47 protein-coding genes (2 of these 47 only partly in view) are annotated in these 57,671 nt (G+C 32.1%); 23 read left to right on the top strand and 24 right to left on the bottom strand.

All coding sequences use genetic code 11. From position 1 onward, the window contains the following. The 3 genes in view from ABD077_RS10435 to ABD077_RS10425 are tightly spaced (at most 25 nt apart) and all read right to left on the bottom strand, a layout consistent with a single transcriptional unit that may run on beyond the window. Window positions 1-891 carry the 5' portion of a bifunctional UDP-3-O-[3-hydroxymyristoyl] N-acetylglucosamine deacetylase/3-hydroxyacyl-ACP dehydratase gene (locus ABD077_RS10435; RefSeq protein WP_343912254.1) on the bottom strand. The gene continues 513 nt to the left of window position 1, outside the view, so 891 of the gene's 1,404 nt are visible here — the first part of the coding sequence; the start codon lies at window positions 889-891; the stop codon falls past the left edge of the window. Then, entirely contained in the window at window positions 884-1,912 is a 1,029-nt protein-coding gene (lpxD, locus tag ABD077_RS10430) for a UDP-3-O-(3-hydroxymyristoyl)glucosamine N-acyltransferase (RefSeq protein ID WP_343912253.1), read from the bottom strand. The genes ABD077_RS10435 and lpxD overlap by 8 nt, the downstream gene beginning before the upstream one ends. Before the next feature lie 25 nt (window positions 1,913-1,937). Further along, a complete protein-coding gene (locus ABD077_RS10425; RefSeq protein ID WP_343912252.1) occupies window positions 1,938-3,167 on the bottom strand; it encodes an HD domain-containing protein in 1,230 nt (409 codons plus the stop codon). A 195-nt stretch (window positions 3,168-3,362) separates the two neighbouring features. Between ABD077_RS10425 and porX the strand changes: the two genes are divergently transcribed. From porX to ABD077_RS10400, 5 genes are all read left to right on the top strand, one after another. Further along, window positions 3,363-4,913 (top strand): T9SS response regulator signal transducer PorX, encoded by a 1,551-nt coding sequence (porX, locus tag ABD077_RS10420; RefSeq protein WP_299601854.1) that lies wholly within the window; start codon window positions 3,363-3,365, stop codon window positions 4,911-4,913. 104 nt (window positions 4,914-5,017) lie between these two features. Beyond that, entirely contained in the window at window positions 5,018-5,422 is a 405-nt protein-coding gene (gene tsaE / locus ABD077_RS10415) for a tRNA (adenosine(37)-N6)-threonylcarbamoyltransferase complex ATPase subunit type 1 TsaE (protein ID WP_343912251.1), read from the top strand. A gap of 375 nt (window positions 5,423-5,797) precedes the next feature. Beyond that, window positions 5,798-6,322, top strand: coding sequence for a hypothetical protein (locus ABD077_RS10410; protein ID WP_343912250.1), 525 nt, complete (start codon window positions 5,798-5,800; stop codon window positions 6,320-6,322). A 153-nt stretch (window positions 6,323-6,475) separates the two neighbouring features. Next, on the top strand, window positions 6,476-7,675 hold the full coding sequence (locus tag ABD077_RS10405) for an alanine dehydrogenase (protein ID WP_299601862.1): 1,200 nt from the start codon (window positions 6,476-6,478) through the stop codon (window positions 7,673-7,675). Between the two features lie 114 nt (window positions 7,676-7,789). Continuing rightward, window positions 7,790-8,164, top strand: coding sequence for a hypothetical protein (locus ABD077_RS10400; protein ID WP_343912249.1), 375 nt, complete (start codon window positions 7,790-7,792; stop codon window positions 8,162-8,164). Here ABD077_RS10400 and ABD077_RS10395 read toward each other — a convergent pair whose 3' ends face one another. From ABD077_RS10395 to ABD077_RS10385, 3 genes are read right to left on the bottom strand one after another with little or no spacing between them, the layout of a single operon-like run. Beyond that, on the bottom strand, window positions 8,165-8,680 hold the full coding sequence (locus ABD077_RS10395; protein WP_343912248.1) for a GNAT family N-acetyltransferase: 516 nt from the start codon (window positions 8,678-8,680) through the stop codon (window positions 8,165-8,167). A gap of 2 nt (window positions 8,681-8,682) precedes the next feature. After that, window positions 8,683-8,973 (bottom strand): DUF1272 domain-containing protein, encoded by a 291-nt coding sequence (locus tag ABD077_RS10390; RefSeq protein WP_343912247.1) that lies wholly within the window; start codon window positions 8,971-8,973, stop codon window positions 8,683-8,685. A 10-nt stretch (window positions 8,974-8,983) separates the two neighbouring features. Next, window positions 8,984-9,649, bottom strand: a complete 666-nt coding sequence (locus ABD077_RS10385) for a pyridoxamine 5'-phosphate oxidase family protein (RefSeq protein WP_343912246.1) — start codon at window positions 9,647-9,649, stop codon at window positions 8,984-8,986. 73 nt (window positions 9,650-9,722) lie between these two features. Between ABD077_RS10385 and pdxR the strand changes: the two genes are divergently transcribed. Further along, a complete protein-coding gene (pdxR, locus tag ABD077_RS10380) occupies window positions 9,723-11,213 on the top strand; it encodes a MocR-like pyridoxine biosynthesis transcription factor PdxR (RefSeq protein ID WP_343912245.1) in 1,491 nt (496 codons plus the stop codon). 20 nt (window positions 11,214-11,233) lie between these two features. On the opposite strand, the gene ABD077_RS10375 is transcribed toward pdxR, so the two are convergent. After that, a complete protein-coding gene (locus tag ABD077_RS10375) occupies window positions 11,234-12,208 on the bottom strand; it encodes an alpha/beta fold hydrolase (RefSeq protein ID WP_343912244.1) in 975 nt (324 codons plus the stop codon). 19 nt (window positions 12,209-12,227) lie between these two features. Next, on the bottom strand, window positions 12,228-12,803 hold the full coding sequence (locus tag ABD077_RS10370; RefSeq protein ID WP_343912243.1) for a pentapeptide repeat-containing protein: 576 nt from the start codon (window positions 12,801-12,803) through the stop codon (window positions 12,228-12,230). Window positions 12,804-13,024: 221 nt separating this feature from the next. Between ABD077_RS10370 and ABD077_RS10365 the strand changes: the two genes are divergently transcribed. Together ABD077_RS10365 and tamL are read left to right on the top strand one after the other, a co-directional pair. Next, window positions 13,025-18,004, top strand: a complete 4,980-nt coding sequence (locus tag ABD077_RS10365) for a translocation/assembly module TamB domain-containing protein (protein WP_343912242.1) — start codon at window positions 13,025-13,027, stop codon at window positions 18,002-18,004. 2 nt (window positions 18,005-18,006) lie between these two features. After that, window positions 18,007-20,265, top strand: coding sequence for a translocation and assembly module lipoprotein TamL (gene tamL, locus ABD077_RS10360; RefSeq protein ID WP_343912241.1), 2,259 nt, complete (start codon window positions 18,007-18,009; stop codon window positions 20,263-20,265). Window positions 20,266-20,596: 331 nt separating this feature from the next. Here tamL and ABD077_RS10355 read toward each other — a convergent pair whose 3' ends face one another. The 4 genes from ABD077_RS10355 to ABD077_RS10340 all read right to left on the bottom strand — a co-directional run bounded on the left by ABD077_RS10355 (window position 20,597) and on the right by ABD077_RS10340 (window position 26,391). Further along, window positions 20,597-23,977: a zinc-dependent metalloprotease gene (locus ABD077_RS10355; protein ID WP_343912240.1), complete on the bottom strand. Its 3,381-nt coding sequence runs from the start codon at window positions 23,975-23,977 to the stop codon at window positions 20,597-20,599. A gap of 319 nt (window positions 23,978-24,296) precedes the next feature. Beyond that, window positions 24,297-24,500, bottom strand: a complete 204-nt coding sequence (locus ABD077_RS10350) for a hypothetical protein (protein WP_343912239.1) — start codon at window positions 24,498-24,500, stop codon at window positions 24,297-24,299. A 318-nt stretch (window positions 24,501-24,818) separates the two neighbouring features. After that, complete coding sequence (locus ABD077_RS10345; protein ID WP_343912238.1) at window positions 24,819-25,196, bottom strand: VOC family protein; 378 nt, start codon at window positions 25,194-25,196, stop codon at window positions 24,819-24,821. A 19-nt stretch (window positions 25,197-25,215) separates the two neighbouring features. After that, window positions 25,216-26,391, bottom strand: coding sequence for a proline dehydrogenase family protein (locus tag ABD077_RS10340; protein WP_343912237.1), 1,176 nt, complete (start codon window positions 26,389-26,391; stop codon window positions 25,216-25,218). 166 nt (window positions 26,392-26,557) lie between these two features. Between ABD077_RS10340 and aroB the strand changes: the two genes are divergently transcribed. The 6 genes from aroB to ABD077_RS10310 all read left to right on the top strand — a co-directional run bounded on the left by aroB (window position 26,558) and on the right by ABD077_RS10310 (window position 34,171). After that, window positions 26,558-27,628, top strand: a complete 1,071-nt coding sequence (aroB, locus tag ABD077_RS10335) for a 3-dehydroquinate synthase (RefSeq protein ID WP_343912236.1) — start codon at window positions 26,558-26,560, stop codon at window positions 27,626-27,628. Between the two features lie 47 nt (window positions 27,629-27,675). Beyond that, a complete protein-coding gene (locus ABD077_RS10330; RefSeq protein ID WP_343912235.1) occupies window positions 27,676-28,392 on the top strand; it encodes a hypothetical protein in 717 nt (238 codons plus the stop codon). A 109-nt stretch (window positions 28,393-28,501) separates the two neighbouring features. After that, window positions 28,502-29,026: an RNA polymerase sigma factor gene (locus tag ABD077_RS10325; protein ID WP_343912234.1), complete on the top strand. Its 525-nt coding sequence runs from the start codon at window positions 28,502-28,504 to the stop codon at window positions 29,024-29,026. Between the two features lie 64 nt (window positions 29,027-29,090). Next, window positions 29,091-30,017, top strand: coding sequence for a FecR family protein (locus ABD077_RS10320; RefSeq protein ID WP_343912232.1), 927 nt, complete (start codon window positions 29,091-29,093; stop codon window positions 30,015-30,017). Window positions 30,018-30,020: 3 nt separating this feature from the next. Further along, entirely contained in the window at window positions 30,021-32,477 is a 2,457-nt protein-coding gene (locus ABD077_RS10315) for a TonB-dependent receptor plug domain-containing protein (protein WP_343912231.1), read from the top strand. A 296-nt stretch (window positions 32,478-32,773) separates the two neighbouring features. Then, complete coding sequence (locus ABD077_RS10310) at window positions 32,774-34,171, top strand: vanadium-dependent haloperoxidase (protein ID WP_343912230.1); 1,398 nt, start codon at window positions 32,774-32,776, stop codon at window positions 34,169-34,171. Between the two features lie 60 nt (window positions 34,172-34,231). Here the strand turns inward: ABD077_RS10310 and ABD077_RS10305 are convergent, their stop codons facing one another. Together ABD077_RS10305 and ABD077_RS10300 are read right to left on the bottom strand one after the other, a co-directional pair. Continuing rightward, window positions 34,232-35,674, bottom strand: a complete 1,443-nt coding sequence (locus ABD077_RS10305; protein ID WP_343912229.1) for an SLC13 family permease — start codon at window positions 35,672-35,674, stop codon at window positions 34,232-34,234. After that, window positions 35,675-36,199 carry a hypothetical protein gene (locus ABD077_RS10300; protein WP_299601916.1) on the bottom strand — a complete coding sequence of 175 codons (525 nt, stop codon included), beginning with the start codon at window positions 36,197-36,199 and terminating at the stop codon, window positions 35,675-35,677. It abuts the gene before it with no gap. A gap of 153 nt (window positions 36,200-36,352) precedes the next feature. Between ABD077_RS10300 and uvrA the strand changes: the two genes are divergently transcribed. The 4 genes from uvrA (at window position 36,353) to ABD077_RS10280 (ending at window position 44,060) form a co-directional block, all read left to right on the top strand. Then, entirely contained in the window at window positions 36,353-39,190 is a 2,838-nt protein-coding gene (uvrA, locus tag ABD077_RS10295; protein WP_343912228.1) for an excinuclease ABC subunit UvrA, read from the top strand. A 66-nt stretch (window positions 39,191-39,256) separates the two neighbouring features. Then, a complete protein-coding gene (locus tag ABD077_RS10290; protein ID WP_343912227.1) occupies window positions 39,257-39,946 on the top strand; it encodes an LOG family protein in 690 nt (229 codons plus the stop codon). Window positions 39,947-39,987: 41 nt separating this feature from the next. Beyond that, entirely contained in the window at window positions 39,988-41,238 is a 1,251-nt protein-coding gene (locus tag ABD077_RS10285) for a T9SS type A sorting domain-containing protein (RefSeq protein WP_343912226.1), read from the top strand. After that, window positions 41,235-44,060, top strand: a complete 2,826-nt coding sequence (locus tag ABD077_RS10280) for a gluzincin family metallopeptidase (RefSeq protein ID WP_343912225.1) — start codon at window positions 41,235-41,237, stop codon at window positions 44,058-44,060. Before ABD077_RS10285 ends, ABD077_RS10280 begins: the two co-directional genes overlap by 4 nt. Before the next feature lie 27 nt (window positions 44,061-44,087). Here ABD077_RS10280 and ABD077_RS10275 read toward each other — a convergent pair whose 3' ends face one another. After that, a complete protein-coding gene (locus ABD077_RS10275; protein WP_343912224.1) occupies window positions 44,088-44,795 on the bottom strand; it encodes a hypothetical protein in 708 nt (235 codons plus the stop codon). Window positions 44,796-45,118: 323 nt separating this feature from the next. Between ABD077_RS10275 and ABD077_RS10270 the strand changes: the two genes are divergently transcribed. Next, window positions 45,119-47,533 carry an alpha-ketoacid dehydrogenase subunit alpha/beta gene (locus tag ABD077_RS10270; protein ID WP_343912223.1) on the top strand — a complete coding sequence of 805 codons (2,415 nt, stop codon included), beginning with the start codon at window positions 45,119-45,121 and terminating at the stop codon, window positions 47,531-47,533. A 19-nt stretch (window positions 47,534-47,552) separates the two neighbouring features. On the opposite strand, the gene ABD077_RS10265 is transcribed toward ABD077_RS10270, so the two are convergent. The 3 genes from ABD077_RS10265 to ABD077_RS10255 all read right to left on the bottom strand — a co-directional run bounded on the left by ABD077_RS10265 (window position 47,553) and on the right by ABD077_RS10255 (window position 49,943). Then, window positions 47,553-48,167 (bottom strand): hypothetical protein, encoded by a 615-nt coding sequence (locus ABD077_RS10265; RefSeq protein WP_343912222.1) that lies wholly within the window; start codon window positions 48,165-48,167, stop codon window positions 47,553-47,555. A gap of 49 nt (window positions 48,168-48,216) precedes the next feature. Then, a complete protein-coding gene (locus ABD077_RS10260) occupies window positions 48,217-49,008 on the bottom strand; it encodes a hypothetical protein (RefSeq protein WP_343912221.1) in 792 nt (263 codons plus the stop codon). Window positions 49,009-49,100: 92 nt separating this feature from the next. Continuing rightward, window positions 49,101-49,943: a 1,4-dihydroxy-2-naphthoyl-CoA synthase gene (locus tag ABD077_RS10255; protein ID WP_299896175.1), complete on the bottom strand. Its 843-nt coding sequence runs from the start codon at window positions 49,941-49,943 to the stop codon at window positions 49,101-49,103. Window positions 49,944-50,110: 167 nt separating this feature from the next. On the opposite strand from ABD077_RS10255, the gene ABD077_RS10250 reads away from it, so the two are divergent. After that, window positions 50,111-50,587, top strand: a complete 477-nt coding sequence (locus ABD077_RS10250) for a hypothetical protein (RefSeq protein WP_343912220.1) — start codon at window positions 50,111-50,113, stop codon at window positions 50,585-50,587. Window positions 50,588-50,616: 29 nt separating this feature from the next. Here ABD077_RS10250 and ABD077_RS10245 read toward each other — a convergent pair whose 3' ends face one another. The 4 genes from ABD077_RS10245 to ABD077_RS10230 form a co-directional block, all read right to left on the bottom strand. Beyond that, a complete protein-coding gene (locus tag ABD077_RS10245; protein ID WP_343912219.1) occupies window positions 50,617-51,450 on the bottom strand; it encodes a CvfB family protein in 834 nt (277 codons plus the stop codon). A gap of 106 nt (window positions 51,451-51,556) precedes the next feature. Further along, window positions 51,557-51,898, bottom strand: a complete 342-nt coding sequence (locus ABD077_RS10240) for a DUF2853 family protein (protein ID WP_299601950.1) — start codon at window positions 51,896-51,898, stop codon at window positions 51,557-51,559. 103 nt (window positions 51,899-52,001) lie between these two features. Next, the gene (gene menD / locus ABD077_RS10235) at window positions 52,002-53,726 is read right to left on the bottom strand and encodes a 2-succinyl-5-enolpyruvyl-6-hydroxy-3-cyclohexene-1-carboxylic-acid synthase (RefSeq protein ID WP_343912218.1); all 1,725 of its coding nucleotides are present in this window, start codon (window positions 53,724-53,726) and stop codon (window positions 52,002-52,004) included. 190 nt (window positions 53,727-53,916) lie between these two features. Further along, window positions 53,917-54,807: a LysR family transcriptional regulator gene (locus ABD077_RS10230; RefSeq protein WP_343912217.1), complete on the bottom strand. Its 891-nt coding sequence runs from the start codon at window positions 54,805-54,807 to the stop codon at window positions 53,917-53,919. 135 nt (window positions 54,808-54,942) lie between these two features. Between ABD077_RS10230 and ABD077_RS10225 the strand changes: the two genes are divergently transcribed. Next, on the top strand, window positions 54,943-55,332 hold the full coding sequence (locus tag ABD077_RS10225) for a nuclear transport factor 2 family protein (protein WP_343912216.1): 390 nt from the start codon (window positions 54,943-54,945) through the stop codon (window positions 55,330-55,332). A gap of 77 nt (window positions 55,333-55,409) precedes the next feature. On the opposite strand, the gene ABD077_RS10220 is transcribed toward ABD077_RS10225, so the two are convergent. Together ABD077_RS10220 and ABD077_RS10215 are read right to left on the bottom strand one after the other, a co-directional pair. Next, window positions 55,410-56,489 (bottom strand): isochorismate synthase, encoded by a 1,080-nt coding sequence (locus ABD077_RS10220; protein WP_343912215.1) that lies wholly within the window; start codon window positions 56,487-56,489, stop codon window positions 55,410-55,412. A gap of 5 nt (window positions 56,490-56,494) precedes the next feature. Continuing rightward, a complete protein-coding gene (locus ABD077_RS10215) occupies window positions 56,495-56,917 on the bottom strand; it encodes a PaaI family thioesterase (RefSeq protein WP_343912214.1) in 423 nt (140 codons plus the stop codon). Between the two features lie 84 nt (window positions 56,918-57,001). Between ABD077_RS10215 and ABD077_RS10210 the strand changes: the two genes are divergently transcribed. Both ABD077_RS10210 and ABD077_RS10205 read left to right on the top strand, forming a co-directional pair. Further along, window positions 57,002-57,568 carry a TetR/AcrR family transcriptional regulator gene (locus tag ABD077_RS10210; protein ID WP_343912213.1) on the top strand — a complete coding sequence of 189 codons (567 nt, stop codon included), beginning with the start codon at window positions 57,002-57,004 and terminating at the stop codon, window positions 57,566-57,568. Beyond that, window positions 57,568-57,671, top strand: the 5' end (the start) of a protein-coding gene (locus ABD077_RS10205) for an alpha/beta hydrolase family protein (RefSeq protein WP_343912212.1). Its footprint extends 745 nt past the window's final position; only the first 104 of its 849 coding nucleotides appear in the window; the start codon lies at window positions 57,568-57,570; its stop codon lies beyond the right edge, outside the window. The genes ABD077_RS10210 and ABD077_RS10205 overlap by 1 nt, the downstream gene beginning before the upstream one ends.

Here is a 57,671-nt window from a genome sequence, read left to right as displayed (position 1 = left end):
TTGTGTATTCACATAATGCCCTGGTTTATTCGCTATAATTTTTCCCTTGATGCGAGTACCTATAAGCGCTAAATCTCCTATGACGTCCAATAACTTATGCCTAGCGGCTTCATTTGGATAGTGCAATGTAAGATTATCTAAAATACCGTTAGGCTTTATAGCTATTGATTCTTTACCAAAAGCAACTTTAAGCTTTTCCATAGTGTTTGGACTCAACTCTTTATCCACATACACAATGGCATTGTTTAAGTCTCCTCCTTTAATTAAGCCATGTTCTAACAACATTTCTAATTCATGTAAGAAACTAAAGGTTCTGGCATCTGCAATTTCTTCCTTAAAATCAGAAATATGTTTTAAAGATGCATTTTGAGTTCCTAAAACCTTTGTTCCAAAATCCACCATAGTAGTCACTTGGTATTCATCCGAAGGCATTACGATAATTTCGCTACCAGACTCTTCATCCGTATAAGAGATAACATCTTTTACAACATATTCATCTCTTTCTACCTCCTGCTCTACAATACCGGCTTCTTCTAAAGCTTTTATAAAAAACTTACTAGACCCATCCATTATTGGTGGTTCCGAAGCATTTAATTCTATTAAAAGGTTGTCTATTTCTAACCCAACGCAAGCAGCAAGCACGTGCTCTGAAGTTTGAATACTTACACCGTTTTTCTCAAGATTTGTTCCTCTCTGAGTATTAACAACATAATTTGCATCTGCTTCAATGATTGGACTACCTTCTAAATCAACCCGACAAAAAGCATATCCGTGGTTTTCAGGAGCCGGTTTAAAGGTTAGTGTTACTTCTTTTCCCGTGTGAAGCCCTACTCCTTTTAGCTCCACTTCTTTTTGAATAGTTCTTTGTTTATTTACAACGGAATCACTCATTGTCATCTATCTTTTTCTCAAGTTTGTATATTCTATCAACAATTTTGGGCAAATTTTTAAAGTGTACATAAGATTTATTATAGTCTGAGTACCCTAAGGCTGGAGATCCCTGTATCGCTTCTCCATCTTTTATATTTCTTCCTATTCCGGATTGTGCCTGGATTCTTACCTTATTTCCTATAACAAGGTGTCCAGCAATACCAACTTGTCCACCAATTAAACAGTGTTTACCAATTTTGGTAGATCCAGCTATACCAGTTTGAGCAGCAATTGCTGTATGCTCTCCTATTTCTACGTTATGAGCAATCTGGATTTGATTATCGAGTTTTACTCCTTTCCTAATTATAGTTGATCCTAAGGTTGCACGATCTATAGTCGTTCCTGCTCCTACATCTACATTGGATTCTATAATTACGTTACCAGTTTGCGGTACCTTACTATATTCTCCTTTCTCATTTGGTGTAAATCCAAAACCATCAGCTCCTACAATAGCACCGCTATGAATAACACATTCATCACCAATAACAGATTCGGAGTATATTTTTGCTCCAGCAAAAACAATAACGTTATTACCAATAGTAACATTATCTCCTATATATACATTAGGATAAATTTTGGCATTTTCTCCAATGGTTACATTATCTCCTACATAAGAAAATGCGCCTAAATACATATTTTCTCCGTACTTCGCGCTTTCAGAAATAAAACTAGGTTGTTCTATTCCTGTCTTATTCATTTTTACCATATTATAATAATCTAGTAACTGCGAAAACGCTTTATAAGCATCATCTACTCGTATTAAAGTAGTTTTTATATCTGATTCTGCTTCGAACGTTTTATCCACGATAGTAATGGATGCATCGGTAGAATATATATACGGAGTATATTTGGGATTAGATAAGAATGTTAGCGAACCTTTAGTTCCTTCTTCTATCTTTGCTAGCTTCGATACTTCTACGGTTTCATCTCCTTCGATTTCACCATTTAGAATACCTGCAATTTGTGTGGCTGTAAAAATCATTAGCAACAAAAATATAAAAAATGTCTTAATCTATGTACTTTGGATAACAGATAAAATATTTAGTTACCGGTTTTGCCAAAGCCTTTAAATTAAATTGATCCGTAGCACTCACAATATCAACTATTTTGCTCGATTTATATAGGATATTAATATTCTGTTTATTTTGATGATACGCCTGATTTGCAATCATTCCGGTAAACACAAAATAACGGGCTTCTTCTTCAGAAATATTAGATTTAACTTTAAAATCCTGTATGCGCTTCTCTATTTTTTCTTCGTTAAATTTCTTCTTCTTAATCTTGATTTTTAGCAAATCTCTTTCAATAATCATTTTACATAAATTACGTAAAACAAAATCCTCAGATGTTGCCCATTCTTTCATAGCAGACACCACATCATAATCGTCTAGTCTGGAAAATGTTTCTAAGACTTCATCTGTAAAATTATCAGAATCAATTTTGTTCTCCAGAAAGAACAGCAATGGTTTGCTAGCATGCAGTTTTTCGCCACGCTCTACTAGCTCCTTTGCTCTTTTTAAAACTCTAATTAATAAGCTTTCTGCTACCAAACTAGTTTTATGCAGATATACTTGCCAATACATTAATCTACGTGCTAATAAAAACTTCTCTACAGAATATATTCCTTTTTCTTCTACTACCAATTCATCTTTTACCACATTGAGCATGGTAATCAAACGTTCACTATTAATATTTCCTTCTGCAACACCTGTATAAAAACTATCTCTCTTTAGATAATCCAGACGATCCATATCTAATTGTCCAGAAATTAGCTGATGAAGAAAATTGCGATGATATTCTCCTTTAAAAATTTGAATAGCGAGCGTTAAACTCCCGTTAAATTCAGCATTAATTTTTTCCATAAACATTAGAGAAATGGATTCATGGTTTACTTCATTCACTATACTATGTTCCATGGCATGAGAAAAAGGACCATGACCAATATCATGAAGTAAAATAGCTATGTACAATGCATCTTCCTCTTCAGAGGATATCTGAACTCCCTTAAAACGAAGTACTCGCACTGCATTTTGCATTAAATGCATACATCCTAATGCATGATGAAATCGTGTATGATGAGCACCTGGATATACCAAATAGGATAATCCCATTTGCGAAATTCTTCGTAATCGCTGAAAGTAACGATGCTCAATAAGATCAAAAATTAGTTCATTAGGTATGGTAATAAAACCGTAAATTGGATCGTTTAATATTTTAAGCTTATTTCTTTTTTTCAAGTTTACTATACTTTTGTTAACAAATATATATTTCTACTGTTAGAATTACGAATTATCAATTAACATATTATATTTAAAACGTGAAATTGTAATTCTTGAAAAAAGAAAGAGTCACTAATATATACGAAACATATCTAAATAATAGTAGTTAATTACGGTTAACTATTATTCATAAACATATAAAATTAACATCGCATGAGCAACATAAAGATACTTTGGGTAGATGATGAAATTGATCTATTAAAACCACACATATTATTCTTGGAAAAGAAAAACTATGAGGTTACCAAATGTCAAAGTGGTACAGAAGCCATAGAAACATTAGAAAACCAAAACTTTGACATTGTATTTTTGGACGAAAACATGCCTGGACTTTCTGGAATAGACACTTTAGCAGAGATTAAAGAAAAAAATGATAGTCTTCCTGTAGTAATGATTACTAAAAGTGAAGAGGAATATATCATGGAAGAAGCTATCGGAAGTAAAATTGCTGACTATCTTATTAAGCCTGTAAATCCTAATCAGATTTTATTGAGTTTAAAAAAGAACTTAGATCACTCTAGGTTAGTATCCGAAAAGACTACCTCTAACTATCAACAAGAATTTAGAAAGATTGCTATGGATATGGCGATGGTAAACTCTTATTCTGAATGGGTAGAATTGTATCAAAAATTGTTGTACTGGGAGATCCAATTAGAGGATATAGAAGATACTGGAATGTTTGAGATTTTGGAATCTCAAAAAGTAGAAGCTAATTCCCAGTTCTGTAAATTTATAGACAAAAACTACCCTGATTGGTTTAATGGTAATGAAGAAGCGCCAATCATGTCGCATACTTTATTTAAAGAAAAAGTAGTTCCTGAACTTAGCAAAGAGCAACCTACGTTATTTATTGTAATAGACAATTTAAGGTATGATCAATGGAAAGCTTTTGAACCTATTGTAAATAATTATTACAAGAAAGAAGAAGAATTATCGTATTGCAGTATTTTACCAACTGCCACACAATACGCAAGAAATGCTATCTTTTCTGGGTTAATGCCAGCTGATATGAAAAAGAGACATCCTGATCTATGGTTAGATGATGTAGATGAAGGTGGTAAGAACATGAACGAAAATGAATTCTTAACGGCGCAATTGCAACGATTAGGATTAGATATTAAACACGAATATTATAAAATTACAAACGAAAGATCCGGTAAAACTCTAGCCGCTAATTTTAAAGGACTGAAGGATAATGACCTAACTGTGGTTGTATACAACTTTGTGGATATGTTATCACACAGTAAAACAGAAATGGAAGTTATAAAGGAATTAGCTTCTAATGACAAATCATATAGATCTCTGACCCAAAGTTGGTTTAAAAACTCGCCTTTATTAGAAATGATACAACAAGCTCAGCAAATGGGCTTCAAACTATTGATCACTACTGATCATGGAACTATTAACGTTAAAAACCCTTCTAAAGTAATAGGTGACAAAAACACTAGTTTAAATTTAAGATATAAGACTGGTAAAAGTCTTACTTATGAAGATAAAGAAGTATTGGCCGCTACAAATCCAAAGACTATTCATTTGCCTTCTATTAATATGAGTAGTTCTTTCATATTTGCCAAAGGTGATTATTTCTTTGCGTATCCTAATAATTACAATCATTATGTAAGTTATTACAGAAATACCTATCAACACGGAGGTGTATCCTTAGAAGAAATGATTATTCCTTTTGCGGTATTAAAACCAAGGTAAACTAAATATTTTACAACAAAACTTATACAGAGTATGCGATATGAAATTACCATATTGCATACTCTTATTTTATGTAGTATGTTGCACTAACAAAAAATAGTACTGTGAAGATTATCTACACCTTAGAAGAGCTCTCAAAAACAGCTGAAGAAATTATTGAAAATGCCACTCACAAAACATTATTGTTTGATGCAGAAATGGGAGTTGGTAAAACAACATTAATTAAAGAAATATGCAAACAATTAGGTGTTGTTGACACCATCTCCAGCCCTACCTATTCTTTAGTGAACGAATATCAAGGTAAAGAAGACACCATTTATCATTTCGATTTTTACAGAATCAAACAAGAAGAGGAAGCCTACGATATCGGTTTTGAAGAATATCTCGATTCTAATGCTTGGTTATTTATAGAATGGCCTGAAAAAATTGCTAATTTATTACCAAATGATAGTGTTAAAGTTAAAATTGAGCTTCAAGACGATGGTAAAAGAGTACTATTATTGGGGTAAAAAATGTTAAAAAAACCGTTTTAATAAAATTTAACAGACTAACGCTTTTTCTTACACTAATAAAAAACTATTTTTATTGTTGTTTTTTACAAGTATTTAATCGACAAAAATATGTTTTTTGACAGTTTCTACGTAAGAAGTATACTTTTTTTCAGTACTAAAAATGCTTGCTTACGGCTTGCAAAATTACAATTTTTTTGATTCGATTCTCAGTGAGATTTTCTTATATGTTTGGGACCATAACTAATTAAATCCCTATTATAATGAAAATCACAACAACACTTTTTTTCAGTTTTTTCTTTAGCTTATCAATCTACATGATCTCCGATGTAGAAAACCAAACCCAACTAATATCCGATACCTCAATCACACAAAATGACAGAATCAAAAAAGGAAATTCAACCCCAACTTTTATCGAAAAGAAAAAAATCAAAGTACCTGGCTCTAACTAATATTGTTGTTATTTTAATAGCGACAATACCATTTTTATTTTACATTAATGATATTTTCCCAGATGGTGCCATCTGGGAAAATTCTTTTTTCACCTATCAAAGTAAATATTACGAAAGTGTAAATGTATTTGTATGGGTTTTACTAGGTAAATTAATCCCTTTATCACTATTTATCGTTTGGTTTTTTACCTGTAAGCACTGGTGGTATCTAGTAATATTAATTCCTATTGCTTTGTATTCATTTCAATTAACTTTCATCATTTTGGAAGATTCGGAATATATTGACAGTGAACATTTTTACTATTTAACACCGGTAGTAATAATAGTTTTAAGCATTGTATATAGCATTAGAACTAAGGTTTTTGATAAAATTCATAACATCGATTTATCAGAATTGGATGCCCTAAAAAAGTCTAATAAAAAATCATGGTGGAATAGATTGCGCTAAAACTAGTATTCAATTATTTGCGAGTCCGTTAATTAATCATAGTAGAGATCACTTATTATATATCTTACGAATGTTTTTATTACAAATACGGTAATACTAAATTTGGATGCTATTCATTTTTATTCGTAATTTGAGATACAGAATGACACACAAATGAGTAAACCAACCTCTCCTTTTACCAAGGAACAACTGTTGCCGCAGGAAGAAATGATTGAAGTGGCAAAGAAAAAAGGAAAACTATTCATAGGTATCCCAAAAGAAACCAGCTATCAGGAAAAGCGTGTATGTCTTACGCCTGATGCTGTAGCTGCATTAACAGCTCATGGTCATAGAGTACTATTAGAATCTAACGCAGGTATTGGTGCAAGTTTTACTGATAGAGAATATAGTGAAGCTGGTGCCGAAATCACAAAAGATACTACTAAGGTTTTCGGTTGTCCGATAATCCTAAAAGTAGAACCACCTTCGTTAGAAGAGCTAGAACATATAAATCCACAAACGGTTTTAATCTCTGCATTACAGCTAAAAACGCAATCCAAAGTCTATTTTCAGGAACTGGCAAAAAAGAGAATTACTGCTCTTGGCTTTGAGTTTATCCGTGATGCTGATGGTGCATATCCAGCAGTAAGAGCTCTAAGTGAAATAGCAGGAACCGCAGCCGTACTCATTGCTTCAGAATTAATGAGCAGTGCTACCCAAGGTTCGGGACTTATGATGGGTAATATTAGTGGTGTTCCACCAGTCGAAGTTGTGATTGTTGGTGCTGGTACAGTTGGTGAATTCGCAGCACGATCCGCTATTGGACTTGGTGCTAATGTAAAGATATTTGATAATTCTATTACCAAATTACGTTGCATACAAACCAATATGGGAAGACCTTTGTATACCTCAACCATACAACCCAAAAACCTATTAAAAGCATTACGTCGATGTGATGTTGTGATTGGAGCAGTGCGCGGTAAAAACAGATCTCCAATTATTGTTTCTGAAACGATGGTAGAGCGCATGAAAAAAGGAGCTGTGGTTATCGATGTAAGTATAGATATGGGTGGTTGTTTCGAAACTAGCGAAGTTACTTCTCATGACCATCCTACTTTCGAAAAACATGGTGTGGTGCATTATTGCGTACCTAACATTCCATCTCGTTATGCTAAGACTTCTTCCCTATCCATTAGTAATATTTTCACACCGTACTTACTTCAAATTGGAGACGAAGGCGGTATTGAAAATGCAGTACGTTTTGATAGAGGATTAAAAAGTGGATTATATTTTTATCATGGAATTTTAACCAGTAAATCCATAGCAGATTGGTTCGATCTTTCTTACAGAGATATTAATTTATTGATTTTCTAAGAACATAAAATATTTGATCAGTTTATACCATATGAATTTGCAGATTCTTTGGGATACAAAGCCTATTTAAATCGGTAAACTTTCTGTACTTTTGGGCTTTGATTTTTATAGTATATGAAACTAGCACATCGACTTGGATTTTATTTTTTCGGATTTATTATAGGATTGTTTTTGTTGTTCTTTTTTCTAGGTGGTAAAAATGCATCTTGTGATTATTCTCCCAATGCCAGAGTTCTTAAAAATATTAGAATTAAAGAACGTCTATTTTCTGAAGAGGTATTGACTGCTATGCGCAATAATAGTATTGATACTGCTGATATTTCGTCGATTTTAGTTTCAGGGAATGTAGATTTCGGCAAGAGCAATACCCAACTAGATTCTTGTAAAACTTATTTTATAGAAGGTATCGCAAAAGAAAAATTAGTTAGTCTATTGATTGCTAATTGTGATTCTATTGCCAAGATAAATTCTTTCGAAATCAATAAATAGTTATAAATCCCTACTCATTACCCAAAATTCAAAATTCTCTTTACCAATACTAAAAGGATGTTCTCCAACAATCCTATAACCATCTCTTTGATAAAAAGCCAACGCCTTTGTATTTTCTTTTAGAACAGACAACCATATATGATCACAACTTTCTTTAGCTTTTTCCAGAATTAATTGTTGTAATTGTCCTCCAATGCCTTTTGATAGATAATCTTGCATCAAATAGAGCTTTTGTAACTTACATACTTTATTAGACGCTATAAATTCTGATGGAGTATCCAATTGAATTTTTGCATATCCAACAGGCTTATCGTCATACAATACAATCCAGAATATATTATGAGGTTTGCCAATACTAGTTTTTAGATTTTCTAAGGAAAATGTTCTTTCTAAATAGTCTGAAAGATCCTGTTTATCCTTAAAAAGATAACCAAATGATTGATCAAACGTCTTTTTTCCTAAAAAAGAAATGTCCTCTACATCTTCTATGGTAGCTATTCTTATTGTTATATTCATTATTATCGTTTTCTAGCCTGAATATCTTTAAACCGAATCAATAATTTCTCAAATAAACTCATATCCACCGGTTTATAAATAACCTTGGAACTCACTGGGTATTTTTCCAATAAATGCGACGGTCTTGTAGGTCTTTTGGTAAAACCTCCTCCACAATTAGGACATACATTAAGGAAGATAGTATCTACGCAATCCTTACAGAACGTGCATTCGAAAGTACAGATCATAGCTTGGCTACTATCATTAGGCAATGATTTATTACAATTCTCGCAAGAAGGTCTTATTTCTAACATAATATAAAAATTAGGATAACTTATTTTTAGCAACATACTTAGATACCGATTCAGGAATTGATATTCCTTCTTTCAGATCTTTTTCTGATATTGGAGCTAAGGCAACTTGCTTGATCGGAATCACACCAGACCAGATTGGTAATTCATGATCTTCCTTCTCATCTACTACACCTTCTGCCCTTACCTTGGCAGATGCCATATCTATTTTGATAGCCATCACTAAAGTAGCATTAATTTCTTTAGTATTGGGTTGTCGAATATTATTCCAGTGTCCAGGAACCATATGATCAAGAATACACTGTAGAGCTTTCATTTTTTCCTCGGAATCTTCTACTTTTCTTACATTTCCAAAAATAGTAGCAGATCTGTAATTCGCAGAGTGATGAAATGCCGATCTTGCCATTACCAAACCATCTAAATGTGTTACTGAAATACTTGCCTTACCTACTTCCAATAAATTAGTCATCATCCTATTTTTTAATGATCCATGAATGTAAATGGTATCTCCATCTCTTCCATAAGCGGTAGGTATTACAATAGCACCATCACTCCAAACGTAGCCTATATGACATAAGAAAGTGTCATCTAAAATCTGATGAATCTCTTCTATATTATACGTTGCTCTTTTTGATCCTCTGACTACTTTATTAAGTTTTGTTATTTGATATTCTGACATTTCTTGTTCATTTTTTGATTTGATTCAAAATTATTAGTTTTATGGACTCATATACTAATCCAGTTATCATATAATGGGTAGTCCAGTTGTATTTCCTTTTAAAAGCAATATTAAATTAGATAGAAATTCTAATCGTCATTTATACCTACAACTGTGTGACCAGATGATTGGATTCATAAAATCTGGAAAATTAGCACCGTCGACAAAGCTTCCTGGGTCTCGTAAATTATCTGAAGATTTACAAATCCACAGAAAAACGGTTGTTGCTGCTTATGATGAATTGATGTCTCAAGATTGGATAGAAAGTATCCCAGCTAAGGGAACCTTCGTAAGTAAGAACCTTCCGATTATCAAAGCTAAAGAATTTCAACATCTTCCTGATTCTAATACTCATAGCACCGTAGGTTTTGATTTTAAGAAAAGAGACCATCTATTCATAAAAGGAATTGAAGCTCTTCATGCTCCTCTAAAAGTAGATGAAGGAGTACCTGACCATCGGTTAGCTCCAATAGAAGACATTGCAAAAAATTATAGGAACATTGCTAACAAAATCCATCATAAAGAACTTTTGGGATATGGTGACACATATGGAAATCTAAATTTAAGAAAAGCCTTAGTTTCCTATCTGAATCAAAGCAGAGGTCTTAAAACAACTGTAGACAACATCTTAATCACTAGAGGTAGTCAAATGGGAATTTACCTTGCCAGTCAATTATTACTTAATAATCAAAATACAATAATCACTGGAAACACAAATTACATGACTGCCGACAATACATTTATGGAAGCCAATGGTATTATAAAACGTGTTTCTGTAGATGATAACGGCATCAATACTAGTGAGATCGCAAGTATATGCCAACAACAAAAGGTTAGTGCTGTATACGTAACATCCCATCATCACCATCCCACTACAGTAACGTTATCAGCAGAAAGACGCATGCATCTTTTGGATCTGGCTCAACAATATCATTTTGCTATTATAGAGGATGATTACGACTATGATTTTCATTACAGTAATGCTCCTATCTTACCGTTAGCTAGTAATGACACGCAAGGAAATGTAATTTATATTGGTGGTTTTACAAAAATTATAGCTCCAGCACTTCGAATTGGTTATTTTATTGCTCCAAAAGAAGTAGTTGATGAAGCTGCAAGACTGAGGAGAATATTAGATAGACAAGGTGATACTTTACTAGAACAAACACTTTCCAGAATGATTATGAACGGCGATGTACAAAGACATAGTAATAAAGTAAGAAAGATCTATAAAGAACGACGCGACCTATTTTGTAATTTAATTAGCGAAAAGCTAGATAACTATTTTGATTTTAAAGTTCCTAATGGTGGTATGGCTGTTTGGGTTCGACTTAAACAACCATATAATTGGGATATTGTTATGGCCGAAGCTCTAAAACTCAACGTTGCTTTTAATCCAGAATGGAGACGTTATGACAATGATAATTCTGGACATAATGGTATTAGAATTGGCTTTGCAGCATTGGATAAAGATGAAATAAGAACGGTTATTAACACTTTAGAAAAGGTGATGGAACGTATATAAAGAATTCGCCTCTAAAAGAACTACTTCAAACTTTCGGTAAGAAAATCCATAGCTATTTTCACACTTTCTTCGGGCTTTTCTTCCATTGGTAAATGACCAGTTTTCTTCATGATTACTAACTTAGAGTTTGGGATATCTTCATTAAACTTATAGGCAGAGTTCACAGAAATCCAACGATCATTTTCACCCCAAAGAATAAGTGTAGAGTTATTTATCTCTTTTAGTTTATGTGATGTATCTTTTCCTCTTGTCATTATAAGTCTATCCATAAAAGCTTGGCGATTACCTTCTCTTAATGCAAAATCGTGATATTGCTCTACCAAAGTATCCGTTACTTTACGATCATCATAGTATACTTGTTCTAAGTTATTACGAATTATAGATTTTGGTGTAAAATAGAGAAATAACTTATTGATTACAGGAATACGCGCTAATCTGAAAACAGAAAAACTACTACCTTTCTTTTTTGTATTCTCTGTGGTTTGTTTCTTTGGTTTTGGTCTATTACCAGAAGCATCTAACAATAGTAATTTATCTACTCTTTCTGGATAATCCGATGTGAAATTCCAAGCAATACCTCCACCTAACGAATTACCTGCTAGATGAAAACTATCAAGTTTTAAATTGTTTACAAAATCGTATAAGAACTTTGTATAACTATTTATGGAATAATCTCCTCGCGTATGTGGACCTGTTAGCCCAAAAGCTGGTAAATCTATGCTTATCACACGATAATTTGTTTTTAACTCACTTGCCCAACCTTCCCAAGTATGCAGCGATCCTCCACTACCATGTAATAAAATAATCGGAAAACCAGATCCTTGATCTGTATAATGGACATTCATTCCATCGATTTCTACAAACTTAGAATATGAATAGGTATATTTTTCTTTTAACTCTTCTACAGGAATATCAAAATCTGCTAGAAAGAATAATGATAAGAAGATCAAGGCAAGAAAAACAAGCAGCTTCCTATATCTTTTAAATTTTCTCATGGTTTTAAGATTTTATGGACTACTTGAAAAAAAGTTGGTATTTATGCAGTAATCCTTGTAAATTGGTTTTAGAAAAAATTGCTCCTTTCAGTTTATTTATTTCAGGGTTGATTGTGTAATTAAAGGCTGTGCTAAAATCAACTTTTTCAGCGTTGGTTTGTTCAAAAATAGTTTTGGCTAAATCACAATTATTGAAAATTGAACCAGTAATATCAGATTCGGCAAAATCAGTTTCAAGGAGTTTGCAGTTGTTAAAAGTAGTATTTTTGAGTTCAAAAGCATAAAAAGAAGCATAATCTAATACACAACCATCAAAGCTCACCGAAAACATAAAAGGATTACAACTACTAAAGTTTACTCCTAACAGTTTACAATTTTTAAAAACACAATTATCTCTAAACGATGCTTCTTTAAGCATTACATTCGCAAAATTACAATCGGTAAAACTACATTCCATAAAAGTAATTACAGACATATTTGCTTCTGAAAAATTACAATTCACAAACTCGCAATTATCATACTCATTACCAGGTAATTTTTGCTTTGAGAAATCTTGATCTATAAAGTTTTTCTCGATTACTAACATATCATTCATATCAAAAAGTAAAATTTTTAAAAACTAATTCTTTTTGTAAACTATCACTTGATCAAAGTAAAATTAAGCATAAATCTTAACTAAGAAATTTATTATTGACTGATATGACAAAACTTTTACACCAATCCATATGGTTAAGATCTTATTAAGATAAAATTCGAATTAGATTAACTTTTAACAATGTACATTTGTTTAAAATCACGTAACAAGTAATTCCTTCTGTGAATAAAGTCAAAAAACAAAAATATAAATGGATAAAAAGGATAGCTAAAATTTTAATAATTCTGGTAACTTTATTCGTGTTTATCATACTTTTTATTAGAAGTCCATGGGGACAAGAAATTATTGTAAATAAACTGATCTCCTATCTATCAAATGAGACCAAAACCACTATAAAACTTAGTAAATCTTACGTTACTTTTTCTGGTAATATTTTACTAGAAGAGTTTTATATAGAAGATCAAAAACAAGACACGCTTCTTTATTCAAAAAAATTAGAAGCATCAATAGCTTTACTACCTCTTATTAGAGGAACGAGCTATCATCTAAAATCATTAGATTGGGATGGAGTGAAAGCTAATATAACCAGAAAAAAAGATACTAAATCTTATAACTTTGATTTTATATTAGAGTCATTTACGACTCAAACAGATACTACAAAAACATCTTCTGATGTTCCAATAATTATTGGAGGCGTATCTCTTACCGATTTCGAGGTGTTGTTTTTAGACGAAACTGCAGGTATAGATAGCACTATAAAACTAGGCGAACTTTCTTTTGATGTGGAAACCTTTGACCTATTAACCAAGAATTTCGGAATTAGAAGATTTTACTTTAGTGATTCAGATATTCGATTCAAACAAACAAAATTAACTACAACCAGTACTGACACAAAATCGAATAATACAGAGTTACCAAAGTTTAAAATAGACTATTTTTCTATTGATCAGGTAAATATATTTTATCAATCCGTTCCCGACAGTATTACCTTTTCATCAAATATTGGAAAACTGGATATAGAAAATAGTTATATTAATCTTATAGATCAGGAATATAGTATCAATGAATTTAAATTTGATGATTCTAAGATTTTATTGAAGTCACTAAGTAATTCAAAAAAAAATCAACCTCAAAAGGAGTCGCCTTTTCAATGGCCCGATTTAACATTGAATATTAACTTTATTTCGTTAGAAAATAATTCATTTTTGTTTCAAAACAAATCCACTCTTAGAAAAGAAAAACAATTTGATCCCAACTATATTTCTTTACAATCCATTTTATTAAAAGCAGAGAATCTGAATATTGCTAAAGGAAAAGCTGGCGTAAACCTACAAAAAACTGCATTTACAGATCATAGTGGTTTTAAGTTAAAGCATCTTTCTTCTGTAATAACTATAGATGAGACCTCATCAACAAAGTTAGAAAAAGTCTATATGCAGACAAATGAAAGTAATATAAAAGGTAATTTTGACATACAATACAACTCTCTTTTTACATTAGTTAACTCTCCAGAGAAAGCAATATTTGATATAACTTTAGATACACTTAATTTAGGAATTAAAGATGCTTACTACTTTCAATCCAGTTTAGCTCAAAATAATTATATCGATTCATTAGCACAAAAAAAATTACACGGATCTCTAACGTTAAAAGGGAAAATTTCAGATTTTAAAACTAGCATACCTAATTTATATTGGGGTAAGGACACAAGAATACAGTTAGAAGGTAACTTAAAAAATCTTCTAACCGAAAATCAAATACAGTTTGACTCTATTTCGTATAATTTTATTTCCACAAAACAGAACTTAAAAGCATTTATTAATGAATCTGATTATGGAATAAATCTTCCTTCAGAAATCGGTATAGAAGGTAATATATCAGGACATGTAAATGATTTAGACGGAAATACTTTGTTGAAATCTTCAATGGGATCTGTTCTTCTAAGCGGCAATTACAGTAATAAGGATCAGATTTCATTCAATGGAGATGTGTCTGTAGATAAATTTCAATTACAAAAATTATTGAATAACCAACAACTTGGCTCCATAACTTTAAATGCACAAATAAAAGGATCAGGATCCTCCCTAAATACGTTGAATGCATCCTTAGATTCTGAATTTAAAGAAATAACAATTAATGAATATAACTTCTCTGATTTTAAATTACGTGGCGAAATAGTTAACGGTAAAGGGAATGTTAATGCTAAGTTTAAAGATAGAAATTTAAATTTCCTTTTAAATACAAATTTAGTTTTAGATTCTATTTCACCTAAGGTAAATGGTTTTTTGAATATTGCAGGTGCCGATCTGAATGGTTTAGGTATTATCACCAATGATATTATAAAAACACAATGTAAAATATCTTTCGATTACACAGGAAACTCTCAGGATTTTAGGTTACACTCTAAAATCACGGATGCTTTGGTAGTAAAGAACAATGAACCTTATCAAATAGCTGATATAAAATTTGATGCTTTAAGTAATTCTAATACATCTGAAGTATTGATAGGTAGTGAATTTTTGGATGCAAATATCTTAGCTAATACCGGAGTTGATCAAATAATACATTCAATACAAAATAGACTAAAAACATATATTTCTGAAAATAAAATAAAAGATACTATTCAAAAATCGGCTGAGATCACAATGGATTTGGTTGTACGAGAAAAACCTATCTTAAGTAATGTTTTATTACCAGGTATTAAAGAATTAGATTCTATCACTGCCAATCTTTACTTTAGTGAAGACAAGGAAAAATTAATTGTTAATTTAGATGCACCGTCTATTAATTACAATAATAGTAGTATAGATAGCCTTAGTCTGAATATAGATGCCGATAAGAAGGATGTAAAATTCTCTTTAGGCTGGAACAGTATAGTATCAGATCCTATCCAAATCAATAAAACTGCTTTTGAAGGAGTTTTAAAAGATCAAACTTTACTTTTGGATTTTAGCACCGATAACGAAACTGAAAGGATTGCTTCTGTTAAGTCTGAACTACAACTAAAAAAAGACACACTATATTATCATATCGACCCTAAATCTATTGTTTTTGATAAAAATCCATGGTCTATTTCCTCAAATAACCAAATTACCATAGCTAAAAATTATATAGATTTTAAAGATTTTGAAATAAAACAAAATCAACAACAATTGATTATTAGTTCAGATGACTCTCAAAATGATAAAAAGCATATAGGTATTTCTTTTTACAATTTCAATGCATCTACATTTACTTCCATCCTTAGCGATGATGAAATTCTTGCTAATGGTATTATAGATGGTAAAATTATTTTTGAAAACCCTTTTGAACAAATTGGTCTTATTGCAGACCTAAATGTTCAAGAGTTAAAAGTAAAAGGAATTACTTTAGGAGACCTTACACTAGACGCTACATCTAAAAGCTTTCAAAATTATGATCTGAGTTTATTACTAAATGGAGAAAATGTAAAATTAAACCTCAATGGAGATTATCAGACTAAAGAAAATGAGTCGGAAATAAATTTTGATCTCAACCTAGAAAAATTACAAGTTCAGGTATTGGAAAAGTTTATGGACCAGCAAATCTCAAAGACTAAAGGTATCATTAGTGGTAGTACAAAAATTAAAGGAACTGCTTTAGACCCTATTTATAACGGCACTTTTCATTTTAAAAACACAAGTATGATAGTCAATTCTCTAAATACACGATTTACTTTACCAGAAGAAAATATAAGTATTACAAATACAGATATAACCTTAAACAATTTCACCATTGCAGATGAAAATTTAAATACTTTTTCTTTAGACGGTAAAATAAGTACGAAAGACTTGAATAATCCAGATTTTAACCTTTCACTAAACACGAAAAACTTTCAGATACTAAATGCTACAAGAGAAAACAATGATCTCTTCTTTGGAAATGTAAAAATAACAGCCGATTTAGATATAGAAGGAAATTTAGATATTCCTAAAATCAAAGGTGATTTAGCCATCGATGAAGATTCCAATTTTACTTTAATAGTTCCTGAATCAGAGCTTGAAATTAAAGAACGTGAAGGTATCGTTGTATTTGTAAATCGGAAAAATCCTGATGCTATTATAACTCGAGTAGAAGAAGATCGATATGCTAATACATTATTAAAGGGATATGACATCAACACTAAATTAAAAATTGATAAAGGTTCTGTTTTTAAGATTGTTATTGACGAACGTAGTAAAGATAATTTTCAGATCTCGGGTGAAGGAGAACTTAAATTTGGAATGGAACCAAACGGTAGAACTACGCTAACCGGAAGATATAATATTACTGATGGACACTATGAAGTAAGTCTTTACAATATAGTAAAAAGAAGATTTCAAATAGCTCCAGGAGGTTCTATAACCTGGTTAGGAGACCCATTAGATGCTAAACTTGATGTAACCGCTATTTATAACGTAGAAACTTCTGCAGCTTCTCTGATGGCGGCAAAAACATCTGGAGAATCTTCTGGCATTACAAATCAGTTTCGTCAAAAACTACCATTTCTAGTATATCTAAACGTAGATGGTCAGCTTTTGGAACCAGAAATTTCTTTCCAACTAGACATGCCTGAGAACGAACAAGGTAGTTTAGGAGGAGAAGTATATGGACAGGTACAACAACTTAACAGTCAAGAAGAAGAACTTAATAAACAAGTATTTTCTCTTTTAGTTTTAAATAGATTTTTTCCAGATGCTGGTAGTGATGGAAGTAATGGTGGTGCCGTGTCCATTGCTAGAGATAATGTAAACAAAGTACTATCTGGCCAGCTCAATAGCTTCTCGGATAAACTAATTGGAGATACTGGAGTCGAATTAGATTTTGGTCTAAACAGCTATACTGATTATCAAGGTAATGCTGCACAAAACAGAACACAACTAGAAATTAATGCGCAAAAAAGACTATTCAACGATCGATTAATAGTACAAGTAGGAAGTGATGTTGATATTGAAGGAAGTAGTCAAAACTCAGCAGAAACAACACCTGTAATAGGCAATGTTAGCCTAGAATATCTATTAACGAAAAATGGAAGATATCGGCTTAAAGGATTTAGAAAAAATGAATTTGAAAGTGTTATTGATGGACAATTGATTGTAACGGGTATTGCGTTTATTTTTAACCGAGAGTTTAATGAATTTAAAGAGTTATTTTCCAAATCCATTAAAGAAGAACTAAAAAATCAAAAATCAAAAGAAAATTAGACTTGAAAAAGAGATATTTATTATTCATCAGTATTATGGTTCTTCTGTCTTCTTGCGGTGTGAAACGTTTTATACCTAATAATGAAAAACTTTATACGGGTGCTTCCTTGTCTTTACAATCAGATTCCAAGATCAAAAATCTTAACATAATTGAAAAGGAAATTGAATCTGTTATAAGACCTGAACCCAACTCAAAAATGTTAGGAATTAAACTTGGTTTATATGCGCATTATAAAAACCAAAAAGATAATCCTGGATTCATTAATAAATTTTTGTACAAGAATTTTGGTGAAGAACCTGTATACCTTTCTAATATAGATAGATCACGCATCGAAGAATTAATCAATAATCGCCTAGAGAATAGAGGTTTTTTTAGAAATCGAATAAACTCTGAAATTACAACAGATAGTTCCTACGCATCCATTACATACAATGTAGTAGTAAATCAACCTTATATTTTAAAAAATTACAGATTAGATTCTATTCCCTTTCCAATCTCAAAAGAAATTAAAGACATTTTTTCCAAGAGTCCAATAAAAAAAGGAGATCGTTTTGACCTAGCGCTTTTTGAGTTAGAAAGAGAACGAATTGATAAGACTCTTAAAGCTAGAGGATATTATAACTTTAATTCAGATTTTTTGATTTTTGAAGCGGATACCAATCAATATAAAACCAAACATTACGATTTGTTCCTGAGATTAAAGAAAAATGTTCCCGAAAAATCTCTAATCCCTTACCGCATTAGTAATATTAATGTATATCCAAACTATACAATCCATACAGATAGTAATTCAAAAGATACTATTCAATTTTCAAATATCAATTTTATAGAAAATAGAGATTTTTTCAAACCAAAGTATTTAAAACCCTATATACTCTTCGAAAAAAATCAATTTTATAATCCTTCAGTTTCCAAAAGAACAAGTAACAGGCTATCTTCTATAGGAACATATAAGTTTGTAAATATTGAATATGATGTGCTTACCACAGGAAAACAAGGAAAAGAAGAAGGAAATCTTAGAGCAAATATTTATTTGTCACCACTTAATAAAAGAGCAATAAGAGCAGAGCTACAAGCTTTATCGAAATCTAACAATTTTACTGGTCCAAGCTTACTCGTCACATATGCTAACAGAAATCTCTTTAGAGGAGGAGAAACTTTAAATATAACCGCTTCCCTTGGATTTGAAACTCAATTATCTGGAGGAGAAAATAGTGGTCTAAGCAGTACACAAATAGGTTTGAAATCTGATTTAGTATTTCCCAGATTATTATTCCCTATTAAAATTGTAGATCGTTTTCAATATGCGGTTCCAAAAACTATACTTAGTGCTGGTTTCGAATATCTTAACAGAAGTAAGCTATACAGTTTAAACTCTTTTAATACCACATTTGGTTATAGCTGGAATGCCAATCGTTTTGTTAATCATGAACTAAATCCAATTAGTCTCAATTATGTAAACTTATCTAATACTACCGAAGAGTTTGAACAAATACTTGAAGAAAATCAGTTTTTAAAGACGAGCTTTAATCAACAATTCATTGCTGGACTTACCTATTCTTTTACTTATAATGAGTTAAATGATTCATCGATTAGCAATCCTTTTTTCTTCAACTTCAATTTTGATATTGCGGGTAATACCGTGAGCCTTTTTGATAGCAGTGATGAAGAAAATATCAATACATTTTTAGGATTGGAATACGCTCAGTACGTTAAAGCTGATATTGATTTTAGATATCATTTTAGCATAGGAAACAATCAAAAGTTGGTAACTCGATTATTTGGAGGTTGGGGTTTGGCTTATGGTAATTCTGAAACTCTTCCTTTTTCTAAGCAATATTTTTCTGGAGGTGCGTTTAGCGTTAGAGCGTTTAGAATTCGATCTATCGGACCTGGAACATATACACCTGATGATAATGATACGGGTTCTTTCTTTGATAGATCAGGGGACATTCGCTTAGAAGCAAATCTAGAATATAGATTTCCAATAATCCCTTATTTAAAAGGCGCTGTTTTTGTTGATGCTGGTAATGTTTGGTTAACAAATGAAAATGATTCATTACCAGGAGGAGAATTTTCTTCTAATTTCCTTAGTGAACTAGGAATAGGTACTGGTGTAGGCCTAAGAATTGATATTCAGAATTTTGTAATCCGATTTGATTTAGCAGCTCCATTATTAGACCCTGCTGATGTCGAAAATAAAATTGATTTTAATGTCTCTAACTCTATATTAAATTTTGCTATTGGATATCCTTTTTAATTAATTCCCCAAGGTGGATTTTTACGATTATCTCCCGCAAAATACAAAATGATTTGGTTACCGTCTGGATCTTTTAATCTTACTTCTTTCCATAATCAACCTAGATCTGTGGGTAATAAATCAAAAGTGCACGCCTTAATTTTAAAGACGTGCAACCTCTTCTTCTAATTTTTAAGCCTCAAAATGGACATAAATATCTTTATCATTTTTCCTTTTCATTGTCCATTTCAGAAATAATCTTCATTGAGATTTTATATCGGTATCCTATGACTTCATTGTAAAGTTTTTAATATTGATATCTCATCAATGTAAACAGTAAATTAATTTATTCTTATTTAATAACCAATTGTTTGGTTATCCTTTGTCCACCATTTTCGATACTTAAGATGTAAACAGATGGTACTAAATCAATGAATTGTAATTCCTCTTTAAAAGTATTTCCTGGATTACTAAAAGATTGCTTACTAATAAGACGACCTCTTAAATCATATAAATCAATATTTACATCATCATTATTTAAAACATCCATAGTAACTAAAACATTACCTTCTGATGGATTAGGCCAGATTACTAGGGAAACCTCTTCATTTACATCATCAACACTCAATGTAGTTGAATTCTCACCACATATTTGTAATGAAAAACTTTGGAATTCACCACCGTCTTCACTTGGGAATGTATCTGTAATTTGAAGTACCCAATCACCAAGAGCACTTTCATTTTGAAAAGCAGATAAAGGATTGGCAGGTGTAATAACACCCTCAACAACAGGAGAACTAGCACTACATTCAAGAGCACCATCTGCCTCATCGTCAAAAGTAACTGCTATATTATCTCCATCACCACAAACCCCATTTAACAGAACAACTTCACTTCCTTGTGGAGAAATCAATCGCACTTCTAAATCTTCTACCCATGTATGTAGAATGTCAACACTAATATTTAAATCACTGATGGTTATGTCATCGGCAACAGTAATAGTGGAAGTAATCACATGATTTATACCTCCGGTAGCAGGAATTACAATGTTATTTTCTACAGAATTCAATGTAGAACAGGCTACCGTAGTGAAACCATTTACTGCTGAAACTATTCCTGTATCACAAGGGTTCGAGCTTGTAACTCTCCAAAAATACGTAGTAGAATCCAACAAGCTTCTAGTTGTGTAAGAGGTAATATCTAAATTATCAGACTCAACAATGTTAGTAAAGTTTTGATCAGTTGCAACTTCTATTAAATAATTAGTTGCATTAGGGTCTTCATTCCAAGTTAGATTAGTCGTTAAAGAGACATTATCTGCATTATTTTCTGGACTAGATAGTATTACTGCTGATAATGTTTCTGGGTATACTGTAAACCCAAGATTATCAACTGTACTTTTATCAGTTCCTGAGGTTGCTTCTAGAGCGAAAACATATGAGCCCAAATCCACAGAGTCTAGCCCAGATATTGTAACCGTACCTGTGGTAGCTTGGGTAGCTGAAGTAGGATTTATAACTGCTGTTACTCCTGTAGGCAATCCATTAACTGTAAAATTAGTGGTATTATTGAATCCAGAAAACGTCTCATAAGAGAAATTATATACCAATTCGTTACTAGGTAAACACACATCTTGCGTAAGATTACTTACCTCTATATCGAAACTCGCATTATCAATAGTGAAGTTAGAACTATTTACAGCATAAAATATATTATCATTAGCCTCTATCATAACTCTAGCTGTTTCAGTATTTTCAATAGAAGGTACGGTAATTTCATATGAACCATTATTAGGTACTGATGCAGCCAATGTTACGGGAAACGTTAATCCTCCATCGGAAGATAGTAAAATGTTTACTGTAGAAACATTCACAGCCCCTGTATCGGTTCCGGCCACATTCCAAGTAATTGTTTTAGTTGATGATACTGGCCAAAACTCTTCAGTTGACTGTGATGTCACAACAAATGGACCAGCAGTTCCATCTACAGTAACTTTCATCTCATCAAAGTCTGATTGTGGTGTTTGACCTACTCCATCACTTTCTGAACGATCTCTAACTATTAATCCAAAATTTAATTCACGTGCCACATTAGATACGGTTTCCCAAGAAGTATTCGCCACATTTAAAACTGGATTGGTTTCAGTTAATTCTCCAGCTAACACTCTTTCTAATATAGGCATATATCTATTCGGACTAAGACTAGGAGGTCTTGATCTCCATACAGCACCTGTAGCCTTATTTGGGCCAAAGGTCTGAAATGTCGTAATACCATCATCTAATTGTTCCCAAGTATATGTATGGACATCACCCGCATCTGTATCAGTAACAGATGCTTTTAAAACAAAAGCTGTACCATTAGGAATTACATAATCCGGACCTGCATCTGCCACAGGAGGAGCATTGGTTATTGCGGTAGTCATAGCACAGCTCCCTGCAGGACTTACTAAATTAAGAATCTGATTAATACTCGCATAATGAAAATGAGCATCACTATGAAGTTGAACATCATTTGCAGCAGTTATCCCAGCATATCCCATTATAGTAGTTCCACTTCCCGGTTCTACATTCACACCAGTTCCTTCACTACTAAAAGACCATGTATGATTTGCTCCCATTTGATGACCTATTTCATGTGCCACATAATCCACATCAAAGTAATCTGACATATATGGACCCCCATTATCTCCGGTAAAAGTATGGGCTGAAAAGCCACTTGCTTTTCCAATACCATTAATAACACCAACACGACAAACATTTCCTATATCACCAGCAGCACCATTATTTCCACTCGGGTCATAAACAAACAAATGTCCTATATCATAATCCTCAGCTCCTACATTTTGATCAATAACAGTCTGCATTTCCACAAGAATATTATTCGTGTATGGATCTGGATCTTCATAAATCAAATCTAGTGCAGGATCATCAGCAGTATCTACAAGAACAAAAGTTATTGCCATATCTGATTCATATACTTCATTAACACGATTCATCGTAGAAACCACCTGAGCTAAAGCATCTGCTCTAGCATCTCCATTACTAGCATCCCCATCATCCCAAAAGGCTGTATATTCACTTGTTGTAGTAACTGCCATTCTAAAAGTTCTCAATACCTGATCATTTGCATCCTTTGCTATTGATTTTGGAGTGTTTTTTACACGCTTTTCTAGATCTTTAGTCAGACATTCAAACTTTTCTTTTATTCCAGCTCTAGCAGATTTATTATAAATTAAATACTGTTTCTTGGATTTTTTTGTGACCGGTTGAATAAAAACAGTTTCTTTTCCAGGTTCGGATATCATCGCTTTAAGCCCCTGAGGGGTTACACTAAATCTTGCTCTAGTGCCAGAATTGTCAGTTCGCCATCCTAAATAAGTTTTAATATTAGGATGTTGATACATATTATCATTTGATGAAAAGATCGAAGTCTCCACCACTTTATACTGTGATATTTTCCCTTGCTCATTTGGAAAGGAAATAATAGCTCTGGAATTCGTATTAGATGTTCCACGCAATGGAGCTGTTTGCAGTTGCTGCTTAAAACCTTCATAATCAAAATCAAACACCTTAAAATGTGCTATATCTAAATTCTTTAAAGAAACATTAGTATTCTTAGCACTTAGCTTAGTTTCAGACCATATTCGATCTTGAGCAAACATACCGCAAAAGCAAAGAACGAATACAAAAAACAAAAGATGAAACTTGTTTTTTAGAGTGTTATTTTTTTTCATATCAGAGTTAACTTTACAAATAATTTCAAAAATTTTATGAGTTTTATTTATTATAGAACAATGTGGAATTACATTACCCTAAAAAAAAAGTTAAATTTTAACATTTACCTTTTAACATAAATTAAACTTCATTTTAAAATTTATAAAGCCTAGATATTTCTCAATACTATATAAACCAACCAAATAAAAATGTAGAAGTTTTAAGGCCTAAAAGAAAACACCCTAAAATAGATCAATGAATCTATTGATATCAAAAAAAGCCTACCGATTGATATTAACACTTAAACTTTATTAAATAATTATCAGTAGAAATTAATTATCAATCTAACCTTTCTTCAATAGCAGTAATATGAATTGGCCTACCTTTACCACAACGGTTCTGCCTTCTTAAACTTGTAAATTTAACCCAAACTTTCTCTGGTACATTGCCCTCTTTAAAAAAATCTTCAATATTAACGGGGTCTAGACTATCACTATATGAGTCTACAGTCATGGTATATGGGCATGATCTTAATCTTGTCATCTTTAAAATTCCTTTTTTATACCCCGCAGATATCTTGTTATTTGTGTTAACCTGAGTTTCTTTTTCAATTTTTGGAGTTTTCGTTGTCTTGCAAGACTGATTAAAAACCAACATACTTAAAAATAAAATGCAAATAATGTAATATTTCATTTATGTAAATATTTTTAAAAAACTAAAGCTTTAAATATAATTAAAGCCAGGTTCTTATTTAATAATCAATTTTACAACAATAGCCAAAAATGATAATTGAACAATTACATAGTCTAACGTATTATAAAATAATATGTTATTTTACCACAATAAAATTTAACTAACAACTCAATTAATTCTCCAAGGTGGATTTTTACGATTGTCTCCTGCAAAATACAAAATGATTTGGTTACCGTCTGGATCTTTTAATCTTGCTTCTTTCCATAACCAGCTCTGTTCTGTAGGTAATAGATCAAATGTTATTCCTTCTTTTTGCAAACGACCAACTTCTTCTTCTAATTTTTCGGTTTCAAAGTACACGTAGACACCTTCTCCTTTAGACAATTCTTCTACCTGATGTATGGAAAAAGTAGCTTCTCCTTCTTTACACTCAAAACGAGCATAATGTGGTAATGCTTTTACTATTAAATGCAATCCAAGTAACTCATAAAATCTTATCGATCGTTCTACATTTATTGATGGAACTGTTACTTGATTTAAATTCATTGTTGGTGCGCGTAAAGTGTTATAATTTTCTTCTTTTTCTTTCTTTAGACAACAAATCTAACTCTCTTGTTGTCTGTCCTGCTACTGATGTATTCTCTTCTGCTCTACGAATAAGGTAAGGCATTACATCTTTTACTGGACCAAAAGGTAAGTACTTGGCAACATTGTACCCTTCTGCCGCCAAATTAAAACTAATATGGTCGCTCATTCCGAATAACTGACCTAACCAAACTCTTGGATCATTCTTAGCTATACCTTGTTGCTCCATAAGCTCAATTGCTTTATAACTACTTTCTTCGTTATGCGTTCCTATGAAAACCGAAATTTCGTTGATATTTTGTAGAATATAATTTAGCGTGGTATTAAAGTTAAGGTCTGTAGCTTCTTTACTTTCGCAAATCGGCGTAGGATATCCTTTTTCAGCCGCACGATCGTTTTCCTTTTCCATATAAGCACCTCTAACGATCTTCATTCCGATTTTATATCCATACACTCTCGCTTCCTCATGCAACTTTTTTAGATATTCTAATCGATCATGTCTATATAATTGTAATGTATTATAAATGATTGCTTTTTCTTTGTTGTACTTACGCATCATTTTAGCTACTAATTCATCAGCTGCATCCTGCATCCAGCTTTCTTCTCCATCAATCAATAATGGAACATCGCAATCATATGCCTTTTTACAAACGATATCAAAACGCTCTTCTATCCTATCCCACTCTTTATGCTCCTCTGCTGTTAATGGTGTACCTTCTGTCTTTTTTTGCCAGATTAAAAAACGTCCAAAACCTGTAGGTTTAAAAACCCCAAAAGGAATTGCATCTTTTTGATCTACAAAGTCAAGAATTTCCAAAGTCTTATTCAATACATGATCAAACTGTTCCTCTTCTTCTTTTCCCTCTACAGAATAATCTAATACTGATGATACTTTTCCTTTAGCATACATTTTTTCGATCACCGGCATACAATCTTCTTCGTCTACTCCACCACAAAAATGATCAAAAACAGTAGCTCGTATCAACCCTTGTACCGGTAAATGTGCTTTTAATGCAAAATTTGTAACTGCTGTTCCTATTCTAACTAATGGTTCATTAGCGATCATTTTAAAGAGAAAATAAGCTCTCTCTAGTTCAGAATCACTTTTTAAGACAAAAGCAGTCTCAGTATTATCAAACAAAGTACGTTTTTCCATTAACTATCAATTTTAATAATTCATAACAATCAAGGTAAATTCAACCAAATCATAATCGTATTATCATTTCTTACCCTATTGTTTTAAAATATCTGCAAATATAGAACTTGGAAGTTTATTTTATTACAATTTCTGCTTAATTTCACAGCCTCAAAAAACACCTTTTATGAAGCCCATAGTTTCTAAAGATTCTATTGTATATTTTAACGAAGAATGTTACACTGCGCTTAACACCTATTTGGAAAAGGCAAATCATTCCAAAATATTTATTTTAGTAGACAGCAATACTTATCAAAACTGTTATGCTCATTTTATGAGTAAAATTGAAGGTTCTTACGAAATTGAAGTATTAGAAATAGAACCAGGAGAGATTCATAAAAATATAGAAACCTGCAGTAGCATTTGGAATGTATTAGCAGAATATGGAGCTGACAGAAAAAGTTTATTGATTAACCTTGGTGGTGGTGTGGTAACAGATTTAGGTGGCTTCATTGCTTGCACCTATAAAAGAGGAATTAATTATATCAATGTTCCTACTTCGCTACTAGCAATGGTAGATGCTTCTGTTGGTGGAAAAACGGGTGTAGATTTAGGTAATCTTAAAAACATGGTAGGTGTTATTAGCGAATCGGAAATGGTATTGGTTGATACTACCTATCTAGAAACATTACCTACCAATCAGATGTGTAGTGGTTTTGCAGAAATGTTGAAGCATGGACTCATACAAGATAGAGCTTATTGGGAAAAAATGACCGATCTATCTAAACTAACCTTAGAAGATCTAGATCAATTAATTTATGACTCTGTAGTTATTAAGAATAATATCGTTTTTGAAGATCCCACTGAACAAAATATCCGAAAGTATCTCAACTTTGGACATACACTTGGACATGCAATTGAATCCTTTTACCTCACACATCCAGAAAAGCCAACATTATTACATGGAGAAGCAATTGCTATTGGAATGATTCTAGAAGGGTTTATTTCTGCAGCTTTACTATCGGTATCAGAGCAAGAACTTACACAAATAAGTCAAGTAATTTTAGCAACCTTCCCAAAGGTATCCATAGATCCAAATGATCGACAAGCTATTATGGAATTATTAGTACATGATAAAAAGAACGAAAAAGGAAACATCTATTTTGTATTACTTAATACCATTGGAGATGCTAAATACAATTGTATTGTATCCGACGATCTGATTATTGATGCTTTTGACTATTATGATTCGCTTTAGTTTCAGTCGGATTTAATATCTTTAAAGTCTAACAAAAGCTCAATCACTTGAAGAAACGACTCTTTAAACTCCTCAAAATATTCTTTATCAGTATAACAGTCATTGTTATATTTCTAATTGCTGTACTCTACTTTTCTTTGCATAAGAAAATGCCAGATGGTACGTCTGGAACAGAAGCTGATAATTTTGCTTTACAAATTCAGCAAGCGGTAAAACACGATCAATTTGTAAACACAGATTATATCCAATGGTCTTTTAGAAATAAGAACCACTATGTTTGGAACAAAAAATCTGGGAAAGTAACCGTAAACTGGGATACTTATGAGGCAAATCTAGATCTTCAGAATCCAAAAAATAGTAGTATCACTGAAAATAGAAATATCCTTGAAGGCGCCGAAAGTCAAAAAATGATCCGTAAAGCACTTGCTTATTTTAATAATGATTCATTTTGGGTAGTAGCTCCTCACAAACTATTTGATGAAGGAGTAACCAGAAAAATTGTAACCCTAGAAGATGGTGAAAAAGGTTTGTTAGTGACGTATAGTTCTGGTGGTACAACACCTGGAGATTCATATCTATGGAAAGTAGACAAAAATTATCTTCCTACTTCTTATCAAATGTGGGTTTCGATTATACCTATTGGAGGTGTTGAAGCTACTTGGGAAAATTGGACTACTACAGAAAGTGGCGCTTACTTGGCTAAGTATCACAAGGCTTTAGGTATTGGAATTCCAATAAGTAATCTAAGAGCATGGAATGAATAAAGACAAATACTAAATCATTTCTTCATAAAATCACTCTTTGAACAACGCTTTATCGCCAAAGAAACTTGAGCAATTATTTTATATCTTTACTACTAATTCCATCAATAAAATGAATAAACTTTTCTCAGTTTGCGAGGAAAAAGTATATAATGATTTATATAAAAATCATGCCGAAAGTCTTCGAAACCATCTCTATTTCAAGTTTGGAGACTTAAATCAAGCTCAGGATATAGTACAGGAAGCATTTATTATCTTATGGTCTAAGTGCAAAACAGTAATTTTTGACAAAGCAGTTAACTTCTTATATACCGTTTCTAAAAATTTGTACATAGATCAATTAAGATCTAAAAAAGTAGCTCTTAAGTTTGAAAAAAGTGTGATCCAACAAAATCAAGATAATGAAGACCCCTATTTTCATTTAAGAACCAAAGAATTTAAACAAAAACTGGAAGAAACCATTTCTGCATTGCCAGAAAAACAAAGAGAAGCTTTTTTACTAAATAGAATTGAAAAACTTACGTTTAAACAAATAGCTGAACGATTAAATATTAGTCAAACTGCCGTAGAAAAACGTATTGCAAAAGCACTCATTAAGATTAAAGAAATAACAGAATTACAAAAACACAACATATAATTAGGTTGGGTAAAATCGTATTGTAAACGTATACTAGGTAATTCTAACATAAAATACTTATACAGTGAATAATAAATTTACTCGAAACAATTTGATATCACGCTGGTTGGACAACCGATTAAACGAGGATGAAAAAAAGCAATTGGAATCGTCTGGCGAGTTAGATGAATTAAAGGTAGTCATTGACGAAATTGACACCTGGCAAGTACCTAAACTAGATGTAGAAGCCGGCTTAAAAGATCTTAATAATCGCAAAAAAACAGATGCTAACACAGAAGTAAAATCGATACATAAAAACAATTATGGTTGGATGAAGATAGCTGCAAGTATTGCTGTTTTAATGACTATTAGTTATTTATCATGGAATTACTTTATGAATCAAACGACTACGATCACTACTCTGGTCGCTGAAAATAAAACAGTTGAACTTCCTTGTGGTTCGATAATAAAAATTGACGCATTATCCAAAGTATCATTTAAAGAGAACGATTGGGAAAATACAAGAACAATTTATCTGGATGGTCAAGCATTTTTCGATGTTACTAAAGGACAACCTTTTACCGTAATCACTGATTTAGGAAAAATTGATGTTTTAGGAACACAATTTAATGTAAAAGTAGCTCCTGATACATTTGAAGTTAGCTGTTATGAAGGAAAGGTGAATGTAAAATATGGTGATAAAGATCAAAAAATATTAACAAAAGGACAGTCTGTAATAGGAGAAAAAAATATACTAGTTAGTAATTTTGATAATTCTACCACACCGGAATGGATTAATAATGTTAGTAAATTTAATAAAGATACCTTATTAGCAATAACGAAAGAGCTAGAAAAGTACTATGATATCAAAATAGAACTGCCAAAAAAATATGAAAATCTAGAATTTACAGGGACATTAACTCATAAAGACTTGAATACAGCTTTAAATACACTATTCTCCTCTATGGAAATAAAATATCGTATAGATAATAATAGGATTATTGTAGAATAAATTATGGATAATAAGTATGTTTCATATTACCATATTTTATTTTTACTCTTTCTATTTGGTTCTACTGGTATAGCTCAGAATACTAGTTTTATTAAGTTTTCAGATAAAATCGAAGAATTGGAGAAAAAATTTGATATCGATTTCTCTTACAACCATACTACGTTTAAAAATATATTCTTAAGAAGAAACATTAGCTGCGACAATATACAAGATTGTATCAAAAACATAGAGCAACGAGCTCGTGTTACATTTGAAAAAAATAATAGCGAAAGTTATATAATATTACCTATTAGGAAGAACATTAACTTCCAAGTTATTGATGATACATCTAATTCAACTATTTCTACCTTAGAATATCAAATCAATGATCATCCAGTAGATTATATATTTAGCACCAATGAAACATTTACATTACAAAATGTATTCCTTTTAGATTCTATAAGTATTCATTTATATTCTTTTAAAAGTGTAAAATTAAAAGCAGAAGATCTGTTAAACACTCCCGTTTTAAAACTGTCTAAAAAGCAATTTCAATTAGATGAGATTGTTTTAAACAGCTACGTAACCAAGGGAATAGACTCTAAAATAAGTGATCATAGTATACAAATTAACACCCAATCTCTCGGTTTGTTAGCTGGTGAAACCGATGGAGATATTTTTAATGTAATCAATAATATCCCTGGAATTCACTCTCCTAGCGGAAAACCAGGAAACCTTAATTTTAGAGGTAATACTTTTGATCAAAACTTGGTACAGATAGATGATATTCCTATTTATCATTCAGGCCATTTTTTAGGTGCTATTTCTCCTTATAATACTTCTGTCGTAACAGATGTAGAAATTCAAAGAAATTCTTTACCAGTAAAATGGGGAGGCCGTGTTGGAGGACTGATTAATATGACTACCTACGACAAAATACCAAAAGAGAACCGTTATGAAATTTCTATCAACTCAATATTGGCAGGAGCTACTATAAAGACAAAGCTTATCAACAAAAAACTAGGGCTTGTGGTATCAGGAAGAAGTAGCTATCCAAATTTTAACACACCTAAACTAGAAGCCATTTCTATCTTAAGTTTTCAAGGAAGTAGACTGGAATCAGTAGCAGATGAAGTAAATAGTTCTTCTAATTTTGATATTGGTTTTTATGATATAAATGCCAAATTAAACTATGACATAAATGATCAAAATGCGATTACATTAAGCTTTATAAATATTCAAAATGATCTATCAGCTCAGGTAAGAAATCAAAATGAAGATGACGAAGTTGATTTTAGAGAGTTGGAGCTAGATAACTGGGGATTTACTGCAAAATGGCAATCACAATTATCTAAAAAACTAAAAACAGAACTAAGATTTAGTAAATCAAATTTTGATCTTAATAGCATGAGCGAAGGTTTTGTTCAAAACACAAGATCTGATGTAGAAAGGTTTGATAATACGGTATTGGATACACGTGTAATCACAGAAATAACATATGATTATAATGACCATTTATCTTTCGAATCTGGGTATACCCTAACAGAACATCGTCTTACCAGTAAAGAATTTGGACAACAAAGCAATATTGATTCTGAAAGACGGCAATCTGCGATTGTTCATTCTAATTATATCTCTTTTCAAAAAAAATGGAACGAACGATTAATAATTAATTTCGGGCTTCATAATAATTATTATTCACCTCTCCATAATTTATACGTAAACCCTAGATTTTCTGCTAGTTATTTGGTTAATGATCAATTATATTTAAAAACTTCGTTTGGTAGTTCTAATCAATTTATCCAAAAAAAGTTCACCAACGATTTCGATGATTTCAATACTACAAATCAACTTTGGTTCTTACCTAATGATGAGATAAGACCGTTAAAAGGCACGCAAACGATGATTGGTGGTATATTCGATTCTTCTAAATGGTTGATAGATTTAGAACTGTATCATAAGAAAACAAATGATATATCTCAGAAATCTGATGACCAATTGGGAAGTATTACCAGTTTTGGAACAAATCTTTTTATTAAGAAAAAATGGCGGAGAATAGAAGCTTTCATCAATTATTCTTTAAGTAAAACTGAAACCAACTTCCTAGAGACATCTAATGCTTTCTTTGATCAACGTCACATTATAAATTTAACAGGTTTAGTAAATCTAGAAAAATGGAAATTCGCTCTTTCATGGGGTTATTTTTCAGGTTTGCCAGTTATCTTTCCTAATGACTCCAACACGGGTAATACAGCAACTACAGAATTCTCGAATCGTTTTCCAGGATTACATCAACTAGATTTTTCAACTTCTTATACTTTCTATAATACTTCTAAAAGCTTTAAAACTGTAATTGGTTTATCTATACTTAATGCTTATGGACAGGATAATATTGTAAACGCTTTTCAAAATCAAGATGATAATAGTCTACGAAAAGCAAGTAGATTCTCTCCAAACTTGCAAATAAACCTATTTTTTTAACAAATCCATGTGCTTGAAAATCAATTTATTATACAGATAAAAGAAAATTTATTATCATTTTTTTAAATTATGTGGTTGGGTAAAAACAAGTATCATTCGTATTCATAATAAACAAGCAAAAAGGTTTATGAAAAATAAGCCAAATTAGAATTATTAACTAAAACTTGAAACAATATAAATGATACTATTTCTTAGTAATTTCTTACTTTATTTGCGGCCGAAAAAAGAAAGTAATTTAGTAGTGTCATCAAATATCTGATAAGATTTGATCAAGTTTTTCTTAACCTCAAAAAATTATGAAGAAAATAAATTTAAAGTGGATAATCATTATAGCAATTAACATATTATTAATTCAATCTTGTGCTACAGATGATGATCCTATTTTTGATGATCCTGATACTGATATCGATTTAACAAATGAAACTGCTAATCTAATAGTTGAATGGAGTAATCTATGGGTAACTATAGATCAATATACGCAAAGCATGAGACCAAATACCATTACTAGAGCTCTGGCATACATTCATTTAACGGGTTACGAAACTGCAGTTCCCTTTATGGATAATTATACGTCTAATGAAGATAGATTTAATAACCTGAATATCAATTTAAATGCATTAGAAGATGATGTAGATATTGATCTAGCTTTAAATACCGCATATGCACTGGTTATTGATCATTTTATGTTTAGCCTGGAATCTGGAGTTAGACAGAGAATATCAACTTTTCAGGAAGAAAAAGAAGCTGAACTCTCTGAAGGACTTTCTGCTTCAGAGATAGAAAATTCAGAAAATTGGGGTAGACATGTGGCACAACGAGTTATAAGTTATAGTCAAACAGATCAAGAAGGTGAAGAACAAGCTGCAAACCCGACCCCTAGTGATTATATAGCTCCCGTGGGTGTTGGTTTATGGGCTGCTAATGAAAATGAAGATGCTTGGTTTCCGTATTGGAGAGAAGTAAGAACTTTTGCTATATCACCAGAGGAAACTAGCAGCGAAGATTTTTCTACAGTCTTACAATACAGTAGAAATGAATCCAGCGAATATTATGAACAAATGCATGAGGTTTACGAGGTGGCAACAGCTGCTGCAAATGGAAACGATGAGGATTTATGGATTGCTGAGTTTTGGGCTGATGATGTAGAAGGTCTTATGATTAGTCCTCCAGGAAGACAATTTTCTATTGCAAATCAATTAATAGAACAATATGACTTGGGATACGAAAGAGCATTGGAACTATTACTAAAGCTTGGTTTTGCAGTGAACGATGCAGCGGTTTCCGCTTGGGATGATAAATACACTTATAATATCGAACGCCCTAGCAATTATATTCTAGAATATATAAATGAAGATTTTACAACCAATTTATCCAGATTTATTGAAGAGGCTAATCCAGCATTTCCAAGCTATCCTTCTGGCCATGCTACATTCGCAGGTGCGGGAGCAGGGGTATTTATCGGATTCTTTGGTACCGATAATATCAGTTTTACAGATAGAACCTATGAAGGATTTGACTACGTAGTAGAGTTTAATGGTACACCAAGAAGTTTTACTTCCTTTACCGAAATGGCAAGAGAAAACGCATACTCTCGTGTTCCTTTAGGTGTACACATAGAACAAGATGCTATAGAAGGTTTACGATTAGGTAGAGAGATTGCTGATGCAGTAAATGATCTTGATCTTCAAAACTAAAATGAATCTGTAAAAAAGTCCAACGTATTCTGTTGGACTTTTTTATATCATATGTTCTAATTAAAATAGTAGTGATACATAAAACTTAAATAATAATAGTAACAGTAACACTGATATAATATTTAATATCAACCCTACTTTTACCATCTCAGATACTTTTACATAACCACTAGCAAACACAATAGCATTAGGCGGCGTTGCCATAGGCAACATAAACGCACAACTGGATGCCATCGTTACTGGTATCAATAAATGAAGCATCGGAATGTTTAATCCTAAAGCAATTCCTGCTACTACAGGGACAAAAATTGCTACCAACGCTACGTTACTCATCAACTCCGTCATAAAAAGCATAAATACAATAAGTAGCAAGGCAATTATAAGTACACTTAGGCCTTTATTATCAGCGATCATATTAGCAACCAATTCTATAAGACCCGCGTGCGACAAACCGCTAGCTAATGCCAAACCACCTCCAAATAGAATAAGAATACCCCAAGGAAGTTTTTGAGTATCTTTCCAAACTAGCGTAAATTCTCCTTTATTTAGTTTAAATGGTATTACAAATAAAGCAAACGCCCCCATCATACTAATTCCTGTATCCGATAAATTCAAACTTGGAAAAAAACTATTGATCGTAGTTCTGGAAATCCATAAAAAAATAACAGCGCTAAATATAGTTAATACCCGTTTTTCTGTTTTTGTAATCTTTCCGAGTTTTGCTAACTCTTCATCAATAACATTTCTGGAAGAAGAAAAATTAGAGATCCGATTGGGATAAATCCATTTTACAATTACAAAATAAATAACTCCAATCATCAACACTGAAAAAGGAAATGCCAATAACATCCAGTTCAGAAATGAAATCTCTATCTGATATTCGTTTTCTAAAAACCCTACTAAAACTGAATTTGGTGGTGTTCCGATAATGGTAGCTACTCCCCCAACGTTAGCAGAGAAAGCAATACCAAGCATGATACTTAATGCAAAGTTTCGATCATTTTTAGTAAATCCATCTTCATCATTGATCAATAAATGGATTACGGAAAGCGCTATAGGCAACATAACAACAGTGCATGCCGTATTGCTAATCCACATACTCATAAAGGCAGTGGCAATCATAAAGCCAAGAATCACTCGATTGGGACTGGTACCGGTAATCTTTACAATTGATAGTGCTATTCGCTTATGAAGATTCACTTTTTCTAAAGCCAAAGCCATCACAAAACCTCCAAAAAATAAAAAGACTATGGGACTTCCATAGCTCTGAGAAACCGTTTTTAAATCTAAAATCCCAACTAACGGAAATAAGATAAGTGGAATTAGCGCAGTCACCGATATAGAAACGGCCTCTGTAATCCACCAAACAATCATCCATACTGCCACTGAAATTACATTGTCTGCAATTTCAGAAACCATTACAAAAGGTAGGTTTACCAAAACTATAAACAATAATGGTCCTGCAAATAAACCTATCTTTTTAATTAGTGGATATACTGTCATTTACTTTTTACTACTACCAACAAATTGTTGAGACTTATTTTTAAAAAGCACATTAAATGTAGTTAAACTACCATACATTCTAGTGATATACTGCTGTAAATCAATCTTATCTTGATCATCGATTGCTTTGGAACTGTTGATCTTTTGTTCCATTACACGAATTCGATCTCGTACCATCACAATTTTATGAAAGAATGTATCAATAGGGATTTCTTTTGAAGCAAGATTTGTATCTGCCGGTTCTAATATTATTTTTCCGCCTTTCCATTTATCAGCAATTGGTACTATCTCAGAAATATCGCTGTATCGTTTTAATAATTCTCTAAATGTTCTTTCTACTTCATAAAAACTAATAGTATCAACTTCGTCTTCTACACCATCAATGACTTCAAAATCTTCATCTACATCAATAGTTTCTAATCCATTTTCAATAAAAGTTACCCAATACATTTTTGAAGTTACATTGGTAACAACACCCAATCCATAAGTAGGATGTTTTATTCTGGAGCCTATTCCTAATATCATATAATTTATGTTTTAAGCTAAAATATAAAAAGTATCAAAATTTAGTTCTGTGTTTATTTAGAAATTATAACAGCTATTTAACAATTGTAAAAGCTTACCCAATTTTACTAACACAACACAAATAACTACATTTGCAATCTTGGTTAAATTTTTATGGCAGTATCAGAGGAAAATATTGAAGTTTTAGGAGCTAGAGTTCATAATTTAAAAAATATCGATGTCACCATACCTAGAGAAAAGTTGGTAGTAATTACTGGGCTTTCTGGATCTGGTAAGTCGTCTTTAGCGTTTGATACTATTTATGCCGAAGGGCAACGACGATATATCGAGACATTTTCTGCTTATGCCAGACAGTTCCTTGGTAGTCTGGAAAGACCTGATGTAGATAAAATCGATGGACTTTCTCCTGTAATTGCCATTGAACAAAAAACCACTAGCAAGAGCCCAAGAAGTACTGTGGGTACTATCACCGAGATTTATGATTTTTTGAGACTTCTATTTGCTCGAGGAAGTGATGCTTATAGTTACAATACTGGTGAGAAGATGGTCAGTTATAGTGATGAGCAGATCAAAGATCTTATCCTTAAAGACTTTGAAGGAAAAAAAATAAATATTCTCGCCCCTGTTATTAGGTCCAGAAAAGGACATTATCGCGAACTTTTTGAACAAATAGCTAAACAAGGATTTGTAAAAGTTCGTACCGATGGAGAAATCAAAGATATCACCAAAGGTATGAAGCTAGATCGATACAAAACTCATGACATCGAAATCGTGATTGATCGTTTAGCCGTTACCAACGACGTGGACAATTCTAAACGCTTGATGGAAACTATTAATACCGCGATGTATCACGGAGATGATGTATTAATGGTGATTGAGCAAGGTTCTGATGAAGCTCGTTTCTTTAGTAGAAGTTTAATGTGTCCTTCTAGTGGAATTTCATATCCGAATCCAGAACCTAATAATTTCTCTTTTAATTCGCCTAAAGGTGCTTGTCCGAAATGTAATGGTATTGGAAATCTGTATGAAGTAAATATCAAAAAAATAATTCCTGATGATACTAAATCCATTAAAAATGGAGGTTTAGTACCTCAAGGACCACAAAAAAATAATTGGATATTTAAGCAGTTAGAACTAATTGCTCAACGTTTTGGGTTTAAGTTGAGTGATCCTATAAAAGATATTCCAGAAGAAGCGATGCAAATCATTTTGTATGGTGGAAAGGAAAAGTTTAGCGTAGATAGCAAAACACTTGGTGTCACCAGAGAATACAAGATTGATTTTGAAGGTATTGCTACATTCATAGAAAACACTTACAACAATAACGATTCTACTTCTTTAAGAAGATGGGCTAAAGATTTTATGGATAATATCGAATGTCCAGAATGTAATGGGTCTAGATTAAGAAAAGAATCTTTGTACTTTAAAGTTGAAGGAAAAAGCATTGCAGATCTTGCTACAATGGATATTAGCGAACTTGCAGAATGGTTTCAAAAACTTCCAGAAAAATTAAGTGAAAAACAACTACAAATTTCTGGTGAGATTTTAAAAGAGATCAATGCACGTTTACAATTTCTACTAGATGTAGGATTAACATACTTGTCGCTTAACAGAAGTAGTAAATCACTTTCTGGTGGAGAGGCACAACGTATTCGTTTAGCCACACAGATAGGATCTCAATTGGTTGGGGTTCTATACATTTTGGATGAACCGAGTATCGGATTACATCAGCGTGATAATGAAAAGCTAATCAATTCACTTGTTCAACTAAGAGATATTGGTAACTCTGTTATTGTAGTTGAACACGACAAAGATATGATAGAGCGTGCCGATCATGTTATCGATATTGGACCACGAGCAGGAAAACATGGTGGTGAAATAATTAGTGAAGGTAATCCTGATAGCCTTAAAAACCACACTACTTTAACCGCAGATTATCTAAGTGGTAAAAAGCAAATCAAAGTTCCTGCTAAACGAAGAAAAGGAAATGGTAAAAAGATTTCGTTAAAAGGTGCTACAGGAAATAATCTTAAAAATGTTTCTATTGATATTCCATTAGGAAAAATGATTGCTGTTACTGGCGTATCAGGTAGTGGTAAATCTACACTTATTAATGAAACCCTATACCCTATTTTAAATGCTTACTATTTTAATGGGGTTAAAAAACCAATGCCATACAAGAAAATCACAGGTTTAGAACATGCTGACAAGGTAATTGATATTAATCAATCACCAATCGGAAGAACTCCACGCTCCAACCCTGCTACTTATACCGGTGTATTTTCGGAAATTCGAAGTTTATTTGCAAAGACGCCAGAAGCTATGATTCGTGGTTACAAACCAGGGCGATTTAGTTTTAATGTTGCTGGAGGAAGATGTGAAACCTGCAAAGGTGGTGGTTTAAGAGTTATTGAAATGAATTTCTTACCAGATGTTTATGTAGAATGCGAAACGTGTCAGGGAAAAAGATTCAATAGAGAAACATTAGAAATACGGTATAAAGGAAAATCGATTTCTGATGTATTGGAGATGACTATCAATGAAGCTTGTGAGTTTTTTGAACATATTCCGAAAATTTTCAGAAAACTCAAAACCATTAGAAACGTCGGATTAGGATACATAACGCTTGGGCAACAATCGACAACATTATCTGGTGGTGAAGCACAGCGAATCAAACTTGCTACAGAGTTATCTAAAAGAGATACTGGAAACACATTTTACATTCTAGATGAACCCACTACTGGTCTTCATTTTGAAGATATTAGAGTTTTAATGGAAGTATTAAACGAATTAGTCGACAAAGGAAATACTGTTCTAATTATCGAACACAATCTGGATGTAGTTAAAATGGCTGATTACATTATAGATATTGGATATGAAGGAGGCAAAAATGGTGGTCAGGTAATTGCAAAAGGGACACCTGAAGAAGTAATAAAGAATAAAAAAAGCTACACTGCTAAGTTTCTAAAGAAAGAACTGGAGCAGGCATAACAACAAATAAAACAACAACCAATCATAAGGATATTTGCGAAAAGCATTTCCTATAAATTACGAAATATGAGAAAAGAACAACGTCATAAAGGATGGAATGAAATAAAAACAAATGACTCATGGGCGATTTTTAAGATCATGGGAGAATTTGTAAATGGTTTTGAAAAAATGAGTAAAATTGGTCCTTGTGTATCCATTTTTGGATCCGCAAGAACTAAGACTGATAATAAATATTACCAATTGGCTGTAGACGTAGCTCAGAAAATAGTTGAACATGGTTATGGAGTTATCACTGGTGGTGGACCTGGAATCATGGAAGCAGGTAATAAAGGTGCCCATTTAGGTGGCGGAACCTCTGTAGGGCTAAATATTGATTTGCCATTCGAGCAACATGATAATCCATATATCGATAGTGATAAAAGTTTAGATTTTGATTACTTCTTTGTTCGCAAAGTAATGTTTGTAAAATATTCGCAAGGTTTTGTAGTAATGCCAGGAGGATTTGGAACATTAGACGAGCTTTTCGAAGCGATCACACTAATTCAGACTAAAAAAATAGCAGTTTTCCCGATCATATTAGTAGGTTCTGAGTTTTGGGGAGGTCTAATGGATTGGATAAAAGCGACGCTATTAGACAAATTTGGAAATATTAGTCCTGGAGATCTAGACTTGATTCATCTTGTGGATACACCAGATGAAGTATTAGATATTTTAGATAAGTTCTATGCACAATACAATTTAAGTCCAAACTTCTAAAAACCTTTTCACACAAACTCAACAAACTCAACAAACTCAAAATGAAAAAAATAATCATACCCCTTTTTACATTTTTTTTCATCCAGCTATCGCTAGGTCAAGAGACTATTAAAACTATGTTTTATAATGTTCTTAATTACCCAGCTGCGCCTCCATCAAATCGAGAAGAAATTCTGGAAACTATTATTGATAGATATGAACCAGATATTTTCATGATTTGTGAATTAGAAACTGAAGAAGGTGGAGAAGAAATATTAAATAGTTCATTAAATGATGATTCTAATAATTATTCTAGTGCACCATTTTTAAGTAATTTTTCTAATTCTGATGTAGAATTACATCAATTGTTATATTACAATAATCAAAAGTTCGAATTACTGCAGAGTCAAAGGATCACTACCAGTATAAGAGATATCAACTGGTATACATTAGAACTTATTTCCGATGATCTAGTAAATAATCCAATTACGATTGAGGTATTCGTTTGTCATCTAAAAGCTAGTAGAGGTGTCGAAAATGAAGTGAAACGCCTAGATATGGTGGAAGAGTTTATAGATAACTATAGTAATTTAGATGAAAATGCGTATGTCATTTTCGCTGGAGATCTTAACTTATATTCTTCAGATGAACCTGCATATGAAGAACTATTAGATGCTAATAATAAAATTACTTTAGTTGATCCCATAAACACACCTGGTGATTGGAGTAGTAATAGTAATTTCTCCAGCATTCATACTCAAAGCACACGTATTAGCAGTGATGAATTTGGAGATTTTGGTAGCGGTGGCGGTCTGGATGATCGTTTCGACTTTATCTTAGTCTCTGAAAACATGATAGATAATGATGAATTAGGATATGTTCCAAACTCATACTTTTCTTTTGGTAATAACGGAAATTGCTATAATCAGAGAATCGATGATGTAGATTGTACTGGAGTTTATGATAGCACCTTGAGAGATGCATTGTATGATATGAGTGATCATTTACCGGTGGTCATGGAATTACAAACAAATCAACGTCTTCTTACTACACCAGATTTTGAAGAGGTTTCTAATGTAATTCAATTAAATAGTGGTACCATAATTGAGGACATATTATCTTTACAAATAAGTAACAATTCGGAATCAATAAATTTTGAAATATACAATACTTTAGGGCAAAAATTGAAAACATTTTCCGCGAATGGAAAAGGTACTACGACTATTTCTATTGAAGAATTAAGCAATGGGATGTACTACTTAATTCCAGTAAATGTTCGCAGCAATACGATTAAATTTGTGAAGAAAAATTGAATCTTTCTAGGTTATATCATATAATAATTAGTTTTTTTATACTGCAAGTTGCAATAGCACAGCATGATATCCGTATCGATGCTATTTTAGATGCAGAAAGCAAAGTTATATCCATTGATCAGCAGATTACCTATAAAAACACTTCAAACGAACCTTTAAAGGAAATCTTGTTGCATGATTGGGCAAACAGTTTTGAAAGCAAGACTACTCCGTTAGGTGAGCGCTTTTCTGAAGATTTCCTTAAACGATTTTATTTTGCAAAAGATTATGAACGTGGTGCTACCTCTATAACAGCCATAAAAGATACATCAGGAAATAATCTTGCTTTTGAGCGCTATAATCAGTTACCTGATATCATTAAGCTTACTTTTGATAATGAACTCCTTCCTGAAGAAAGCTTTGTATTTAATCTTAAATACAAAGTAAAATTACCAAGTGAAAAATTTACCAGATACGGATACCATAAAAATGGAGATTTCAGTTTAAAGTACTGGTATATAGTTCCTGCAGTGCATAATAAAGGTTGGCAAGTATACAGCCATAAAAATCTGGATGATCTTTATGCTCCTGTAGCAGACTTTCAGATTAATTTCACTTTTCCAAGTAAATACAGTCTTACCAGTGAATTAGATCAAAACGAGTTCACTTCTGATGATGAACAGAATAAAACTATACAACTCACTGGAAAAAATCGAAACGAAGTAAACCTCTACTTAGAACAAACAAATTCATTTTATGATTTTAAGATGAATGGTGTAAAACTCATTAGCAACATCGATGATAATGACTTAATGCCGGATATGAAGAGTGTTGCTTCTAAAAGAATTATAAAGTTTTTAGAAGATCGACTTGGCCCCTATCCATTTGATAAAATTTTAGTTTCTGAAAACGATTACAAAAACAATCCTGTTTATGGGTTGAATCAACTGCCTGATATTCTCAGACCATTCCCTGATGGTTTTCAATATGAAATTAAACAATTAAAATCTATCACTGAAGCATATTTAGAAAAGACACTACTCATTAACCCTAGATACGATGCCTGGATAAAAGATGCTATACATATTTATATTATGATGGCATATACCGATCAGTATTATCCTGATATGAAAATTATAGGTAGTTTAAGTAAGGTTATAGGAATAAGATGGTTTCATGCAGCAGATTTAGATTTTAATGATCAGTATTTCTTAGGATACAAAAATATGGCTCGATTATTCCTAGATCAACCACTCACTGAGCCACAAGATAAGTTGGTGAAATTTAATAGTAATATCGCGAACGCTTACAAGGCTGGAGTTGGTTTTAAATATCTAGAGGATTACTTAGAAGACGATAATATTCTGGAAGACGCTGTTAGACAATTCTATACTAGTAACACTTTGAAGCTTACATCTTCTAAAGAATTCGAAAAACTATTAAATAGCCTGACTCCTAAAACTATTGATTGGTTTTTTGAAGATTTTATTCCTACCAATGAAAAATTAGATTTTAAAATTAAGTCTGTTAAAAAACGAAAAGATTCTCTAGAGATTACTATAAAAAACAAAAGAAACAATGTAATGCCTGTATCTATAGCAGGCTTACGAGATGGTCAATTAGTTTATAAGACATGGGTTACTGATATTGTTGGGAAGAAAAAGGTAAAAATAGCTAATGAAGATATCGATAAATTAGTTCTGGATTATGATCAAAACATCCCCGAAGTTAATAGAAGAAATAATCATAGAAATATCAAAGGTCTACTTAATAAACCAATTCAATTTCGGTTTTTACAAGATGTAGAAGATCCGACAAGAAGTCAAGTTTTTTATATCCCAGAATTTGAGTTTAATGTATACGATGGACTTACTATTGGATCAAAGTTTTACAATAAAACATTTATTAGAAGAGATTTTGATTATAGGATTACTCCTAGTTATGGTTTTCTTTCGAAGAAATTAATTGGTTCTGCATTTTTTCAATATAGAGATCAAATAGCGGATTATGGCCTATACCAGATTCGCTATGCTTTTAGTGGAAGTACATTTAGTTATGCTCCAGATTTATTATTTAGACGTTTTTCTCCTTCTGTTAACTTCCTATGGAGACCACAAGACTTAAGATCAAATGAAACCCAAAGACTATCAATTAGAAGCGTAAACGTTTTTAGAGATAGAGCCGAAAACAATCCAGTGGAAACACCGGATTATAGTGTATTTAATGTGAGATACAGATATTCTGATTTTAATCTTTTAGATTTCAATTCATATATAATTGATTATCAGCTCGCCAAAAACTTCAGTAAAATATCAACAACCATAAACTATAGAAAGGTTTTTCTAAACAATAGACAATTAAATTTAAGGTTGTTTGCAGGCGCTTTTATATTTAATGATACCGAAAGAGATGGCGATTTCTTCAGTTTTGCACTGGATCGACCTACCGACTATCTTTTTGATTTCAGCTATTTAGGACGTAGTGAAGAAACAGGCTTAGTAAGCCAACAAATAATCATAGCTGAAGGAGGTTTCAAATCTCAATTGGACTACCCTTTCGCTAATCAGTGGATTACTACGCTAAACGCGAATACTAATATTTGGAATTGGATTTATGCTTATGGAGATGTTGGTTTTGTAAAAAATAGAAATGTATCACCTAAGTTTGTGTACGATGCTGGAGTACGCGTAAGCTTAGTAGCAGATTATTTTGAGCTCTTTTTCCCTGTTGTTTCTAATAATGGTTTTGAAATTAATCAACCAAACTATGATGAAAAAATACGCTTTATAATTACACTCAGTCCGCAAACATTAATTGGACTTTTTACAAGAGAATGGTACTAACGCAGTTATCATAATATTGATACAGAATCATAAATACTTCTTCGTTTTTTCCTTAATATCTTTTTCGGGATGTGTTTTTATCAGAAACTGCATGAATAAATATAAGCTCAATACATGTGCTATGTTAACTAAAACAGTAAAAATATTATTAGAATAAAACATTTCGTTTATAGGAAGTAATGACACAATAAAAATACACAAACAAGAAACCACTATTAATTTATAAGCTTCTTTATACGTATCTCGTTTATAAATCATATAAGAAAGTAATATATGCGCTGTAGAAAAAAACAAACATATAACTACTTCCAAAATAGCATCCTTAACCATATCAACCAATAAATTGAATATAGACACTATCAAATAAACAATAAGCGCAGCACTTACAACAAGTGGTATTGACCAAAAAGTATTCTTAGTAATAGCTTTAAAATCTACATATTTCCTGAAGGCTAGAGAACACATCAGAAAATAACACGCCGTTAGTAAACATATAATTGAAAAGTTACCCACGAAATCAGAATAAATCAAAATATCACAAACAATCATTGATAATAAACTGATTATATACCAAATATTAACCTTTTCTATATTTTTAACATAACTAATTCCTATAGAAATTATCATTAAAGGCAATGCAAAAGCTAAATATTTCTTATCAAAAAAACCAGCTACTATAACAACAATAGCAAATGAAATATAGAATAAGATATCGATTAGTTTGTTTTTTTTCAAAAAAATAATATTTATGAAATTCACAATAACTAAGTATCACTAAATGTCTTATTGTGAAGATAAAAATTGCATTTCGATTCTAAGTTATACTTTTTTTTCTGATTAATGAAAGAAAATACTTATAAACTATATAAATATGAATGATTTTTTTAAATGTGAAAATTTTGAATATTTGTTAATTCAATCTTAAAAAAACAATCCAAAAAAAGAATTCAATAATGAAAAGGTTAATTAACTGAATTATCCTTAATAAATTTAAGACTTCAAATCTTGGAATTGGTCTTAATTTTGGCTAAATTTGCACACCGTAAAAAATCGTTCACATGCAGCCTGAAACAACTATTACACCTAATATTTCTTTCGAAGAATATAGAAATCAAATACTTAGAGATTACAAAGTAGCTTTAATTAGTAGAGAGTGTAGTTTGTTAGGACGAAGAGAAGTACTCACAGGAAAATCCAAATTCGGAATTTTTGGTGGAGGTAAAGAATTACCTCAATTGGCAATGGCGAGAGTTTTTCGCGATGGTGATTTCAGATCAGGATACTATCGAGATCAAACTTTTATGATGGCTATTGATCAATATAGCATCGAAGAGTTTTTTGCAGGACTATATGCACACACAGATATAGAAAAAGAACCTTTTGCTGCTGGAAGACAGATGGGCGGTCATTTTGCAACCCATAGTCTTAATGAAGATGGAACCTGGAAAAACTTAACACAACAAAAAAATTCAAGTTCAGACATCTCCCCTACTGCTGGTCAAATGCCAAGACTTCTTGGATTAGCACAAGCTTCTAAAGTATATCGTAATGAAAAAAGTGTTGCAGATTTTACCAATTTTTCTATCGATGGAAATGAAGTAGCTTGGGGTACTATAGGAAACGCGAGTACGAGTGAAGGACTTTTTTGGGAAACTGTAAATGCTGGTGGGGTTTTACAAGTTCCGATGGTTATAAGTATTTGGGATGATGAGTATGGCATTTCGGTACATGCAAAACATCAAACAACAAAGGAAAATATCTCTTTAATCCTTGAAGGGTTTAGACGCGACGAGAAACATGATGGATATGAGATTATTGTAGTAAATGGTTGGGATTACCCAGCATTGGTGGAAGCATATGAAACCGCTGAAGATTTAGCAAGAGAACAACATATTCCTGTTATTATACATGTAAAAGAACTAACACAACCTCAAGGGCATTCTACTTCTGGTTCACATGAAAGATATAAAAGTGAAGAACGACTTAATTGGGAGCGTGAGCACGATTGTAATAAAAAATTCAAGGAATGGATTATAGAGCATAATATTGCTACCGCAGAAGAGTTGCTTGAATTAGAAAAGTCCTGTAAAAAAGAAGTTAGAAAAGGAAAAACTGCTGCTTGGAACGCATATCTTTCTGAAATAAAAGAAGAACAGCAACAAGCATTAGGAGTACTAAAAGCAGTTGAAGCCAAAAGTGCTAATAAGAATTTTATTACTCCACTTATTACAACATTAGCAGAAAAGGATGAACCCATCCGCAAAGACATATTAGAAGCAACGAGAAAAGCGCTGCGCTATATCGTAAAAGAGAATTACTCAGAAAAAACTACATTACAAAATTGGGTCAATAGTTATATTGATGAAATTCAACCAAAATACAGTGATCATCTCTACAACGATTTTGATAGTAATGCTACTAATATAAAAGAAGTAAAGCCTGAGTACTCAGAAAATGCTGAAGAAGTTGATGCACGTGTTATCCTTAGAGACAACTTTGATCAGATATTCAGTAGAGTTCCTGAATCCTTAATATTTGGAGAAGATAGTGGTAAAATTGGTGATGTAAATCAAGGTTTAGAAGGTTTACAGCAAAAATTTGGTGAAATTAGAGTTTCTGATGCTGGGATTAGAGAGGCTACCATTATCGGTCAGGGAATTGGAATGGCAATGAGAGGACTTAGACCAATTGCTGAAATTCAGTACCTAGATTATATCTTGTATTGTATACAAGGATTAAGTGATGATCTAGCGACCTTACGATATAGAACATTTGCTAAACAAAAAGCACCACTAATCGTAAGAACAAGAGGTCATAGATTAGAAGGAATTTGGCATAGTGGTTCACAAATGGGTGGACTTATACATTTATTAAGAGGTATCCATATTTTAGTTCCAAGAAATATGACCAAAGCAGCTGGTTTTTACAATACACTATTAGATAGTGATGAACCTGCAGTAGTTGTAGAATGTTTAAATGGATATCGTCTTAAAGAAAAGATGCCTTCTAACCTATCCGAAATAAGAACACCATTAGGTGTAGTAGAAACGATAAAAGAAGGAACAGATATTACTTTAGTATCTTATGGCTCTACTTTACGACTTGTAGAACAGGCAGCCAAAGAATTACTTTCTGTAGGTATTAATGCAGAAGTAATCGATGCGCAATCTCTGATTCCTTTTGATTTAAATCATGATATCGTTAAAAGTATTGCGAAAACAAATAGAGTTTTAGTTATTGATGAAGATGTTCCTGGAGGTGCTACGGGTTATATTTTACATAAATTAATAGATGAGCAAAACATCTATCAATATTTAGATAGTGAACCACAAACATTAAGTGCTCAACCGCACAGACCAGCTTTTGGAACTGATGGTGATTATTTCAGCAAACCTTCTTCTGAAGATATCTTTGAAAAAGTATACGATATAATGAATGAAGTAAATCCTGCTAATTTTCCTAAGCTAAGATAACAGAGCGATTAGAGACACATTAAAAAGGATCTTCGATTCGTATTCGTTTTCCGTCGACATAGGAAATAACGAAGATATTTTTGTCTATAACACTAGACCTAAGAAGAATTTTCCTGAATTCTTGAGCTTCTTTTAATGTCTCAAAAATTCCTAGGCTAAATTTATAGAACGATGTGTCTGTATAAATCAGTGTATTTGTATATTTTTCTGAAATCGATGTGATTTTATTATCTGTAAAAGTTTGGATTTGCACAGAATACACTGTATCTTTTTTTATCAAATCTCTATACAAATACAAATCTTTTAACTCATTAATATGTGTTTGTTCACTTTTTAATTCGTTTAACTCGCTCTTAAGCTCGTTAATTTCAGATTGAAAAGAAGAGAACTCTTTATTATTAACTTTTACGATAGGAGTTTCATCACTCACCCAAAATACTACATAAATAATTAATGCTATTGTAGAGATTAATAAGACCGAGCACAATACTTTAAACATAAACTTAGATGCTCGATTTCTTTTTAGCTCAGTCGATCGCTCATTTAAAAGATCTTCTAATTTACGCTGCTCTACTTCAGCCTTTTCTATCTGATAGTGCAGTGATAAAAGATCTTCATTTTTAATGTCTGGCATCTTACTGGGTATTAACTAAAATTATAGGTTTATTAAGTTCTAATGCATATCAAGGTAATTTCTGCTGAGTTATTCTATATACAATACCATCATGCATCTCTAATACCATGATAGGATTATCAGAAATAATCTTTTCAAAAGCTTTTAAAGGAAATCCTTTAGAGATTTGATTCAAGTTCTGAATACGAACTTTATCATTTAATTCCAGTCTTCTCAACTTTGCATTTAAATTAGACACATAGTAATTTTTATACAAAAAATATAAAGTATCACCGTTCTTATCTATATCATATTCTGCATCATTATTTTCTTTTGCTTTTTGAACCGCCTTTTTTCCTTTATAAAACTCAATAAAATCAGCTTCTATAAAAATAACTCCATTATTCCTAAATACTCTTTTTACATAGCAATGCTGTTTTTTATATTTTTTCTTTTTTGTATTTGTTGAATCAACTAAATTCAAACTATCAGAAAGCATGACATTTTCTATATCGTCTGAGCCTGTTTTCAAATTTTGTTTGTAGATTAAAATATCTGATTTTAATTTAGTTAATTCATCTTTCAAAGAATCGTTCATCTGTTGGATTCTATCCATATCTGCTTTAGCATCCACACTTTCATCAGAAATGAATTTTGAATCACCTTTACTCAAATAATACATGCCGAAAGACATTCCAGCGATTACAAGCAAAAAGAAGATCATGAATATCAAACTATTCCTTTTACTCCTCTTTAACTCATCCGAAATAGTTACAAGACGATTTTCAAGCTTTTGCTGCTTCATACCAGATTTTTCAATCCTATATTGTACTGATAGTAATTCGTCTTCTTTATCTTTCACACGCTTGAATTTTATTAATTACCTAAAAATAAATTAATTATAAAATATTCTCTTCATATGCTTTTCTCGATTAATCTAGACACCGAATCATATTAAGGTATCCATTTTATATCTTTGAAATTAGGTTTTCTTTTTTCTAAGAATGCATCTCTCCCTTCTTTAGCTTCTTCTGTCATATACGCTAATCTTGTTGCTTCTCCAGCAAATACCTGTTGACCAACCATTCCATCATCCGTTAAATTCATTGCAAATTTCAACATTTTTATAGATGTAGGAGATTTTTCTAAAATTTCCTGAGCCCATTGGTAAGCAGTATCTTCTAATTCATCATGAGGAATCACTGCATTCACCATACCCATTTCATAAGCTTCTTGAGCAGAATAATTTCTTCCTAAAAAGAATATTTCGCGAGCTTTTTTCTGACCTACCATTTTCGCTAGATAAGCAGATCCATAACCTCCATCAAAACTTGTGACATCTGCATCAGTTTGTTTAAAAATGGCATGCTCTTTACTAGCAAGCGTAAGATCACAAACCACATGCAAACTATGACCACCTCCTACTGCCCATCCAGGCACTACAGCAATAACTACCTTAGGCATAAAACGGATCAAACGCTGTACTTCTAAGATATTTAGCCTATGCATACCATCTTGCCCAACATATCCTTGGTGACCTCTGGCTTTTTGATCTCCTCCACTACAAAAACTATAAACACCATCTTTTGTAGAAGGACCTTCTGCAGAAAGTAATACTACCCCTATAGAAGTATCTTCCTGTGCATCATAAAATGCATCGTATAATTCACTAGTAGTATTCGGTCTAAAAGCATTTCTAACATTTGGTCGATTGAATGCTATCCTAGCGACACCATTTGATTTTTTATAAGTTATATCTTGATATTCTTTTGCAGTTTTCCAGTTTATTGAACTCATTATATTTTTTTTAGCGCTATCAAAAATAATACAATATATTGTATCGAGCTATATCATTAGCTTAGTTAAATCAAGTTAAAACAGCAATATTTTTATATCTTTTATGTAAATTAACAACAGATTTGCACGATTTTTGATAATTTAGTCAGCAACAGATAATTATAGTTATGAGATTTTTTATTGGAATATTCTTAGTTTGTTTTAGTTTTTCTTCTTTTGGACAAGAAAATCCTAGCCTTAAGATATCATGGGAAGCAATAGGCGATCATATTTCTGAAATTGACGCTAAATACACTTTGGAACACAAAGAAATTACACCTTCCCTTTCTTATATAAGGAAGACTATAGCAACTGGAAATTATCAGTTAATGGAAATTAACTTGGCTGTAGATTTACGAAAACAACATTTAAAAAACGAAACACCAATCTTATTACTTCCTGAAAATAAATTTGTTCAGTCTGAATATAATGTTGCTATTCCAACTGCTACACCACAAAGTGCTTTCAGAGTATCTATTACTGGTAATGGAGGATACAATAATTCCAATACGAGTAACGGTGGTATTAAAAATAATGCTTATCGGGATGCCAGCACGTATACTGGTATTTATTGTCCAGTAACTGGTGTACCTTTAACCTATTAATCAGGACTCTATTAACATCTATCGGATAGTTATTCTACTAAGCGAATACCATCCTTTTCGATAACTATTTTTTTAGCTTTATATAAAGACCCAATAGCCTTCTTGAAGCTTTTTTTACTTAATTGAAAAACTTCTTTAATATCATCTGGATCCGACTTATCATTCAAATCGATAAATCCACCTTGTAATTCTAATTCTTTAAGTATTTGTTCAGCATTTGGCTCAATAGATCTATATCCATGTCTTTGCAAAGTAAGATCAATTTTACCATCCGGTCGTACTTTTTTCACAAAACCTTTTAGCTGATCTCCAGTAGTTAACTTTTGAAAAATTTCATCTTGATATACTAAACCTAAATATTTTTGATTCACAATCATATTCCATCCATGCGGAGAAGGATGAGAAGCTATTAAATCAACCTCATCATATGAAGAGAGTAATACCAAAGAATTATCTAAAAATCTATTCGTTTTACTAGAACCCACTAATCTATTGGTTTCTTTATCCAAGTATACATATACAAGATACCAACTACCAACTCGCATTTTGGAAGCCTGTTCTCTAAATGGAATAAATAGTTCTTTTTCTAGTCCCCAATCCATGAATGCTCCAATTTCTGAAACCGTCGTACATTTTAGATAAGCAAAAGAATTTACCGTTGCAAAAGGTTCTAAGGTAGTTGCTACAATACGCTCTTCATGATCCAAGTATACGAATACTTTGATCTCATCACGAATCATAAACTGATTCGGTACATATTTATTAGGCAATAAGACTTCATTTCCTTCATCATCACTAAGGTATACACCCTGATCTCTTTCTCGTACAAATTCTAATGTATTATACTCACCTAGTTTAAGCATTGTCTGATATTTTGGCGCAAAGATACTTTTTTAATTAACCTGAATATATTAAAAAAGAAAAAGGTGCCTAAATCGGCACCTTTTCTGTGTTTTTTCTACTGATCTACTAGTTGTAGATAGCTTCTTTTCCGAAATGCTTTGTTAAAAGATAGTACACAACAGCTCTGTACTTGTTTCTATTAGACTTTCCGTAAGCTTCCATTACAGAAGCAATCGCTTCGTCTAACTTATCTCCATCAGAAAGACCTAATTTTTTAATAAGGAAATTGTTTTTTACAGTGTCTAACTCACTCTGATCACTACCAGAAACTGTAGAAGCATCTGCATTATAAATAGAAGGACCGCAACCAATAGTTACTTTCGTTAAAAGATCCATATCTGGCTCTTGTCCAATTTTATCTTTAAGGTCAGCTGCGTACTTAGCAATTAAATCGTCTCTCTTGCTCATAAAATGATAATGTTTTAGGTTTTAGTTAATTTATTATGTTATCTCAAATATAATCTATTTATAAATGAATAATTCATTTATAAATTATAATAAAAACGATTTTTTAGATAAAATGCTTAAAATAATCGATTAAAACACTATCATTTACTTTTCGAGGTGTAAAAACCTCTAAGAGTTGTGGCGATTCATTATTTTTATAAAGTTCTTGAAGTTTTTCTAATAAAGTATCTAATTCAGCCGCTTTATGATAATTTATTTGGAACATAGTACATAACTGCTCCGCGGTTAAATTATGTTTTGTTTCAAAATATGTACTAAAGTTATCGCTCTCAGATTTACCTGGTAAAATTCTAAAGATACCTCCTCCTCCATTATTAATAAGAATGATCTTAAAGTTTGAAGGTATATAATTATTCCATAATCCATTACTATCATAAAAAAAGCTCAAATCACCTGTTAGTAAGGTTGTAGGTGTATTTGATACTATAGCCGCTCCAATAGCAGTAGAAGTACTACCATCGATACCGCTAGTTCCGCGATTACAAAATACGCTAAAGGAAGGATTTAAGGAGAACAACTGAGCATACCTTACCGTAGAGCTATTACTTAGTTGAATCATTTGATGATTCGGAATTGCATCGAATATTGCTTCAAATGCTTTTAAATCTGTAAAATCTACTTTCTCAACATATTCTTTATGCTTTGCACGTCTCCTCTCTCTAACCGAAATCCAATAAGATTTATAATCATTAACAGTCACCGTTGTTTTTGGTAAAAAATCCAACAAAAACTTATTTGGATTCATTTTTATATGCTCGGTTAGACAAAAATAAGTGTCATATGCCTTTTTCTCATCTATGTGCCAATGTACTTTGGGCTGATACTTTCTTAAGAAAGCTTTGATTCTTTTAGATACAACCATACCTCCAAATGTTAGTAAAACATCTGGCTGTAGCTTCATAAAATCATTTTCTTCTAAAGAGGTAATCAACTGATCAATACAATTGATGTGAGAATAATGATGAATATTAGAAGTAGTTTCGGTAAGTACTAGTACCGAAGGGTCATTAGCCAAAAGATCAATCCATTTCTGATCGATAACATTCGGATAATTAACTCCAATTAATATCAACTTTCGATTGGCCCCATTCCATTCATCCAACATATTAGCATATAACGTTTTTGATATGCGATGTTCTGTAAACTCAACGGGAATGTTTTTTGGAAAAACTGTAGGCTTTTCTAGTGTATCATATAAAGGTTCGTAAAAAGGAACATTAATGTGTACTGGACCGTTTTCTTGAATAGCTACATTTAATGCTAAATTGATTTCTCGTTCATTATGCTTTTGCGCTTCGTGTTGTTTCTGCTTTACTTTAATATCTTCTATTGCTATTTCTGGCACAATTTCAGAATATAGATTTGCAGAATACAAAATATGGTTATCAAAAACATTTTTCTGGCGTATGGTCTGACCATCTCCAATATCTATCCTTTCGACAGGACGATCAGCACTTAAGATTACTAAGGGAATATCACTATAAAAAGCTTCCGAAATAGCTGGATAATAATTTAGCAACGCACTCCCCGAAGTACATACCAACGCTACTGGTTTTCTAATTTGCTGTGCGATACCCAAGGCAAAGAAAGCAGCACACCTTTCATCTACAATGCTATAACATTGCATTTCTGGATTTTCTGTAAAACCAATTGTTAAGGGTGCATTTCTAGATCCAGGAGATATAACAACATGATGAATTCCTTTTGCCTCACATAAGGCAACGATAGTTTGCGATAAAGGAATTTTGGAATATAAACGTTTCTTCATTCGAATTGCTAAATTACAATATAGGGATAAGTAAAGCCAATCTTTTTAATGTATTTTAATCTATATTTTAAAGTTTTGTCATTTAACAACTCACTGGAAATACCAAAAACATATCCCTAATAAATACCTCAAATTATATCGTGATAGGTTAGCTCTGAATAAATCATTTTACAAACAAAGATGTGACTAATCAAATCTTTGAAAAATGATCTTCAAAATTCGAAATAAAATCGTGGATATACTTTTTTGACACATCAGATTTTCGAAATACTAAATGATGTGTTCTTTTTAAACCATTTTCACCAATTTTTTTAAAAATCAAATCTTCTGATAATTTAAAAGATTTTAGTGCCCATTTTGGCATACACATAATCCCCATATTAGCAGCGATCATTTCTAAAGCAACTTCGGTTAAGGGTATAGCAGATATTTTTAATGGATGAATTCCATTTGGTTTTAAATAGTGTTCATATACAGAAACTGTTTCCAATGGAAAAGAATGAATTATTAAGTGTGAATTAGAAAAAAAAATAGCATCTACAAAATCAACAGATTCATATTGACTTTCTTTATGCATAATTGCAAAAATCTCATCTTCATAAACCTTAATGCTTGTCAAAGTTTCATTTTGTGGTTTGGAAGTGACTATGGCAATATCTATTTCATTTGACAACATTTTAGAAATAGGCTGATGTGTTGCTTCAAGAATCAAATCAACATGTATTTCTGGATACAACAAGCCCATTTTTTGAATAAAAGCTGAAAAACCTTGGTAAAAACTATAACATTCAGTACTTACCTTGATAGTTCCTGTAGAACCAGCCTGTAACTGTTTAATGTTTTCAAAACCTTTTTCAATACTATCCAGAATTGTGTTCCCTAAATTATAGAGCTCATAACCCTCATCTGTTAATTTCCATTTATTTCTAGTTCTCAGAAAAACCTTAAACCCTAACCTTGATTCGAGTTCTCTCAATTGATGACTTAAAGCAGATTGTGTTAAAAACAGTTTTTCCGAAGAACTAGCGATACTCCCTTCTTCTACAATTGTTTTTATTAATCTAAAATACTTGATTTCCATACACAACAAAGTTAACTATTCATTGCTTATGGACTAGTTGAAAATAATTCAGCTAAGAATTAAAATGTCTCAATCTTATAATCTAGCACAATAAAACAATCAAACTAATTTTGACAAAAATTAAACCTTAGAAATATGCAAAAGCAAAAAACTAATTCCACTACAGCATTACTAGATGCTATTCAAATGTACTTCGATGCGTTGTACTATTGTGATATCAAACTACTAAACCAGGTATTTCATAAAAGTTCTAGTTTATTCGACGTAGACCAAGGAAAGATTTTTGTTGAACCCATAGACAGCTTCAGCAAAGATGTAGAAGGCAGATTATCTCCTGCAGATGCCAAACAAAAACCTGAAGCAGAAATTTTAATGATTGACTGGCTGTCTTCTCATTGCACAACTGTAAAAATAAGAATTAGAGCACATAAGAATGTATTTGTTGACCACCTTGCATTTGTTAATGGAGAAAATGGTTGGCAAATTGTTTCGAAAATATGGCACTTAGAAAAAGAGATTAATTAGTTTGTAAACATTTACGAACTAATTAATCACAAAAAAAAAGTAAAAAAAGATCAATCTCTATTTGTATCGTTATTGAATTACAAAACTCTTTTCATAGTTTCGGTTTTCTTAACAGTTTCTTCCCATTCTTTTTCTGGAATAGAATCTTTGGTAATACCTCCACCGACATACAATAGCGCTTGATCCTTACAAATCTCCATACATCTCAAATTGACAAATAGGCTTGACGAAGATCTACCATCATTAAAGCGATGTAATTCTCCTAAAAAACCAGTGTAATATTTTCTATCATACCCTTCATTTTCTAGAATAAAAGATCGAGCTTCTTCTTTTGGTAAACCGCATACTGCAGGAGTTGGGTGTAAAACTTCGATAATATTCTTTATACTCTGTGGATTGCTTTTAAGCGTTCCAGTAATGTCGGTTTTAAGATGAAGAAGGGTTCCTGCTTTATGCGTATAAGATTCGGATCTACGGATAGTATTTACATTGTCAGCAAGTTCTTTCAGTACAAATTCAGTTACCATAGCCTGCTCTTCGATTTCTTTTGCCTCCCAAGACACATCCATGGATCCTTTATAAGGTTGTGTTCCCGCTAATGACATGGTCGAAAAATTATCACCATCGATATGCAATAAAGTTTCTGGAGTTGCTCCTAACCACATTCCAATCTTAGGATGATACCAAAAATATACGAAGGCATTAGCGTATAAATCAACCAGGCGTTGAAAAACCTCTAACGCATTAGATTGCGAAAAAGGAATTTGTTCTTTTCTGGAAAGCACAACTTTTCTAAACGTACTATTTTCAATTGCTTGTATTCCACTATTTACTAGTGATATATGAGCTTTTCTTTCCTTATCTTCTACGAAAACATCAGAAGAGTTCTTCGAAACATACTTTAAGTCTTTAGCAGTAAAAGGAACAATTGATGTAAAAAAAGAACTCTCAGTATCTGGAATAATTACTGTCTTTTCGGAATTGCTAAAAGGCGCGAAAACAAAACCAGAACTATCATATGAACTCACCTCATGTAAATAGTCATCATTTTGCAGAAAACAATTCACCTCATTCGTACCTGGTTTTTTATAAACCGCTAAAGGTAATTGCTGATCCAATTGTGATTGGATTTTCAGGTATAGCTCTGAAATATCCATATAATTTATGATTTCGCTAAAGCAATAGTGGTTAGTTTTACAATAGAAATTAACTTACCTTCTTCATTACGTAATTTTATATCCCAAAGCTGGGTAGTTCGCCCTTTGTGCACAATTTCTGCTTTCGCATAAACATACCCTTCTTTGATACTTTTTACATGATTGGCAGAAATTTCTAATCCCCTGATATAAAACTTATCTGTATCTAAAAAAATATGAGATGCAGCACTACCGACACTTTCAGCAAGTGCAACCATTGCACCTCCATGCAAAACTCCATCAGGCTGATGTACTTTAGGTGTTACCGGCATTTTAGCAACCAAATAATCATCTCCAACTTCACAAAAAGAAATATCTAATGTTTCCATTAGCGTGTTCTTACACATTACCGTACATTTTGCTAATATTTCTTCCTCTGATAATTTCATAAATTAAATTTTAGGTAAAAATAAACATTGAGGTTAAAATATTCTAACTATATTTATTTATTATTTTAACGAACGTTCAATAAAATGCCTAAAACAAAAACATCAAAAGCAGAGGTATTACAAAGAGTAATCCCCATACTAAGAGAACGTGGTATTGCAAAAAGTAGCATGAGCGAATTAGCTAAAGCATGTGATATTCAAAAGTCGCATTTTTACTACTATTTCAGCAATAAGGAGCAGTTGATAAAAGAAGTACTTGCCACTGTACACGGTTATTTCAAATATAACTTATCTAAAATCATAGGTAACAAAGATTTAAACATTTCAGAAAAACTAGAACAAGTTAGAAAGCTCATTGACAAAATGTTTAAAAATGCTAATAGTGGTTGTATCATGGCTAATACAGCCCTAGAAACAGCTCATTTAAACCCCATTTACAAAGATGAAATACAACATTTTTTTGCTGACTTTATCTATGGATTACAGATTTTACTAAAACCCAATTACTCCAAAGAAAAATCTTTAGAATTAGCTGAGCAAATTGTACAAGATTTAGAAGGAGGAATCCTGTTGATGAGAATTTACAATGATCATAAATACATTAACAACGCAGTATCTAGAATGGAAAAAATTATTTTAAAAACTAACTAATGAAATCAATTACCATACACTCTACAGACGACTACCCTATTTCAGCACATGAATTTGTTCCTTCTTCCTCTAATCATATATCGGTTGTATTTGCACCTGCCGT

It is taken from the genome of Aquimarina litoralis, from assembly GCF_039523995.1.
GTDB classification, from domain to species: Bacteria; Bacteroidota; Bacteroidia; order Flavobacteriales; family Flavobacteriaceae; genus Aquimarina; species Aquimarina litoralis.
This window is presented reverse-complemented; position numbering and strand designations above follow the sequence as displayed.

Coding starts and splice junctions, on each gene's coding strand:
- ABD077_RS10385 (WP_343912246.1), bottom strand. CDS start 9,649: ATGTCAGAATATCAAATAACAAAACTTAATAAAGTAGTCAGAGGATCA.
- ABD077_RS10370 (WP_343912243.1), bottom strand. CDS start 12,803: ATGAATGATATGTTAGTAATCGAGAAAAACTTTATAGATCAAGATTTC.
- ABD077_RS10270 (WP_343912223.1), top strand. CDS start 45,119: ATGCAGCCTGAAACAACTATTACACCTAATATTTCTTTCGAAGAATAT.
- ABD077_RS10350 (WP_343912239.1), bottom strand. CDS start 24,500: ATGACAAGATTAAGATCATGCCCATATACCATGACTGTAGACTCATAT.
- ABD077_RS10230 (WP_343912217.1), bottom strand. CDS start 54,807: ATGGAAATCAAGTATTTTAGATTAATAAAAACAATTGTAGAAGAAGGG.
- aroB (WP_343912236.1), top strand. CDS start 26,558: ATGAAGCCCATAGTTTCTAAAGATTCTATTGTATATTTTAACGAAGAA.
- ABD077_RS10220 (WP_343912215.1), bottom strand. CDS start 56,489: ATGGATATTTCAGAGCTATACCTGAAAATCCAATCACAATTGGATCAG.
- porX (WP_299601854.1), top strand. CDS start 3,363: ATGAGCAACATAAAGATACTTTGGGTAGATGATGAAATTGATCTATTA.
- pdxR (WP_343912245.1), top strand. CDS start 9,723: ATGGGTAGTCCAGTTGTATTTCCTTTTAAAAGCAATATTAAATTAGAT.
- ABD077_RS10390 (WP_343912247.1), bottom strand. CDS start 8,973: ATGTTAGAAATAAGACCTTCTTGCGAGAATTGTAATAAATCATTGCCT.
- ABD077_RS10400 (WP_343912249.1), top strand. CDS start 7,790: ATGAAACTAGCACATCGACTTGGATTTTATTTTTTCGGATTTATTATA.
- ABD077_RS10215 (WP_343912214.1), bottom strand. CDS start 56,917: ATGAAATTATCAGAGGAAGAAATATTAGCAAAATGTACGGTAATGTGT.
- ABD077_RS10355 (WP_343912240.1), bottom strand. CDS start 23,977: ATGAAAAAAAATAACACTCTAAAAAACAAGTTTCATCTTTTGTTTTTT.
- ABD077_RS10290 (WP_343912227.1), top strand. CDS start 39,257: ATGAGAAAAGAACAACGTCATAAAGGATGGAATGAAATAAAAACAAAT.
- lpxD (WP_343912253.1), bottom strand. CDS start 1,912: ATGATTTTTACAGCCACACAAATTGCAGGTATTCTAAATGGTGAAATC.
- ABD077_RS10300 (WP_299601916.1), bottom strand. CDS start 36,199: ATGATATTAGGAATAGGCTCCAGAATAAAACATCCTACTTATGGATTG.
- ABD077_RS10345 (WP_343912238.1), bottom strand. CDS start 25,196: ATGAATTTAAATCAAGTAACAGTTCCATCAATAAATGTAGAACGATCG.
- ABD077_RS10240 (WP_299601950.1), bottom strand. CDS start 51,898: ATGAGCAAGAGAGACGATTTAATTGCTAAGTACGCAGCTGACCTTAAA.
- ABD077_RS10245 (WP_343912219.1), bottom strand. CDS start 51,450: ATGCTTAAACTAGGTGAGTATAATACATTAGAATTTGTACGAGAAAGA.
- ABD077_RS10250 (WP_343912220.1), top strand. CDS start 50,111: ATGAGATTTTTTATTGGAATATTCTTAGTTTGTTTTAGTTTTTCTTCT.
- ABD077_RS10305 (WP_343912229.1), bottom strand. CDS start 35,674: ATGACAGTATATCCACTAATTAAAAAGATAGGTTTATTTGCAGGACCA.
- ABD077_RS10255 (WP_299896175.1), bottom strand. CDS start 49,943: ATGAGTTCAATAAACTGGAAAACTGCAAAAGAATATCAAGATATAACT.
- ABD077_RS10285 (WP_343912226.1), top strand. CDS start 39,988: ATGAAAAAAATAATCATACCCCTTTTTACATTTTTTTTCATCCAGCTA.
- ABD077_RS10210 (WP_343912213.1), top strand. CDS start 57,002: ATGCCTAAAACAAAAACATCAAAAGCAGAGGTATTACAAAGAGTAATC.
- ABD077_RS10340 (WP_343912237.1), bottom strand. CDS start 26,391: ATGGAAAAACGTACTTTGTTTGATAATACTGAGACTGCTTTTGTCTTA.
- ABD077_RS10375 (WP_343912244.1), bottom strand. CDS start 12,208: ATGAGAAAATTTAAAAGATATAGGAAGCTGCTTGTTTTTCTTGCCTTG.
- ABD077_RS10405 (WP_299601862.1), top strand. CDS start 6,476: ATGAGTAAACCAACCTCTCCTTTTACCAAGGAACAACTGTTGCCGCAG.
- ABD077_RS10310 (WP_343912230.1), top strand. CDS start 32,774: ATGAAGAAAATAAATTTAAAGTGGATAATCATTATAGCAATTAACATA.
- ABD077_RS10395 (WP_343912248.1), bottom strand. CDS start 8,680: ATGAATATAACAATAAGAATAGCTACCATAGAAGATGTAGAGGACATT.
- ABD077_RS10225 (WP_343912216.1), top strand. CDS start 54,943: ATGCAAAAGCAAAAAACTAATTCCACTACAGCATTACTAGATGCTATT.
- ABD077_RS10265 (WP_343912222.1), bottom strand. CDS start 48,167: ATGCCAGACATTAAAAATGAAGATCTTTTATCACTGCACTATCAGATA.
- uvrA (WP_343912228.1), top strand. CDS start 36,353: ATGGCAGTATCAGAGGAAAATATTGAAGTTTTAGGAGCTAGAGTTCAT.
- ABD077_RS10325 (WP_343912234.1), top strand. CDS start 28,502: ATGAATAAACTTTTCTCAGTTTGCGAGGAAAAAGTATATAATGATTTA.
- ABD077_RS10315 (WP_343912231.1), top strand. CDS start 30,021: ATGGATAATAAGTATGTTTCATATTACCATATTTTATTTTTACTCTTT.
- ABD077_RS10410 (WP_343912250.1), top strand. CDS start 5,798: ATGACAGAATCAAAAAAGGAAATTCAACCCCAACTTTTATCGAAAAGA.
- menD (WP_343912218.1), bottom strand. CDS start 53,726: ATGAAGAAACGTTTATATTCCAAAATTCCTTTATCGCAAACTATCGTT.